Origin of the sequence: Marixanthomonas spongiae (assembly GCF_003095375.1) — a bacterium.
Taxonomy (GTDB): Bacteria; Bacteroidota; Bacteroidia; order Flavobacteriales; family Flavobacteriaceae; genus Marixanthomonas; species Marixanthomonas spongiae.
Map to the genome: position 1 here is coordinate 1 of NZ_QEHR01000010.1, position 57,671 is coordinate 57,671.

The 57,671-nt window shown below is 39.8% G+C and carries 56 protein-coding genes and 1 riboswitch (1 of these 57 running past the window's edge); of the genes, 34 read left to right on the forward strand and 22 right to left on the reverse strand.

The features are described from left to right. A partial coding sequence (locus DDV96_RS13670) for an HYR domain-containing protein (protein ID WP_116695345.1) occupies window positions 1-3,514 on the reverse strand: 3,514 nt, incomplete at its 3' end. A gap of 682 nt (window positions 3,515-4,196) precedes the next feature. On the opposite strand from DDV96_RS13670, the gene DDV96_RS13680 reads away from it, so the two are divergent. Then, window positions 4,197-4,838 (forward strand): DUF6266 family protein, encoded by a 642-nt coding sequence (locus tag DDV96_RS13680; RefSeq protein ID WP_116695347.1) that lies wholly within the window; start codon window positions 4,197-4,199, stop codon window positions 4,836-4,838. 438 nt (window positions 4,839-5,276) lie between these two features. Here the strand turns inward: DDV96_RS13680 and DDV96_RS13685 are convergent, their stop codons facing one another. Beyond that, a complete protein-coding gene (locus DDV96_RS13685) occupies window positions 5,277-5,519 on the reverse strand; it encodes a helix-turn-helix domain-containing protein (protein ID WP_116695348.1) in 243 nt (80 codons plus the stop codon). 263 nt (window positions 5,520-5,782) lie between these two features. On the opposite strand from DDV96_RS13685, the gene DDV96_RS13690 reads away from it, so the two are divergent. The 16 genes from DDV96_RS13690 (at window position 5,783) to DDV96_RS13765 (ending at window position 26,150) form a co-directional block, all read left to right on the forward strand. Continuing rightward, a complete protein-coding gene (locus tag DDV96_RS13690) occupies window positions 5,783-6,700 on the forward strand; it encodes a hypothetical protein (protein WP_116695349.1) in 918 nt (305 codons plus the stop codon). Beyond that, the gene (locus DDV96_RS13695; protein WP_116695350.1) at window positions 6,700-7,209 is read left to right on the forward strand and encodes a hypothetical protein; all 510 of its coding nucleotides are present in this window, start codon (window positions 6,700-6,702) and stop codon (window positions 7,207-7,209) included. Before DDV96_RS13690 ends, DDV96_RS13695 begins: the two co-directional genes overlap by 1 nt. Before the next feature lie 167 nt (window positions 7,210-7,376). After that, a complete protein-coding gene (locus DDV96_RS13700) occupies window positions 7,377-8,093 on the forward strand; it encodes an endonuclease NucS domain-containing protein (RefSeq protein ID WP_116695351.1) in 717 nt (238 codons plus the stop codon). 385 nt (window positions 8,094-8,478) lie between these two features. After that, on the forward strand, window positions 8,479-11,160 hold the full coding sequence (locus DDV96_RS13705; protein WP_116695352.1) for a class I SAM-dependent DNA methyltransferase: 2,682 nt from the start codon (window positions 8,479-8,481) through the stop codon (window positions 11,158-11,160). 33 nt (window positions 11,161-11,193) lie between these two features. Beyond that, window positions 11,194-11,901: a DUF559 domain-containing protein gene (locus DDV96_RS13710; RefSeq protein ID WP_116695353.1), complete on the forward strand. Its 708-nt coding sequence runs from the start codon at window positions 11,194-11,196 to the stop codon at window positions 11,899-11,901. A 74-nt stretch (window positions 11,902-11,975) separates the two neighbouring features. Continuing rightward, window positions 11,976-12,494 carry a hypothetical protein gene (locus DDV96_RS13715; RefSeq protein WP_116695354.1) on the forward strand — a complete coding sequence of 173 codons (519 nt, stop codon included), beginning with the start codon at window positions 11,976-11,978 and terminating at the stop codon, window positions 12,492-12,494. A gap of 174 nt (window positions 12,495-12,668) precedes the next feature. Next, complete coding sequence (locus DDV96_RS13720) at window positions 12,669-13,622, forward strand: calcium/sodium antiporter (RefSeq protein WP_116695355.1); 954 nt, start codon at window positions 12,669-12,671, stop codon at window positions 13,620-13,622. A gap of 212 nt (window positions 13,623-13,834) precedes the next feature. Further along, the gene (locus DDV96_RS13725) at window positions 13,835-15,511 is read left to right on the forward strand and encodes a hypothetical protein (protein WP_116695356.1); all 1,677 of its coding nucleotides are present in this window, start codon (window positions 13,835-13,837) and stop codon (window positions 15,509-15,511) included. 93 nt (window positions 15,512-15,604) lie between these two features. After that, entirely contained in the window at window positions 15,605-16,747 is a 1,143-nt protein-coding gene (locus DDV96_RS13730; RefSeq protein ID WP_116695357.1) for a serine hydrolase domain-containing protein, read from the forward strand. A gap of 345 nt (window positions 16,748-17,092) precedes the next feature. Continuing rightward, a complete protein-coding gene (locus DDV96_RS13735; RefSeq protein WP_116695358.1) occupies window positions 17,093-18,037 on the forward strand; it encodes a hypothetical protein in 945 nt (314 codons plus the stop codon). 7 nt (window positions 18,038-18,044) lie between these two features. After that, window positions 18,045-18,689, forward strand: coding sequence for a hypothetical protein (locus DDV96_RS13740; RefSeq protein WP_116695359.1), 645 nt, complete (start codon window positions 18,045-18,047; stop codon window positions 18,687-18,689). Window positions 18,690-18,790: 101 nt separating this feature from the next. Further along, window positions 18,791-19,762 (forward strand): hypothetical protein, encoded by a 972-nt coding sequence (locus DDV96_RS13745; RefSeq protein WP_116695408.1) that lies wholly within the window; start codon window positions 18,791-18,793, stop codon window positions 19,760-19,762. A 109-nt stretch (window positions 19,763-19,871) separates the two neighbouring features. Then, window positions 19,872-19,965: riboswitch (adenosylcobalamin-variant (AdoCbl-variant) riboswitch) on the forward strand. Window positions 19,966-20,074: 109 nt separating this feature from the next. Further along, entirely contained in the window at window positions 20,075-21,049 is a 975-nt protein-coding gene (locus DDV96_RS13750; RefSeq protein ID WP_116695360.1) for a ribonucleotide-diphosphate reductase subunit beta, read from the forward strand. A gap of 180 nt (window positions 21,050-21,229) precedes the next feature. Beyond that, entirely contained in the window at window positions 21,230-22,879 is a 1,650-nt protein-coding gene (locus tag DDV96_RS13755) for a ribonucleoside-diphosphate reductase subunit alpha (RefSeq protein WP_206074030.1), read from the forward strand. Between the two features lie 498 nt (window positions 22,880-23,377). Beyond that, window positions 23,378-24,094 carry a DoxX family protein gene (locus DDV96_RS13760; RefSeq protein ID WP_116695361.1) on the forward strand — a complete coding sequence of 239 codons (717 nt, stop codon included), beginning with the start codon at window positions 23,378-23,380 and terminating at the stop codon, window positions 24,092-24,094. A gap of 163 nt (window positions 24,095-24,257) precedes the next feature. Continuing rightward, entirely contained in the window at window positions 24,258-26,150 is a 1,893-nt protein-coding gene (locus DDV96_RS13765) for a potassium transporter Kup (RefSeq protein ID WP_116695362.1), read from the forward strand. A 53-nt stretch (window positions 26,151-26,203) separates the two neighbouring features. Here DDV96_RS13765 and DDV96_RS13770 read toward each other — a convergent pair whose 3' ends face one another. Further along, on the reverse strand, window positions 26,204-27,328 hold the full coding sequence (locus DDV96_RS13770) for a M23 family metallopeptidase (protein ID WP_116695363.1): 1,125 nt from the start codon (window positions 27,326-27,328) through the stop codon (window positions 26,204-26,206). 120 nt (window positions 27,329-27,448) lie between these two features. On the opposite strand from DDV96_RS13770, the gene DDV96_RS13775 reads away from it, so the two are divergent. The 4 genes from DDV96_RS13775 to DDV96_RS13790 all read left to right on the forward strand — a co-directional run bounded on the left by DDV96_RS13775 (window position 27,449) and on the right by DDV96_RS13790 (window position 30,540). After that, the gene (locus DDV96_RS13775) at window positions 27,449-27,973 is read left to right on the forward strand and encodes a GNAT family N-acetyltransferase (RefSeq protein ID WP_116695364.1); all 525 of its coding nucleotides are present in this window, start codon (window positions 27,449-27,451) and stop codon (window positions 27,971-27,973) included. A 98-nt stretch (window positions 27,974-28,071) separates the two neighbouring features. After that, complete coding sequence (locus DDV96_RS13780; RefSeq protein WP_116695410.1) at window positions 28,072-28,557, forward strand: MarR family winged helix-turn-helix transcriptional regulator; 486 nt, start codon at window positions 28,072-28,074, stop codon at window positions 28,555-28,557. A 31-nt stretch (window positions 28,558-28,588) separates the two neighbouring features. Next, window positions 28,589-28,825: a CBU_0592 family membrane protein gene (locus DDV96_RS16230; RefSeq protein ID WP_449405530.1), complete on the forward strand. Its 237-nt coding sequence runs from the start codon at window positions 28,589-28,591 to the stop codon at window positions 28,823-28,825. Between the two features lie 164 nt (window positions 28,826-28,989). After that, entirely contained in the window at window positions 28,990-30,540 is a 1,551-nt protein-coding gene (locus DDV96_RS13790; protein WP_116695366.1) for an NAD(P)H-hydrate dehydratase, read from the forward strand. 40 nt (window positions 30,541-30,580) lie between these two features. Here the strand turns inward: DDV96_RS13790 and DDV96_RS13795 are convergent, their stop codons facing one another. From DDV96_RS13795 to gcvT, 4 genes are read right to left on the reverse strand one after another with little or no spacing between them, the layout of a single operon-like run. Next, on the reverse strand, window positions 30,581-30,862 hold the full coding sequence (locus DDV96_RS13795) for a 4a-hydroxytetrahydrobiopterin dehydratase (RefSeq protein ID WP_116695367.1): 282 nt from the start codon (window positions 30,860-30,862) through the stop codon (window positions 30,581-30,583). A 4-nt stretch (window positions 30,863-30,866) separates the two neighbouring features. Then, a complete protein-coding gene (locus DDV96_RS13800) occupies window positions 30,867-31,727 on the reverse strand; it encodes a sugar nucleotide-binding protein (RefSeq protein WP_116695368.1) in 861 nt (286 codons plus the stop codon). Window positions 31,728-31,739: 12 nt separating this feature from the next. Continuing rightward, entirely contained in the window at window positions 31,740-32,654 is a 915-nt protein-coding gene (locus DDV96_RS13805) for a glutaminase (protein ID WP_116695369.1), read from the reverse strand. Window position 32,655: 1 nt separating this feature from the next. After that, window positions 32,656-33,738, reverse strand: coding sequence for a glycine cleavage system aminomethyltransferase GcvT (gene gcvT, locus DDV96_RS13810; RefSeq protein WP_116695370.1), 1,083 nt, complete (start codon window positions 33,736-33,738; stop codon window positions 32,656-32,658). A 144-nt stretch (window positions 33,739-33,882) separates the two neighbouring features. Between gcvT and DDV96_RS13815 the strand changes: the two genes are divergently transcribed. From DDV96_RS13815 to DDV96_RS13825, 3 genes are all read left to right on the forward strand, one after another. Continuing rightward, window positions 33,883-34,311, forward strand: a complete 429-nt coding sequence (locus tag DDV96_RS13815; protein ID WP_133240857.1) for a hypothetical protein — start codon at window positions 33,883-33,885, stop codon at window positions 34,309-34,311. 128 nt (window positions 34,312-34,439) lie between these two features. After that, the gene (locus DDV96_RS13820; RefSeq protein WP_116695372.1) at window positions 34,440-35,339 is read left to right on the forward strand and encodes a LysR family transcriptional regulator; all 900 of its coding nucleotides are present in this window, start codon (window positions 34,440-34,442) and stop codon (window positions 35,337-35,339) included. Window positions 35,340-35,417: 78 nt separating this feature from the next. After that, window positions 35,418-36,377 carry a YeiH family protein gene (locus DDV96_RS13825; protein ID WP_116695373.1) on the forward strand — a complete coding sequence of 320 codons (960 nt, stop codon included), beginning with the start codon at window positions 35,418-35,420 and terminating at the stop codon, window positions 36,375-36,377. A 20-nt stretch (window positions 36,378-36,397) separates the two neighbouring features. Here DDV96_RS13825 and DDV96_RS15875 read toward each other — a convergent pair whose 3' ends face one another. Both DDV96_RS15875 and DDV96_RS13830 read right to left on the reverse strand, forming a co-directional pair. Next, window positions 36,398-36,535 (reverse strand): hypothetical protein, encoded by a 138-nt coding sequence (locus DDV96_RS15875; protein WP_165806015.1) that lies wholly within the window; start codon window positions 36,533-36,535, stop codon window positions 36,398-36,400. Between the two features lie 100 nt (window positions 36,536-36,635). Then, window positions 36,636-36,875 carry a YtxH domain-containing protein gene (locus tag DDV96_RS13830; RefSeq protein ID WP_116695374.1) on the reverse strand — a complete coding sequence of 80 codons (240 nt, stop codon included), beginning with the start codon at window positions 36,873-36,875 and terminating at the stop codon, window positions 36,636-36,638. Window positions 36,876-37,094: 219 nt separating this feature from the next. Between DDV96_RS13830 and DDV96_RS13835 the strand changes: the two genes are divergently transcribed. The 6 genes from DDV96_RS13835 (at window position 37,095) to DDV96_RS13860 (ending at window position 42,939) form a co-directional block, all read left to right on the forward strand. Beyond that, complete coding sequence (locus tag DDV96_RS13835) at window positions 37,095-38,093, forward strand: LLM class flavin-dependent oxidoreductase (RefSeq protein WP_116695375.1); 999 nt, start codon at window positions 37,095-37,097, stop codon at window positions 38,091-38,093. A gap of 149 nt (window positions 38,094-38,242) precedes the next feature. Continuing rightward, on the forward strand, window positions 38,243-39,568 hold the full coding sequence (locus tag DDV96_RS13840; RefSeq protein WP_116695376.1) for a serine hydrolase domain-containing protein: 1,326 nt from the start codon (window positions 38,243-38,245) through the stop codon (window positions 39,566-39,568). Between the two features lie 48 nt (window positions 39,569-39,616). Continuing rightward, complete coding sequence (locus tag DDV96_RS13845; protein WP_116695377.1) at window positions 39,617-39,964, forward strand: VOC family protein; 348 nt, start codon at window positions 39,617-39,619, stop codon at window positions 39,962-39,964. A gap of 112 nt (window positions 39,965-40,076) precedes the next feature. Beyond that, window positions 40,077-40,517: a phage tail protein gene (locus DDV96_RS13850; protein WP_116695378.1), complete on the forward strand. Its 441-nt coding sequence runs from the start codon at window positions 40,077-40,079 to the stop codon at window positions 40,515-40,517. After that, window positions 40,514-40,993 carry a phage tail protein gene (locus DDV96_RS13855; protein WP_116695379.1) on the forward strand — a complete coding sequence of 160 codons (480 nt, stop codon included), beginning with the start codon at window positions 40,514-40,516 and terminating at the stop codon, window positions 40,991-40,993. The genes DDV96_RS13850 and DDV96_RS13855 overlap by 4 nt, the downstream gene beginning before the upstream one ends. 206 nt (window positions 40,994-41,199) lie before the next feature. Beyond that, the gene (locus DDV96_RS13860) at window positions 41,200-42,939 is read left to right on the forward strand and encodes a thiamine pyrophosphate-dependent enzyme (protein WP_116695380.1); all 1,740 of its coding nucleotides are present in this window, start codon (window positions 41,200-41,202) and stop codon (window positions 42,937-42,939) included. A gap of 180 nt (window positions 42,940-43,119) precedes the next feature. On the opposite strand, the gene DDV96_RS13865 is transcribed toward DDV96_RS13860, so the two are convergent. From DDV96_RS13865 to DDV96_RS13910, 11 genes are all read right to left on the reverse strand, one after another. Further along, complete coding sequence (locus DDV96_RS13865; protein ID WP_116695381.1) at window positions 43,120-43,611, reverse strand: hypothetical protein; 492 nt, start codon at window positions 43,609-43,611, stop codon at window positions 43,120-43,122. A 13-nt stretch (window positions 43,612-43,624) separates the two neighbouring features. Continuing rightward, entirely contained in the window at window positions 43,625-44,725 is a 1,101-nt protein-coding gene (locus DDV96_RS13870; protein WP_133240858.1) for a hypothetical protein, read from the reverse strand. Window positions 44,726-45,005: 280 nt separating this feature from the next. Continuing rightward, window positions 45,006-46,112 carry an RICIN domain-containing protein gene (locus DDV96_RS13875; protein ID WP_116695383.1) on the reverse strand — a complete coding sequence of 369 codons (1,107 nt, stop codon included), beginning with the start codon at window positions 46,110-46,112 and terminating at the stop codon, window positions 45,006-45,008. Between the two features lie 646 nt (window positions 46,113-46,758). After that, entirely contained in the window at window positions 46,759-46,914 is a 156-nt protein-coding gene (locus DDV96_RS15880) for a hypothetical protein (RefSeq protein WP_165806016.1), read from the reverse strand. Window positions 46,915-47,087: 173 nt separating this feature from the next. Continuing rightward, entirely contained in the window at window positions 47,088-47,540 is a 453-nt protein-coding gene (locus DDV96_RS13880) for a universal stress protein (RefSeq protein ID WP_116695384.1), read from the reverse strand. Window positions 47,541-47,611: 71 nt separating this feature from the next. Beyond that, window positions 47,612-48,100 carry a DUF4251 domain-containing protein gene (locus DDV96_RS13885; protein WP_116695385.1) on the reverse strand — a complete coding sequence of 163 codons (489 nt, stop codon included), beginning with the start codon at window positions 48,098-48,100 and terminating at the stop codon, window positions 47,612-47,614. 197 nt (window positions 48,101-48,297) lie between these two features. Next, the gene (locus DDV96_RS13890) at window positions 48,298-49,146 is read right to left on the reverse strand and encodes a formate/nitrite transporter family protein (RefSeq protein WP_116695411.1); all 849 of its coding nucleotides are present in this window, start codon (window positions 49,144-49,146) and stop codon (window positions 48,298-48,300) included. A gap of 71 nt (window positions 49,147-49,217) precedes the next feature. Then, a complete protein-coding gene (locus DDV96_RS13895; RefSeq protein ID WP_116695386.1) occupies window positions 49,218-49,841 on the reverse strand; it encodes an NADPH-dependent F420 reductase in 624 nt (207 codons plus the stop codon). A gap of 25 nt (window positions 49,842-49,866) precedes the next feature. Then, complete coding sequence (locus tag DDV96_RS13900; protein WP_116695387.1) at window positions 49,867-50,058, reverse strand: hypothetical protein; 192 nt, start codon at window positions 50,056-50,058, stop codon at window positions 49,867-49,869. Window positions 50,059-50,080: 22 nt separating this feature from the next. Further along, window positions 50,081-50,683, reverse strand: coding sequence for a nitroreductase family protein (locus tag DDV96_RS13905; protein ID WP_116695388.1), 603 nt, complete (start codon window positions 50,681-50,683; stop codon window positions 50,081-50,083). 167 nt (window positions 50,684-50,850) lie between these two features. Then, window positions 50,851-52,809 (reverse strand): aconitate hydratase, encoded by a 1,959-nt coding sequence (locus DDV96_RS13910; RefSeq protein ID WP_116695412.1) that lies wholly within the window; start codon window positions 52,807-52,809, stop codon window positions 50,851-50,853. 487 nt (window positions 52,810-53,296) lie between these two features. On the opposite strand from DDV96_RS13910, the gene hpf reads away from it, so the two are divergent. Then, window positions 53,297-53,599 (forward strand): ribosome hibernation-promoting factor, HPF/YfiA family, encoded by a 303-nt coding sequence (gene hpf / locus DDV96_RS13920; protein ID WP_116695390.1) that lies wholly within the window; start codon window positions 53,297-53,299, stop codon window positions 53,597-53,599. A gap of 2 nt (window positions 53,600-53,601) precedes the next feature. Then, a complete protein-coding gene (locus tag DDV96_RS13925; RefSeq protein ID WP_116695391.1) occupies window positions 53,602-54,060 on the forward strand; it encodes an arsenate reductase family protein in 459 nt (152 codons plus the stop codon). Between the two features lie 76 nt (window positions 54,061-54,136). Here DDV96_RS13925 and DDV96_RS13930 read toward each other — a convergent pair whose 3' ends face one another. After that, on the reverse strand, window positions 54,137-54,511 hold the full coding sequence (locus tag DDV96_RS13930; RefSeq protein ID WP_133240859.1) for a hypothetical protein: 375 nt from the start codon (window positions 54,509-54,511) through the stop codon (window positions 54,137-54,139). A 149-nt stretch (window positions 54,512-54,660) separates the two neighbouring features. On the opposite strand from DDV96_RS13930, the gene DDV96_RS13935 reads away from it, so the two are divergent. Next, on the forward strand, window positions 54,661-55,245 hold the full coding sequence (locus tag DDV96_RS13935) for a pseudouridine synthase (protein WP_116695393.1): 585 nt from the start codon (window positions 54,661-54,663) through the stop codon (window positions 55,243-55,245). 177 nt (window positions 55,246-55,422) lie between these two features. Here DDV96_RS13935 and DDV96_RS13940 read toward each other — a convergent pair whose 3' ends face one another. Continuing rightward, window positions 55,423-57,327 (reverse strand): CocE/NonD family hydrolase, encoded by a 1,905-nt coding sequence (locus tag DDV96_RS13940; protein WP_116695394.1) that lies wholly within the window; start codon window positions 57,325-57,327, stop codon window positions 55,423-55,425. Between the two features lie 231 nt (window positions 57,328-57,558). Between DDV96_RS13940 and DDV96_RS13945 the strand changes: the two genes are divergently transcribed. Beyond that, on the forward strand, window positions 57,559-57,671 hold the 5' portion of the coding sequence (locus DDV96_RS13945; protein ID WP_116695395.1) for a hypothetical protein. The gene runs 193 nt beyond the window's last position; 113 of the gene's 306 nt are visible here — the first part of the coding sequence; its start codon is at window positions 57,559-57,561; its stop codon lies beyond the right edge, outside the window.

Here is a 57,671-nt window from a genome sequence, read left to right on the forward strand (position 1 = left end):
CTTGCACGGTAACTGGTGTACCAATATCACTACAATCAAACTCGGTAATATCCACTGCGGTGGTTTCAATGCCACAGGCTTCATCCAAGCTGGCGATCACATCGTCCGGCAATAGGGTAGCGGTGCCATCTTCACCTAATTCTAAGGTAAAATCTGTACACACTAAGTCTGGTGACGTGTTATCTTCTACTGTAACCATAGCCGTACAAGTTGCTGTATTGCCATTGTTATCAGTAACCGTTAATGCTACGGCGTTAACACCCACATTGGAGCAGTCAAACGTATCCATATCCAGGTCGTAACTGGCAATGCCACACGCATCGATTGATCCACCATCTACATCTATTCCTGTAATGCTCACCGTACCGGTAGCATCAAGCTGAAGGGTAATGTCTTGACAAACCACTTCAGGAGCGGTAATATCTTCTACGGTCACAATTGCGGTACACGTTGAAACGTTTCCGTTTACATCGGTTACAGTTAACGTAACATTGTTGTCACCAACGTTACTGCAATCGAAGGTATCTTGATCGATTGATATGCTATCCACACCACAGGCATCGGTAGAACCGCCGTCCAAATCAACTGCCGTAATGGAAGCCGAGCCAAATTCATCTAACTGAATGGTGATATTCTCACACACGGCAATTGGTGCTTCATTGTCTTCAACGGTAATATCGAAGGTACAAACGCTACTGTTTCCACTGGCATCAGTAGCAGTAAATTCAACAGTCGATACTCCAACTGGAAACTGACTACCCGATGGCAGACCAGCCGTTTGAACTACGGTTACTCCAGAACAGTTATCCGTTGCCAACGCATCTGGGAAGTTTACGGTAGCATAGCAGTTACCCGGATCTGTACTTGCCAGTACATTTGCAGTACAAGCGATAGTCGGGGCAATGGTGTCTTCTACCGTGACGATAGTGGTACAGGTAGAAACATTACCGTTTATATCAGTTACTGTTAAAGTAACGGTATTGTCCCCAACGTTAGAGCAATCAAAATCAGTTATGTCAATACTAGTGGTATCAATACCACACGCATCGGTTGAGCCATTTTCAATATCGGCTACTGTAATAGCAGCTTGTCCGTTAGCATCAAGCTGAACCGTAAACGGCGCAACACAGTTTGCAACTGGTGCCACGTTATCTTCCACTGTTACGATAGTAGTACACGTGCTTGAATTACCCGAAGTATCGGTTACGGTAAGGGTAACGGTATTATCACCAATGTTTGAACAGTCAAAGTCAGTTACATCAATAGTTGTCGTGTCAATAGTGCAATTGTCAGTTGAACCATCATTAATATCAGCCGCGGTAATAGCAGCTTGTCCATTAGCGTCTAACTGTACCGTAAATGGTGCCACACAATTGGCGATAGGGGCTATATTGTCTATTACTGTAACCGTAGTGGTACAGGTTGAAGTGTTTCCAGAATTATCGGTAACAGTAAGGGTTACTGTATTATCTCCTATGTTTGAACAATCAAAATCAGTTATGTCGATAGAAGTTGATGCAATTCCACAGTTGTCGGTACTTCCTCCGTCAATATCAGCCGCTGTAATAGAAGCTTCCCCATTGGCATCTAAGTACACTAAATATGGATTTGCTGCAATTGAGACATTGTCTAATGCAAATTTTGCAGGTCCTGAAGATGGATCAGGAACTTGTTGCCAAAATGCAATACGAATGGTTTGACCTATGTAAGCCGATAAATCTGCTGATAGGCTGTTCCATACATTGTCGTCATCTATTGTTCCTGAAATGGCAGTTACTTGGTTAACTACTTCTAACACGTTATTGCTAAGGTCTCGTATTTGTACTTCATAAATACGATTGGAACATCCAGTGCAATAATCGGCTAAATTGTAATCAATATTTTCATCCCACGTAAGTAGGTTATTATTAGTTGTAATAGTAACATCTTGATAGATAACAGCCTCATCGGGTCCTGAAGATGCATCAAATCCGTTTGTAGCCATTAATGCTCCATCTGTAGGCGTAGCTGCTGGAAAGAAAGGATTTACTGTACTAAAATCTACATTAAATGGGATAAAAGGGATGGAGAAATCTTCTACTGTCCACCCGGTAAAATCACCTGTTTCAAAACTTCCATTTACAATAATATCATTATTTCCTTTACAAATGGCAACTGGCGGGGTTGTATCGGTATCAGCGAGTGTAACACTATCTGTGACGGTACAACCGTTAGCATCGGTAACTGTTACGGTATAGGTTCCTGCTGAAAGTCCGGTTGCAGTTGCATTGTTCCCACCTGAAGGCGCCCATGAATAAGAATATGGAGTTGTCCCTCCATTGGCAGTAACGGTCGCAGATCCATCACTGCCACCCGGGCAAGAAGCATCGGTTTGGGCTGTTATAGTTGCGTTTAATACTGTTGGTTCTGTAATAGTAACGCTATCCGTATCAACGCATCCATTTGCATCAGTAATTGTTACGGTATAAGTACCTGCCTGAAGTCCAGTTGCTGTGGCATTGTTTCCGCCAGATGGAGCCCATGAGTACGTATAACTACTAGTACCCCCATTTGCAGTAGCTGTAGCAGAACCATCTGAGCCACCATTACAAGATACATTACTATCTACATTTGCAGAAGCTACTAAAGCTGTTGGTTCCGTAATGGTCACATTCACAGTGTCTGTACATCCATTATCATCAGTAACTGTTACGGTATAACTTCCTGCCGAAAGTCCCGTTGCAGTAGCGTTGTTTCCTCCAGAAGGTGCCCAAGAATAGGAGTAGGGGCTTATTCCTCCGCTTGCTGTTACAGTAGCAGAACCGTTGGTGCCACCGTTACAAGACACATTGGTCTGTGAACTTATACTGGCATTAATTGGCGAACTTATCCTAATGGTTTCCGTAGTACTATCATTACCGCCACTATTTGATGCGGTAAGGGTTACCGTATATTCTCCAGCAGCTGTATAACTGTGTACAGGGTTTTGGGCGGTAGAAGTAGCTCCATCCCCAAAATCCCAAGACCAAGAGGTAGGGGTATCAGTTGATTGATCGGTAAAAAATACGGTATGGGGTGTGGAACAGCCACTTGTTGGGGCTGCACTAAAAGCAGCTATTGGAGGAGTACCGCCGCTACCACTCACGTTAACCGTTAGGCTCCAACTGGTTCCTGTAGAGAAATCTGTAGCCACTAATACTTGATAGGTGCCTGGGCTATTTGGTACAGGGGTAATGTTTCCGCCAGGAAAGCTCACGGAACCATTGCCTACCTGAAAAAAACCATTTGACGTATCTCCTGTAGCAGTGGCAGCAATACTCGTAATAGATTGTCCGCTCGCTAGTACTATTTGAAAGCGGTCTTGGCTATCGCTAGGGGTGTTAACGCTTCCGCTAAAACCATTGGCGCCTGTGGTTAAGTTAAAAGTAGGGCCTGTTCCCGTATTTGGGAAATCAGTCCCCTCGTTTTGTGCCATGAGTAGGCTAGATGAACATAGCAATGCTATACACATCCATATTTGGGTAATTTTTTTCATAAGGTTGTTTGAAATTAAGATTTGATTATGGGTGTAAAAGTAGGGTATTTCCTATATGTAATATATACGTAACACTACGTAATCTTTTGCATCCCCGTAGCCAGTGTTGGTGTTTTTCACCAACACTATACCGATAGATAGCAAATAGCTTGTTGGAAAAAAACACCGACAAGGGCATTGTTTCACTGTTTTGTTTTACTTCAGTAAGCCTGTCTGATGGCAAGACATGCGCATCACAGGCTATCAAGGAATTTCATACTGTCCCTTTGTAGCCACTATTAATGCAAAGCATCAAGTATAAAAGCTTTTAAACATTTAACCCTTTGGTATATATCCCAACCTAAATGTGGGATACCACGGGCAGGGATGCACTATGGGTCGCCCTTTCTTCGCAAAACGTCCATTTTTGGAAAATACACCCCTGCCGTTCCCGAAGAAACCCCGAAGGATCCCCGAACAAAACCCCTGTTTTTTGGCGATTGTCGGTCAAGCACAGGCAACCAAATGCAAACCAATGCAACCGCCGTCAATGGCCGTCACATAATGGCAAGGGGCAGTACCCGTATTTAATTAATTTCAATGGATGGCAATCACGGTCAATGGCGTGCACGGTGTTGGTTTATAGAAAGTTGCGTTCTATATTGTCAGCTCAAATAATTTACTAACTTAAATTTTAAAACGTATGGCAACATTCGAAAAAGGAATCCTAGGAGGGTTCTCAGGAAAAGTAGGTACCGTAGTAGGTGCCAGATGGAGAGGCAAAAACATTATGCGCAGTTTACCCCAGCGCGGTGATTATACGCCCAGCGAACTGCAATTGCAGCAGCGCGCAAAATTTAGGACCGTTATCCGGTTTTTAACGCCCATTCAGCGTATTGTGGCAAAGTTTTTTGGGAGCGAACAAGGCGACAAGTCTCCTTTTAACCTGGCAACGGGCTACCATTTAACGGAAGCCGTAATCCCCGATGGTGACGGTTATGCCATGGACTATCCCAAAGTACTGATAAGCAAAGGGGATTTACGTGGCCTGAGCAATGTAACCCTTGCCGCTGCCTTAAACCAAGGGCTTTCCCTTGAATGGAACGACAACAGTGGTCAAGGCAATGCCGCAGCAACCGACGAGCTGATTGTGGTAGTGTATGCGCCCAACACCGAGCTGTACCAACAGTTTAACCCAGCAGGGGTGCGTAGCGATGCCAGTGCTTTGCTTTCTTTACCGGCCTACTACAGCGGGCTGGAAGTACAGGTATGGGCCACCTTTGTAACAGCCGATGAAAAACTCGCGGCCACCAGTAGTTATCTGGGGGCGGTTACCGTAAGCTAACGGCTTGTTATATGCTCCATGTAAAAACCCATCTGTTTTGCAGGTGGGTTTTTGTTTGTATATAAGTTGTAGGGTAACACCCCCCGTAGCCCCCCTCGAGGGGGGAATAGGGAATGTCCCTTGAGGCGGTGTGCTGAGCCAGCCCGATCTGTCGTTCAGGCGGGTTTGTCGAAGTAGGACTTTAGGGGTGTAAAGCGTTTTGTATAATGATGCTGTGCACCCCCCGTAGCCCCCCACAAGGGGGGGAATAGGGAATGTCCCCTTGAGGCGCTGTGCTGAGCTTGTCGAAGTAGGACTTTAGGGGTGTTTACAGCGTACTATTAAATTTAGTTTTAAGAAGCAATGACAAGCATAAAAAATGCTAATGGATTACGGTATAAAGAGAACTACCGGTTTTATATTAAAGGGGAGTTAAAAAAATTGGGAGGATAGAAAACGTTAGCGGTTTTCTACGGGGTCTGGTTGCAGGCCTTTGCTGCCTTTGGCCAGTAACAGCGGTACAATCACTTCTTGTACATAATAGCTGTTAACGCCCATCTCAAAATACGGCAACAGGTTTTGCTTACGCCAACGGTACACGGTGGACAAGCTCACTTTAAACAGCTTGGCAATGTCGTGGTCCGTTAGCAACGTAACACCATTGGGCATAGGGGCGTCCTGGTGATTTTGGTTACTTTGCATAGTAGGTATAATTTAAAATTAGAACGCACAAAATATAAAAAAATACGATATCAACAAAATAAAGTCATTTTTTATAAAGAATTATAGTGTATTTAAAAATAAGGTATATATTTGTTGCATCTATTAACAATCTCCCCCGTTATTGTAGTGAGGATATGTGTTTGCCTGTGCCTTTTGGTGGGAGGGTTATACCTAATTATAATAAACGTATAAACGCAATTGTGTTTATATGCATGGCTTAGTCACAAGCCAAAAACAAAACTATGGCAAAAGATAAAATACAGAGAGTACCTCGAGTTGTAAATTACTATGAATTGAAATTCTTATTCGAAGAAGACAATAATTTTGACAGTTTTTTTAAAACGCTTACCACATTAGCGAAAACTCGTGCAAAAATCCGATATCAACTATTCGGCGACAAATATGTTTTCATTCAAGGAATAGAGAATAAAAATGATATGATTAAAGCTAAAATGCGTTGCATCAGAATGGATTTACTTCCAGAATTGATGGATATCACAACCGACGAGACAAAAGAAATAGATGCTAAAGAACAAGAAGGAGTTGTGGAAACAACACACTTCATTATTGATTACTCCGATAAAGATAATATTATCCTCGCGCTTGAATACAACCATTATGGTTCTAAAATAACAGACCTTGTTGATTACGTGCAGAGGATTGGAATTCATAAAAAATTGCTTGACAATGTTGGTTTTGCACCAATCACAAAAAATGAGCTGAATAAACTCAAAGAAAGAATTGGAAGGTTTTCAGAATTTGTAGTAAGAATTCATAAAGACAACGTTCCTAAACTCAAGAAAATGGATAAAAAGCTTTGGGAAGCAGTAAGTGTATCTACCGATAATTTTGATACCGACTATGCAACTTTACGCTTAAAGTTCGATTTCAAGCAACGTTCTGCAACACCACTTATAGAACAAACTGTAGTCAATTTGATTAATCACCTCAAAAAAAATCATAAAGAAAAGCACCTTTTTAATCAGTTATATATGAGAGCTGAAGACAGAGAGAAAAATAATTTGCTCGCAAAATTCGACCTTCTCATTGAAAAGGTACATAGTGATTTAAAAGTGCAAAAAAAGCCAAAATATCGTACTTTGATTTCCAAAGATATGTTTGACCAAATGACTAACGAATTAAAACGGATTCGATTTTAATGAACAAAATTAAGAACATCGTTGACAAGTATTTATTCTATGCTCTATTTATTGACGTAGCGATTTTACTTGCAATCTGGTTGGGAAATACACATTTTTCAATATTTGATTTTAAGCCATTAAATAATGAAACGAATATCAAAATACTCTCAAATCTAATTGGAGCTTCAATTTCATTAGCAGGGTTTGTATTAGCCTCTTTGACCATAATTGTCGCAATAAGGTCAAATGTCAAAACTAAAAGACCCGAAGAAGCGGATACACCATTAGAATTATTTTTTAGTATTGGAACCTACAAAACAATTGTGAAGGTTTTTAAAATAGCTATCATTGAATTGGTTTTCTGTTTTATAGTGTCCTATATTGTTTGGATGGCTTCGGCAAACATTACAAACTACGGAATATTTAAAGTGAACGTTTGTCTGATATTTCTGCTTACCGTAAGTACAATGCGAAGTTTGTTTGTGCTGTTCTTATTGATAGCAAGGGACGATAAGGCCAGTGGCTAACAATGACTCCTATGAAAAGCACTAATCTTGTTCATCAAAATAGTTTTTTTAATTGGCTGTGACTTTTGGTGGGGAAAATATGATTAAAAAATATAATGAGTATAAACATAATTGTGTTTATATGCATATTGTGCATAATACGAACAACGAACCAAAATTGAACATTAATGGAAAAAGAAAAATTTAAGATTTGGCTAATTAGAAATGGTTATGCTGACAATACAAGTATAAGTTATTCTTATGCGATTGACAAAATTTCAAAACATTTGTCCGAAAAACGGAATGAAAATATAGATGTTTATGAAATAAATGACTTGCCAATAATCAAAAAACTTGTCGAATCATACAGCACAGTAGGAAATTATTCAAAAACTGGAAATGAAGGACGCGGAACTGTGAGAAATGCAATTAAAGCATTTTACAAATTCAAAGAAAATGCGGAGGATATATCTTATGAATTAGCTGACGAAGAAATTGAGAGCGAAGAATTAACGGATTTATCAATTACGAACTTTAGTTATGAAAGAGATTTGAAAAACTCAATGGTATCGCAAATAGCGGAATTATTTCCGGAATATAAAATATTTGGAAATCAAAATGAAGGAGTTGAATATTTAATCGAGGGAAAGAGAATTGATATTTTATTGGAAAAATCGGACGGCGAATTATTAGCAGTTGAATTAAAATCTGGAGTGGCGAATTTCAAAGTTTTTGGTCAATTATCAATGTACTTGGGTTTATTAATGGAAAGATTTCCCGAAAGAGAGATTAAAGGTTGCATTGTTGCTGGAGAAATTGACTTGACATTAAAAAGTGCAACTAAAACAACAAATCTGATTTCATTAAAAACGTACAGAATGAAATTGGAATTGCAGGATGAATAAAGTACTTTACACCAGTGTTGGTGTTTTTCACCAACGCACAAGACATAGCCAGCAAACAGTTTGTTGGTGGAAAACACCAACAAGGGTAAAGGCATAACACCCCCCGTAGCCCCCCTCGAGGGGGAGTTAAATGTATGTCCCCTTGAGGGGACCTTAGGGGTGTATTGCGTACTACCTGTCTCCTTGCGGTGTATTCATTTAATCAAAATAGGACTTTACTCCAGTGTTGGTGTTTAGCACCAACGCCCAGCAGATAGCTAGCACATAACCGATTGTTGGTGAAAAACACCAACAAGGGCAAAGGCAAAATAATTCACGCAACCCATACCACAAACCTTTAGGTTTCCAAAAAAAGTATTACATTGCCTTTTAAACTAACTACCTTTTGGCACTATCCTGGAACGAAATAAAAAGCCGCGCCCTGCAGTTTACAAACGAGTGGGAAGGCGAAACCCGCGAGCGCGCAGAGAAAGACAGCTTTTGGAATGACTTCTTTAACATATTTGGTATCTCGCGCAGACGGTTGGCAACCTTTGAAGAACCTGTAAAAAAACTAAACAACAATTTAGGGTTTATAGACCTTTTTTGGAAAGGTACATTGCTGGTAGAGCATAAAAGCAATGGCAAGGACTTAGATGCTGCCTTTAAACAAGCAACCGATTATTTTCACGGCCTAAAAGAACACGAACTGCCCAAGTATGTGTTGGTAAGTGATTTTGAACACTTCCGCTTGTACGATCTAGATGAAGGGCTGGACTATGCGTTCCCTATAAGCGAATTGTATAAAAACATTAAACTGTTCGGGTTTATTGCCGGATACCAAAAACGCACCTTTAAAGACGAAGACCCGGTAAATATTGAAGCTGCCGAGCTTATGGGCAAACTGCACGACCAGCTGGAAGAAAGCGGTTATAAAGGACATTCGCTCGAGGTGTTCTTGGTACGGTTGCTTTTCTGTTTGTTTGCAGACGATACCGGTATTTTTGAACGGGACACCTTTAAAGAGTTTGTAGATGTAAAGACAAAAGAAGACGGCAGCGATTTGGGTGGGTGGCTGGCCCAGTTTTTTCAGGTGCTCAATACACCCAACAGCAAACGTTTAAAAAACCTGGACGAACACCTTACCATATTTCCGTATGTAAACGGAAAACTGTTTGAAGAAGCCTTACCCATTGCTTCGTTTAACAGTGCCATGCGGGAGATATTGCTGGAATGCAGTAAATTAAACTGGGGCGAGATAAGCCCTGCCATCTTTGGCAGTATGTTTCAAAGTGTTATGAACCCCGAAGAGCGCCGTAACTTAGGGGCACATTATACCAGTGAAAAGAATATTTTAAAACTGATACGTCCGTTGTTTCTGGACGCCTTACAGGAAGAATTCGATAAAATACACACCAACAAAAACAAACTACGGGAGTTTCATAAAAAACTGGGTAGCCTTCGGTTTATGGACCCTGCCTGTGGGTGTGGTAATTTCTTGATTATTACCTATCGCGAAATACGGTTGTTGGAGCTGCAAGTGCTAAAACAACTGTACGGCACCCAACAGGTGATTGGTATTGATGAAATTATGATGGTGGAGGTAGACCAATTTTACGGTATTGAATATGATGAGTTCCCCGCCCGTATTGCCGAAGTGGCGATGTGGCTCATGGACCACCAAATGAACCTTTTGGTAAGTGAAGCCTTTGGGCTTTATTATGCCCGTTTACCGTTACAAAAAAGTGCCACCATTGTACATGGTAATGCGTTACAAGTAGATTGGGAAGATGTAGTGAAGAAAACGGAGTTGAATTATATTTTAGGGAACCCGCCGTTTGTGGGTGAAAGATATCAGTCAAAGGAGCAAAGAGAAGAAATAAGAAAGGTTTTTGGAAAAAAGTTAAAAGTAGATTATGTAGCCGCTTGGTACTTTATTGCCGCCAACTATATACAAGGAACCACTATAAAAGTGGGTTTTGTATCTACAAATTCGATAATGCAAGGGGAGCAAGTTGTATTATTATGGAAGCATATACTAACTAACTTAGAATGCCATATTCATTTTGCGCATAAAACCTTCAAATGGAGCAATGAAGCAAGAGGGAAAGCTGCAGTTTATTGTGTAATTGTGGGTTTTGCAGACTTTGATACAAAAGAAAAATATCTTTTTGAGTATGAGGATATTTCTGGAGAACCTCATAGTAAAAAAGTTAAAAATATTAATGCTTATTTAGTTGATGCTCAAAGTATATTTATTGACAAAAGAAGAAAACCAATAAATAAAGTTAAAAAACTAAGAAATGGGTCAAGAGCAAGTGATAAAGGCTATTTGTTATTTACACTTGAAGAAAAAAATAGTTTTATTTTAAAAGAACCAAATTCAGCAAAGTATTTTAAAAGAACTTATGGAGCTAGAGAGTTTATTAATAATATTCCAAGATACGCACTGTGGCTCGAAGATATTGCTCCTTCTGAATTGAGAAAGATGAAATATGTTTTGGAGATTATTGAAAAAATAAAAGAGTTTAGACCAAAAACACCTCATTTATTTAAAAGTATTCGTAAACCAAAAACTGATTATCTTTTTATTCCACAAATGTCATCTTCAAATCGAGATTATATACCTATTGGTTTTTTAGAAAAGGGGACTATTCCATTAGATCCTCATTTCTACAAAGATGAAACAAGTTTCTTTGAGTTTGGAATTTTAACTTCCAAAATGCATATGGCCTGGATAAAATACACTTGTGGTAGATTGAAAAATGATATAAGGTATTCAAATACAATAGTTTACAACAACTACCCCTGGCCTAAAGACCCTAGTAAGAAAAACAAAGATAAAGTAGCTGCCAAAGCCCAAAAAGTACTGGATGTACGCGCAGCATACCCCAACAGTAGCTTGGCAGACCTCTACGATCCCCTTACCATGCCACCCAACTTGGTAAAAGCGCACCAAGCCTTGGACAAAGCGGTAGATGTATGTTACCGCCCGCAACCCTTTACCAACGAGACAGGACGCATAGAATATTTATTTACGTTGTATGATGAGTACACGATGCCGCTGCTAGAAAATAAAAAAAGATAAAAAAAGAACATAAATAACCCCAAAAGAATAATAATGGCAAGAGTACCTATTGAAATTAATAGAATAATTAAAGAGAGTTATAGATTTGGAGATAAATCAGAAGGCAAAAGAGAAGAGGAGCAGTTTTTAATAGAAATTGAAGAAAAAAGACATAACTGGAACCTTACCCATATAACCAACAGAAAAGAACTATTGCGCTTACGTGATGCTATAAACGGTGCATTAGGTTATAATGAAGTAGCTAAAAGCCTTAATTGCACTATAAATGAGGCAGAAACAATAGTAAATTATCAACACAAAGAAAAGATTTGTAATAACTGTGCTCAAAAGAACATCGCTTGTTATGACTGTATCTTTACTTGTCAAAGTCCTTTAGAACAAAAACTATATGTAGCCTTAAAAAATAGAAAGATAGATACCGAATTACAATGGAGAATACGTAAAGACGGTAGTGGTTATCCAAAAAAATATCCGGTAAACAAAAAAACAATATTAACACTACCAGACTTTTATATTGAAGCTTCGGGCAAAAAAGTGTGCATTTATGCAGACGGACATACCTATCACGAACGAACAGAAAGCCAAGCACTGCGCGACAGAAACATAGATAGAGAGTTACAGAATTTTGGTTACGTATGTTTACGCTTTACAGGAAAAGAAATTAGGGAGAACATTGATAAAGAAAAAAACGGTTGCAGTATAAGGCTAGGTGCGTATTTACCCTATAGAATGAGACTATAGCTAAACAGATAAATAAATATATCCGATTGATTTGAACACAAAAATTGTTAGTATAATTTATTAATTTTTTAAAAATGGGAATTTTAAGGAAACTGACTAAAGGTATACAGGCTTTTTCAAATGAAGTAAATAAACCTAGTTCTTTTGAAAAGGGAGAGGAATTTGAAAACTATGTAAGAGAATATTTATTTCCGATAGAAGAATATGATCTTGTGCATAAAACACATGATTATCATTCAAATAATGGAGATTATGTGGAATCAAGTTTAAAGCCTGATTTCAAATTCAGGGATAAAAAAACCAAGAAAGAGTTTTATGTAGAAGTAAAGTGGCGAAAAGGTTATTACAACAGGCAACATAAAGTAGAATGGTGCAATGGACAACAGTTAAGAAGATATAAGGCTATTGATAAAAAGGAGGATAAGGTTTTTATAGTATTAGGTTTTGGGGATAAACCAGCAAGACCTGAAGAAATTATACTGTTCCCTATGAGTAGCTGTAATTATACCGGGTTGTATGACTCTTTTCTTGACAACTATTCATTTTATGTAGATAAGCCTGTTTTCTCTAGCTATTTATGGAAGTTAAAATAGCTATAATAAAACTTATTTTACGCCTGTGTTGGCGTGTTGCACCAACGCCCCAGACATAGCTAACAAATAGTTTGTTGGTGGAAAACACCAACAAGGGCAGAAATACAGAAGGTATAAAGGTAAGGGTGCTTATGCGTATGATGTGGAGCATTTAAAATACATCGAGAATAAAATATGATAATATCGTCACTATTGATAATTGTAGGCTTTGCAAGCCTAATTTTTGGGGCAAATTGGCTTGTTGACGGAGCCTCTTCACTGGCGAAAAAAAATAACGTTTCCGATTTGGTTATTGGATTGACAATTGTGGCATTTGGAACGTCTGCACCTGAGTTGGTTGTTAATTCGGTAGCTTCATTTAACGGACTTTCTGATATTGTACTTGGAAATACTGTAGGTAGTAATAATTTCAACTTGTTTATAATACTTGGGGTAGCGGGTTTAATTTATCCAATTACAGTTCAATCTTCGACCGCTTGGAGAGAAATTCCTATTTCGTTAATTGTAGCATTATTTTTATTTGTACTTGCCAACGATTTTTTTATCAATCAAAATCCTGAAATTTCAAGAATTAATGGAATAGTATTATTGGTGGGTTTTATTTGCTTTATATATTACACTTTTAATCAGTTAAAACAAGAAAAACCCGAAGCGATCACTTATAAAAATAAATCAAATTACAAAATTTGGGGATTGGTAACATCTGGAACTGCCGGTCTTATAGTTGGTGGAAAATTGGTTGTTGATAATAGCATAGATGTTGCGACTGAATTAGGCGTTAGTCAAAAAATAATTGGTTTAACAATAGTGGCGGCTGGGACATCACTTCCAGAATTAGTGACTTCAATTGTTGCTGCCTTAAAAAGGAATAGCGATATCGCAATTGGAAATGTAATCGGTTCAAACATATTCAATGTCCTGTTAATATTAGCAATAAGCTCTTTTGTAAATCCTGTGAAATATAATCCTAATTTCAACCAAGACATCTTACTATTAATTGGGGGAACAGTATTTCTAATAATCGCAATGTTTACAGGAAAAAGAAAAAAACTTGACAGATGGGAAGCATCAATTTTGTTAAGTTTTTATTTGATTTACACTGCCTATCTAATAACAAAAGAAATATAAAAACACCACCAAGGGCAAAACACAAATACCCAATTTTGGGTATTGATTTTCTACATAAACATAGCAATATTTGACTATTAAAATTTAAAAGTTTAAAAGCTGTTTTTGGTATCATTGCAACCGCATAGCTCACCTATGTCAACAAGGTCCATATTTTAGTGTTTAAACAGACTGTACAACCTATATAGTATTACAAATTAAATGTTTTATTCATGAAATACATAAAGTTTATAATGGTATCAGTGTTTGTTCTGGTAATGACGTCATGCGCTACTGAAGACAACAGTGACGATCCTGAAAATCAAGAAGAAATAAATTTTGGCGGTGAGGTTTCTACAGCGCAATTTGTCTATATATATGATAAGGAATTTTCTGAAAACTCCTATGAGGCTACCTTTAACGGCGAACCTATTACGGTGGTCAATTCACAGAAGGAAGAGGAGGATCTATTGATGTTTTATGTAGATCCGGTACTGGCAAATGCAAACAGCGAAAACAATGTGTTGCGTATTCCTGCTTTGGATATAAAACTGCGGTATAAAGTTGTTCAATCGGTATTAAACGCATCAGTTGAAGAAACCATGGCTCCCTTTTTTGAGGTGATCGACAATGCTGAAATCGATACTACAACGACGGTAGGGGAAAATTCACAAAAGTTTATCGATGGATTCAATCAATATTATAATTCGCTTAGTCCTGTAGAAAAAGAAGACATAGCTATTTTTGTTCAAATGAATGAAGATATGTTTAGTCTGGCATACAGCAGACAACAAGGTTTAGAACCCTTTCAGAATTTTTCAAAATGCAGGCAGGCAAAATTTCAGACAGGGGTTTTTGGAGCTGGAGCAGCCTTATTGGCAAATCCGGGAACGATGCCTCTTTCAATAGTATCGGCTGCATTGGCGGTTGTATCATTCACCAAAGCAGTTAAATATTGCACGTTTTTTATGGAGGATACCATTAAACACGCATTTTTAAGCTTTGAAAATATGGTTTCCTCACGCACCGAAGGAACAGGAGGAAAATTGGCTACCCTTGAGTTTGTTTCTGGTGTATCAACAAGCCTGAATGCCGTTCATGGATTGCGAAGCCTGCAAGCCTCAGATGCTTCCGATACTAATGAATACATCAGCGACTTCTTTTCATATGTGACCAAAATCAACGACTTTATTGTCACCACTTTAAATAACGTTATTGCATGGTACAACAGTCAAGTGTCCTTTTTCTTACAGGTAGAACCGTATAATACGCCGGTGCCTATTCCTGAAAACGGAACCCAGGAAGAAGCAGCTTTGGAACAATACCGATATGAAATGTTTGACTTTTCGGTAGCAGATAATAACGTAAGCATTGTGCAACAACACTTTAATAACGGAACGGTAAGCTTTAAGCTGAAAATAGCCGAAGGCGCTGCCCAACAAGAAATAACTACCACGCTTAATTATACCTATACAGATTTGTATAATGATGAGGTGACAGGTTCGTTTCCTATTGTCGTTAAAAATCCATTGAAAGGCTTTTGGGATATGGTGATTTTTTATAACGAGATACCGGTGGGGGAATATCAAAACCTGTATGCAGCGGGTTGCCCTAATATTATTGATGGAAAAGAAACCATGTTTGGTAATTTCACCTTTTACGAAGATAATACCTTTAGCTACAGTTGGACCACCATACAAATTGCTTACAATATACTGTACAACGAAGACTGTGAAATAACAGGGGACAATGAGAATACAACGCGTGAACATGTGGAAGAAGGTACGGGAACCTATCACTACAATGGCACAAACTATATTTTGGATTATGATGAAGGTGGTACAGAGACCGTACACATATTAGGTCCTGATAGAATTAAAATATATCAAGAAGAGTATGTACGGCAGTAAAACCTTATCTTTTTTAAACCATAAAAACCCAGTTATATACGCTGGGTTTTTATGGTTGCAAACACTAATAAGGGCACAAATAATTAAGAAAGAATGACTAAAAAAATACTGTACTTCACAATTTTGCTGTCCATTTTGTGGTCTTGCAAAAATGACAATAAAAATAAATCTGAATACCTCGAAATACAGAGCAAGGATAAAATAAATACACTCGCTAATCGCTATTTAGAACTAAACCGTTTTAGCGGAACAATAGTAGTGGCTAAAGATGACAGCATTATATATAATCAAAGTTTTGGATTAGCCGACTATGAAAATGAGGTGCCTTTTTCGTCCAAGACAGCCTTTAAAATAGGAGAAATAACAAAATTAATTACAAGCGACTTAATCAATAGATTAGTAAAAGAAAAGAAAATCTTATTGACAGATAAAGTATCCGAACACCTACCAGAAATTGAATCTGATATTCGTGTAGGGGATTTAATGAAGCACGACTCTAATGTTGACTACAATATTGCTGGACAACTAATTGAGAAGGTAACCAATAAAAGTTATCAAGAAAACATAGCAAAATATAGTGCCGAGTTGGGATTAGAAAACACCTATTTTCAAAAAAACGAAACATCTAGTGCCGTAGGTTATCTTTATCATAATTATAGCGGTAACGGATTGGAATTAGAGAAAGCACCAGTTTATAACCTTGAAGAAGCATTTAGTAGCAACGGACTGAAATCTACTGCTAATGATTTAATGAAAATACTAAAATCTTATCCAAAACAAATACATATGGATGGTTATTTGGACACTGATGGATTTAGTTATTCCATAGTAAATGATCTAGAAAATAAAAAATCAATTGTTGTGTTGAGCAACCGTAAACATCCCGTAGCAAATGAAATATCAAATAGCATTGATGCAATACTTGAGGGAAAGGAGTTTACACTTCCTTTATTAAGAGAACCTTTTGATATTGACAAAACCATTCTAAAAGATTTTACCGGGAAGTACGCATTGAATGAAAATGTGAATTTTGAAGTGCTTAACTCAAATGATAGTCTTTTTGTATTAATGGGGCCAAATAAAGTCTATTTAGTCCCTCAATCATCTAATCAATTTTATATGAAAGAAGCGGATGCATCTATGAGATTTTCACGAGACTCCACAGACATGGTAGATAAAATCGTTCTTTTAAATGGATTTATTGATAGTGAACAAATAGCATATCGAAAAAAATAACTTTATACGCCAATGTTGCTGTTTTGCACCAACACATAAGATATTGCTAGCAATTAACTTGTTGTTGAAAATCACCAACAAGGGTAGAATTACGCTCGTGGCTGTACTGGTTTTACCGTAGCTTGGGGTTGCGTTATTAATTAGCCGCAGTTCTGAATAGTAATAATATCTAAGAAAATAATCTTCAGGCAATAACGGTCTTATAAACACCTATTAATCAGTAAACTTATATGTTTTGTTACATATGTTACCGTCCTTGAAACATATGTGATACGCTTCATGAGTACACTAGTTTATTTTTACGCTATTAATTTGTAATCCATTCATTACTTAAATAATAGCAATATGAATACGTTTAAACTGACAGTTATAGTTGGCCTTTTTATACTTCCATTATCTGGTCAGGCACAGTTCTTTAAAAAACTGAAAGAAAAAGCAGAAAATGCGATAGAAAGAACCGTTTTAAACAAAACAGACCAGGAAGTTTCAAAGGGGACCAATAAGACCATAGATGACGTTATAAAAAAAGATAAAAAACCTTCTACGGAAACAAGTGAAACAACTTCAACTACTTCAAAAACCACCAATACAACTGAAAAAACAAAAGACGGGTTGCCTATTATTAAATTAGGACAAGATGAGGTAGAAGTAGATGCCACTGAAGCATTTAAAAAAGCCATGGGAGCTAAATCGATAACCAGTCTAGACGATTCTTATACGTTTTCTTATTCGGTATTATATACAATGAACAATGGAAGTGGAGGTGAACAAAAAGCATTATTCTTTGAACCCGGGAAAGAATACTTTGGTATATCTTTTTATGATATTGAAACTGAAAACATCGTGCTAATGGATACCGAAAAACAAGCCATGTTTTTATTGGTAGGCGACAATGTTAAAACTGCCTTGCCAATCGCAAATGATCACCTGTTGTATTCAGCAAATTATAATAGTGTTCCCGGTAAAAATACCTCAAACACAAACCCAAAGATTGAAAAACTGGATTATAAAAAAATACTAGGCCATTTGTGTAGAGGATATAGAATTACAACCGATGAAGGTGTTTTAGTTGTTTTTATTGCTAGAAACACGCCTGTTCAATACAAAGGAGGGATTGCACAAACAGCGTATATACCAAAGTCATTATACTCTGGGAAAAATGATATGATTATGGAGTTGGCCTTTCAATCGAATAATCCCAATGAGAAACCTTTAACTATGATTTGTACCAATATTAACGCTCAAAAGCAAACTATTAAACCCACTCAATATCAACAGTTAATAAAATAGAAACAACATGAAAAAAATATATATATGCCTTCTTTTATTACTATGCACAACAGCTAACAATTATGCACAAGAAATAGACCAAATATATGAAGTACTTAAAAAAAAGGCGGATAAAAGGATAGATAGTTTAAAACAAGAACCTATTGATGAAGATGAGTTTTTACAATATAGAAATTGTCTAGGGTCAATAGCTTATTATGTTCATCAGTACCGACATTTAGAATCAAAAATCGATAATGCTGATGATTGTTTTAAAAAGTATGATTTATACGGTGTACAAGAACTTATGTTACTTAACTCTACCAGTATTATGTATTGTACTGAAGATTTATGGAATAAATTTAACTCTTCTGATACCAATACTTCATTAAAAAATTTAACAATGCAAACGCACTTATTAAGTTATATAAAAAACATAAGTCGCATTTATCAATATGATGAAGATTCATTAAATGAAATGGAATATTATATAGCAAAAGTGTTTCAGTCCCCTAAAAATATGGAAGATGATACCAACGAACTACTCTATTATTTAACTAACATTCAATATATACTTAAAGAGTACTTTCACCCAATTACAGTAATGGCCAAAGCTTTGGAAATTAATAAAACCATGGAAGCGTTACCTTGTAGTGATGGGGTGCATCGATAATACGTTTGTAAAGATTTGTATATGATACTGTTACGATTAAAACTGATTTAAAAAAAACACACTTGAAGTTTGCAAACGAGCAACAACCAAACACTTTTATTATGATACGTTTATTAAAATGTAGTGTAAATAATAACCTTACTTTGGTATTACTTACGGTCCTGTTTACTGCTATATTACTGCAATCTTGTAAAAATGATAAAAAACAAGACCAATCAAAACCTGTTGAAGTAGAAAAAGAAAAAGTGGTGGAGATAGTAACAGAAAGCATGGACTTTCAAATGCCTGATACTATTACCTCAGGATGGAATACATTCCGGTATATCAATAAATCGCCTCAAGTTCATTTCTTTCTAGTTGAAAAATACCCTGAAGGGAAAACAATAGCTGATGCGCAAGCAGAAGTAGTTCCTTATTTTTCAAGTGGAATGAATTTTATTAACGAAGGCGATAATGAAAAAGCCATGGACGAGTTTGGGAAACTTCCCAAGTGGTATCAAGATGTTGAATTTTCAGGAGGGTCGGGACTAGTATCTGCTGGCAAAACCTGCGAAACGACACTTGAATTACAACCTGGCTATTATATAGTGGAATGCTACGTAAAAATGAGTAATGGTGAATTCCATACTACAATGGGTATGATAGACGAGTTTGTAGTTTCAGAAGCTCAATCTGGTATAATAGAACCTACAGCCGATTATGCTATAGAACTATCACGAGAAAACGGAATTACGTTTAAAGATTCCATTCCTTCTGGAAAACATACATTTTCTGTTACTTTTAATGATCAAGTTCAACACGAAAACTTTGTGGGCCACGATATCAACTTGGTACGATTGAATGAACAATCGGACCTTGCCACCTTAGAAAGCTGGATGAACTGGGCCAACCCCAAAGGACTTATAGAACCGGCTCCAGAGAACTTCACCTTTTTGGGAGGTGTTAATGATATGCCAGCAGGCAGCCACGCTTACTTTACGGAAACGCTTAAGCCCGGTACCTATGCGTTAATATCTGAAGTGCCAAACACCCGCAGTAAAAACATGCTTAAAACATTTCTTATCACTGATTAGTCCCATATAGAAACAACTTGAAGACCTTTTAACCCGCACTTGTTGATAAGATGTGAAAAGTATATTTCAGGTATTGAATTATTATGGATACTTTCGTCTTGTCTTTGTTATTTAAGAGCTATAATAGGGGAATCGTGTGTAAATCACGAGCTGTTGCGCAACTGTAAGCGAGTACTTTCGTAAGCCAGATTACCTACTTAAATAATGCAAGATTTGTTTTCGCATAAAAAGCAAATCTGTAGAAAGGGGTATTCTACCGTCTTTTTCCATATTGCTTTTTGTGTTTTAATTAACCGTTAAAATATAAAGCTTATGAGCATTTTTGAAAAAAGAACCAATTACAAACCCTTCGAATATCCGGAAGTTTTACAATTTACCGAATTATTGAACAAATCGTATTGGGTACATTCCGAATTGGATTTTACCGCCGATGTGCAAGACTTTCATTCCCACCTAAACCCACACGAAAAAGAAGCCATAAAAAAAAGCCTGTTGGCCATTGCGCAAATAGAAGTGGCCGTGAAATCATTTTGGGGCGACCTCTACCACCACCTACCCAAGCCTGAGTTCAATGGGTTGGGCAGTACCTTTGCCGAGTGTGAATTCCGCCATTCAGAGGCCTATTCGCGCTTGCTGTCGGTTTTGGGCTATGAAGATGAATTTCAAAACCTCATGAAAGAACCGGTCATTAAAAAACGGGTGGACTATTTAACCGAAGCATTGGCGTTTACGCAATCTGCAAACCCTAAGCAATATGTTTTTTCTTTGATTCTTTTTTCCATATTGATTGAAAACGTTTCTCTCTTTAGCCAGTTTGCCATTATTCTATCTTTTACGCGGTTCAAAGGATATATGAAAAACGTAAGTAACATCATTGCCTGGACCTCTGTCGACGAACAAGTGCATGCCAATGCTGGGATCTACATCATCAATCAAATCAAAAAAGAATTTCCAGAGTTCTTTGATGAAGAAACACAAAAAGAAATAATCGCCATTGTTAGAAAATCCATCTCTGTAGAAGAAGAAATATTGGACTGGATATTTGCAGCCGGCGCTATTGAAAATTTAAGCAAGGAAAACTTGATCAATTTTATGAAATTCCGTGTTGACGAAAGCCTTGCCGAAATTGGAATAAACAAAACGTATCATATTTCAACAGAACAGTACAGGCCAATGAAGTGGTTTGAAGAAGAGGTTTTTGCCAACTCTTTAGACGATTTTTTTGCAAAACGACCTGTAGAGTATACCAAACACGACAAAAGCATTACCGCAGCCGATTTATTTTAAGTAGCAATTATAACAACAATAGTGCAAATTCATTAGGTAACACCCAATTTTAAAGCACTGCATTAAAGTTACGCGACGGCCGTACAAAGCTTGATGAAACGGTCTTTATCGTAGCTATATGATTAAAAGTGGTAGTGAATAAGCCAGTGTTGCCTTACCTAACAATAAAAAAACAATAACATGATGAACAGATATTGGTGGCTCAATGAAGAAAGTGAGCAAATATTAAACAGAGGATATTTACTAAAAGGCGAAACAGTGAAAGGAGCCATAGAGCGAATAGCAACGGCAGCTTCCAAACGATTGTTTAAACCGGAGCTCAAAGAACCTTTCATAGCATTAATAGAAAATGGTTGGATGAGCTTGAGTTCGCCCATTTGGGCAAACATGGGGACCGAAAGGGGGTTGCCCATTTCTTGTTTTAACGTGCACGTTCCCGATACTATTGAAGGGATCACGCATAAATTGGGGGAAGTTATCATGCAAACAAAAATTGGTGGGGGTACCTCCGGCTATTTTGGGGAATTACGGGGCCGAGGGAGTGCCGTGACCGATAACGGCAGAAGTAGTGGCGCTGTTTCTTTTATGAAGTTATTCGATACCGCTATGGATACCATTTCGCAAGGCGGGGTTAGAAGAGGGGCTTTTGCTGCATATTTAGATATTGACCATCCCGACATAATAGAATTCCTGAAAATAAAAAACATTGGGAATGCCCTTCAAAATTTATTTTTTGGTGTCTGTGTTCCAGATTACTGGATGCAAGAGATGATCGATGGCGATACTGCCAAAAGAGAAGTTTGGGCCAAAGTGTTAGAAAGCCGACAAGAAAAAGGCTTGCCCTATATCTTTTTTACTGATAACGTAAACAGAAATAAGCCACAGGTATATAAAGACAAGGATATTCAAATTAATGCCAGCAATCTATGTTCTGAAATCATGTTGCCTTCCAGCGCAGAGGAGTCCTTTATTTGCTGCCTGTCTTCAATGAATTTAGAATTGTACGATGAATGGAAAGACACCAATGCAGTTGAATTGGCGATCTATTTCTTAGATGCGGTATTGCAAGAGTTTATTGTAAAAACAGAAGATAATTACTACCTAAAATCAGCCAACCAATTTGCAAAAAACCATAGGGCTTTAGGGCTTGGTGTGTTGGGTTGGCATTCCTATTTGCAAAAAAACAGAATCCCTTTTGAAGGGATGCAGGCAAAACAATTGACCAACACCATTTTTGACCATATAAAAAAGGAAGCCGACAAGGCAAGTAAGGAGTTGGCCGCTATTTATGGCGAACCAAAACTACTAAAGGAATATGGACGGAGAAACACGACCTTATTGGCCATTGCCCCCACAACATCTTCATCTGCTATATTAGGACAAACCTCCCCGGGCATAGAACCGTTTAGCAGTAATTATTACAAAGCAGGGCTCTCTAAAGGGAATTTTATGCGAAAAAACAAATACCTAACACAACTGCTCGAAGAAAAAAATATAAACAATGAAGATACCTGGCGAAGCATTATGTTGAATAACGGCAGTGTACAGCATTTAAAAGAATTGAGTATCGATGAAAAACAGGTGTTTAAAACCTTTAAGGAGATTAGTCAATTGGAAATAATACAACAGGCGTCCATCAGGCAGAAATACATTGACCAATCTCAAAGTTTAAACTTGAACATTCCTTCAAACCTGCCCATTAAGGAAGTAAATAAATTATTGATCGAAGCTTGGCAATTAGGCATTAAAACGCTTTATTACCAAAGAAGCCAGAGTGTTTCAAAAGAATATATCACCAACTTGGTATCCTGCGAAAGTTGTGAGGCATAACTCAATAATATTAATGTGTGGCAAAAGTTGTACGGGTTACGTATAAAAAATAAACTATATCGTTTATCAATCTTATGGAATACCGGTTGGGTCGGCCCTATGCTCAGTGTGATCATTAAGAAAAAGAGCTGATGATGATATCAGGATTTATTTAGTAACCTGTATAGCTATTTTAGGACGGGTCATACAGCCATTTTAGGACGGGTCAACCCAATAGATACTCCATAGATACTCCATAGATAGTTCATTGTTTTGAAGGAATGCAATTATTTTTCCTACAACTCTAAAAAATGAATAGGAGGTATATTTTTTCTTGGTAATTCGTTAGCAAAAGCAAAACAAAACAAAACCGATGGCTCGGATATTTTACGCCAATGTTGGTGTTTTCCAGCAACGCCATACAGAAAGGAAATAAGTTTACCGTTTTAAAACACCAACAAGTGCAAAAAAAGCAAACTAATACAGTATATTTATACCCGTAACCCAAGCGCGTGTTAATTGAATGCCCTCCCCACATTTGAACGTTTTTACCTAAAGATCAAGTCCAATAGATGGTACTGGCTGTTTGCTATCTTCTGTAGGGTCTCGTTAGCCATTGGGTTTATTGCCGCCGGAATGGTAAAGATATTTGGCGAACGTTTTGCCAGTGGGTTGTCCTCCATTCACCCAATGGGCACGTACTTAGAAGCCTTGCACCATACCGGCTATTATTATACGTGGATTGGTTATGCACAGGTTATCGCAGCCGTATTGCTGCTTATACCCAGAACCGTAATCTTAGGGGCATTGCTCTATTTTCCTATCATTGTAAATATTTGCATCCTTTCGTTTGCCGTTCGGTTTGAAGGGTCGTTAATAACTGCGCCACTTATGGTGCTTGCAAATGTTTTTTTGCTGATATGGAATTATGACAAACTGCAATACATCCTCCCATTCAAAAAAAACCATACCTATCTGGTTTTTAAAAAACCCGGCACCTACCGTATGGATTTTCCCTACTACTTTTTTTCGGGAGTGGTTGTCACTATAGTTTTGGTCATTGCATTTTCTATAACAGGATACACTGTAATGCCCAGAAATTCCCTTTCCGATTGCAAACAGCAATTTAAAGAAACCGCCAATCAAGCAGCAGGATATGCGTTTTGCGAATGCATCCATAGCAAAGGAGGGAGTTTGGATTCGTGTTTGGAAACCTATGAAAAAGCAGTACAATGATTTCAATAACTATTGGTCATAGACTTTTCAATATATCGTGCTTCTTCTGAAACATGAAATTTTATTAAATGCAGTATTCCAGAAAAATAGTTCGTTAATCGCAATTATTTATTTTACTTTTAAGCAACTTATGTAAACATAAAACCATAAGAGCTTAAAACCATTGGCAAAACAACAATCCAAAAAAAAAGCATCCCTACTCGTCTTGGCTGCCTTGGGCGTCGTTTATGGCGATATAGGTACAAGTCCGCTTTATGCGTTTAAGGAGTGTTTCAATGGAGAACACGCCGCCTCTTTGACCGAAATGCACATATACGGTATTCTTTCCCTTATTTTCTGGGCCCTAATATTGATCATCACTGTAAAGTACCTCATTTTTATATTACGGGCAGACCATCACGGGGAGGGCGGTATTTTGGCCTTGATGCAGTTGGTGTTGTCGGCTGGTAAAAACAATGGTAAGAAAAAATTACCTTATAAGTTTATTATGTTCGTAGGCCTGTTTGGTGCGGCCTTGTTGTATGGCGATGGTATTTTAACGCCAGCGATTTCGGTTATCAGTGCCATTGAAGGTATTGAGATTGCCACCCCTGCACTAAAAGATTATGTGGTACCCATCACCATTGTAGTGCTTATATTTCTTTTTTGGCTACAAAGCCGCGGCACCGAAAGGGTAGGAAGGCTCTTTGGCCCCATTATGCTCGTGTGGTTCTTTATCATGGGATTACTGGGTGTCTTACAGATTGTGGACAACCCCGCTATTTTTAAAGCCGTGAACCCTGTTTATGCGTTTCAGTTTGTCTTGAATGAAGGCAAGATAACGTTGTTTGTATTGGGAGCGGTGTTTTTGGTCGTTACTGGTGGGGAAGCCTTGTATGCCGATATTGGGCATTTTGGCGTTTCTCCCATTCGGAAAGCGTGGTTTGCGGTGGTGCTCCCTGGCTTGGTGCTCAATTATTTTGGACAAGGCGCTTTATTGCTGCAACATCCCGAATTTGTTAAAAACCCGTTTTATCATTTAGCGCCTCAATGGGCCCTTATTCCGCTAATTGTTTTAGCGACCATGGCTACCATTATTGCTTCCCAGGCCATTATTTCGGGCGCTTTCTCGTTAACATTTCAAGCCGTTCAGCTTAATTATCTGCCGCGATTCAGGATATTTCATACCTCAAAAACCCACCAAGGGCAAGTGTATCTGCCAAAAATAAATTTTTTGCTCATGGTGTTGACCATTGGCGTGGTACTGGGTTTTCAATCTTCAGAAAATATTGCAGTGGCCTATGGTATTGCTATTACGGTTACCATGGTCATTACCGATATTTTAGCTTTTTTCGTGATGAAGAACAATTGGAAATGGAGCCTGTTCTTGGTCGTTCCCGTGAGTTTGTTCTTCTTGCTCATCGATCTGTCTTTTACCACGGCCAACGCCCTTAAATTTTTACAAGGCGGTTGGTTTCCAATTTTGATTGCCTTGTTGGTCTATGCTTGTTTTTATATCTGGACCAGCCGCCAGAAATTGCTCCAAAGAAAGTTTGCGGAATACGATTTTAACCTGAATGAATTTGTAGATGGTTTCAACAGGGACGATTATTCCAATATCCCTGGTGTCGCCGTATATATGAGCTCTGCTGTTTTAGACACCCCAATGGCATTTCAGCACAACTTGAAACATAACAAAGTGGTTCACGAAAAAGTCATCATGCTACAGATTGGGTTTAAAAACCAACCAAAAGTGAAAAAAGAGAACCGGATGACCATTAACGATTTGGGAAAAGGTTTCTATCAAGTACTTTTTAAATACGGCTACTTGGAAGAACCTTCCATACATCACGTTTTGGATTATTGGAAAGAAGAAGAAATCATAAAAGGCTACGACGAAGAAGCATTGACATTCTACTTGGCTCGGCAAACCATTTTGGTAAAACGCGGGTCTATGGCTAACCGGCTTGCTGATTCATTCTATATTTTTATGCGGACCAACAGCCAAGATGCCACACGTTACTTTAAAATCCCTACCGATCAAGTGTATGAAGTAGGCATGCAGGTGGAAATTTAACCTTTAGCTAAAATAAGACGACTTTGTTGAAGGGAAAACAATTTAAAAAATAATCAAAACCGTATCACATCACTTTCCGCAGGGAGGGTTTGTTTGTAGAACTCGGTTTCGGTAGGAACAAAGGGCGTTAAAGGCGGTTCGTTTAAATAATCCGGAGGCAATTGCCCTAACTTTTCAAACTGCGGAAACACATACGGTAGGCTTTCAAAATACAGGCCGTCCTCATAGTTCTCAATTTGTTTACCATCTGGGTTAGTAAGTAGGTGCATATGCAAATGCGGCGCTGATGAGTTTCCAGAATTCCCCAAACGCCCTAATTCCTGGCCGGTAGTCACCACATCGCCTTTTTGAACGACAACCGAATTGGGAATTAAATGACAATACGTGCTTATGGTACCATCGGGATGTTCTACATACACCACATTTCCAGTAACATTGGTTGCTGTTATCTCGTAATCCAATTCCCCGGGGGTTTGGTGGTCTGGGATGCTGTTTTCGGTAAATACCACAACGCCATCTTCAACAGCGGTTACCGGTTGGTCGTAACAATACCAATCTTCAAGGTTCAGACCGTCGTTTTTATAAGGGAGGCCGTCCGTTATACGGGCATAATCTATGGCGTACCGCTGTGGATTGTTTCCAATTAAATACCCTTCTTGCTCAGGATCGTAAACAGGTTCGGGATACGGGAAAATGGCTCTTGTGTGGTACGACGTGCTTCCCGGGGCACCTTCGGCCAACCACGTGCCTTCAGGAACGGGAAAGGCTATTGTTTTGGCTTTAGCATATTGTTGTTCAACCGATAAGTTAAAATCTTCTTTCAGGTTGGTGCCTTCAGCATTCCGATAATAAAACTGATGTGTCAATAATTCATTTTTCCAGCCTGCTTGAGGATATGACAACCAGATGCTCGCCAGGTGCTGATCGTCTTTGGTGATAAAGTCGGTATAGGTTTGCAACAAAGCACCGTTATGGTAAATTTCCAGTTTGTCCATAACAAGAGCTTTTACGTGCAATTCGTACACGAACCAGCTGCCTTCGGTATTGTTCACTTTCACGGGCGGTGTGGGCAAGGCCACGAAAAATTCGTTTCTATGGGTTATGGGGTCGTCTGCTTTACAGGAAGTAACCACGATCCACAGTGCAAAAAGGATTGAAACACAATATTTTAAACGCATATAAGTTAATTGGTTTTGCGACAAAAAGAAGTAAATATAATCAATATTTCCAACTAACTATTATGTGGTATCTTTGAAAACAACCTGAAAAACCCACTACCATATCTCAAAAAAACTGTCATGCATTACAAAACGTTTAAAACCGACCGGTTGTTATTGCGGCCTACTTCAGAAGAAGATGCCAATCTTATATACCAATTGCTGAACACCCCTAAATGGTTGCAATACATTGGCGATAGAAATATTAGGTCTTTAGAAGATGCAAAGGCTTATATACAAAACAAAATGACCCCACAACTGAAACGGTTGGGCTATGGCAATTATACCGTAATAAGAAAAGAAGACCAAGCCAAGATGGGCACTTGCGGAATTTACGATAGGGAAGGGGTGAAAGGCGTTGATATTGGGTTTGCTTTTTTACCCGAATTTGAGAAAAAAGGATTTGCTTATGAAGCCGCATTTAAGCTAATGAATGTTTTTTTTTCTGAATTCGGGATACATCGTATTCAGGCGTATACATCTAAAAAGAATCAGGCTTCACAAAAGCTTTTAGAAAAGCTAGGGCTAAAGCAAACTGGAACTACATTTCTGCCTGACGATAAAGAAGAGCTGCTTGTATATCGTATTTCTAATACAAAAGAGTAGCAGATTAAAATCCTAAAATTTACTTAAAACAACATATATATGTAACCAGTTACATATATATGTTGTATATTTGCGTAACCGGTAACGTACTTTTAATTATGGAAGAAGATTTTTTAATAGAAATGGGCTATCCTGGCTTGACGGCAAGGTTAAAAAGGTTAAGTGACTTGTTTGTTTATCAAACCAAAGAGTTTTATAAAGAGCATAATTTGGATATAGAACCCAATTGGCATATGATTTTTTTAATTCTGAAAAAACATGACCAATTAACGGTTACGGAAATTTCAGAATTGCTACACTTATCACATCCTGCTATTGTAAAATTGATTAATAAAATGAAGAAAAAGGGGTATATAGATTCAGTAAAAGACAAAAATGATTATCGAAAATATCAATTAACCTTATCAAAAAAAGCCAAAGAAAAGTTACCTGTTTTAGAAACGTATTGGTCAGCCGGAGAGCAAGCTCTAGAAGAATTATTAGAAGGGAACAGCAAACTGTTGGAACAACTTAGCATTGTTGAAAGAAATATTGAAGATTTAGATTTTAAAACTAGAATGGAACAGTTATTAAATAAATATTAAACATCTTATTATGCAAATACTTATAGATTTAATGGGATGGGTAGGATCTTTTTTTATACTCCTATCGTATGGACTCACCTTATCAAAAAAAAGAGATTTTAGTGTGCAAAGCCGCTACCTAAATATGGTAGGAGGGATGTTTATTGCAATTAATTGTTTGTATTATAATGCAATACCTCCATTTGTCACCAATTTAATATGGAGTATTATTGCCATACTTTCTATTTATAGAGCTCGAAAACACTTTATTAATACAAATAAGCAATAAAGAACTTTTATAGAATGGCTCGAAAACACAATTAAGACGGCATAGTTTTTAGTATTAATTATGAGAATTTGTAACAACAAAATCTCTATCAATGAAAAAATTACTATTTTTCACTACAGCAATGGTAATTGCACAAACAAACTTTTTAAAAACACCTACATTCCGTGAAAGTATTTTCAGCAAAACAACTCAGCGAAGCCGATAAGGCCACTACCGAAAAACACGATATAAGCTCGCTCGATTTAATGGAGCATGCCGGCACGCAAGTATTCAACTGGTTGCACCATAGATTGCAAGGCGCCAAGGTGCCCATCCATATTTTCTGCGGCATTGGCAACAACGGTGGCGATGGACTGGTCGTGGGCCGGTTGTTGATAGAAAAAGGCTATACGGTAAAGGTCTATGTCGCTAATTTTACCGATAAACGCTCCAAATGTTTTCTGATCAATTACGACCGCATTAAAGAAACCACCAATGATTGGCCAAAATTGATGACTTCAGAAAACGATTTCCCCGAAATAAACGACCAAGACATCATTATCGATGCCTTGTTCGGCATTGGGCTCAACCGTCCGCCAGAAGGTTGGTTAAAACCATTGATACAGCACATCAACGCCAGCAAGGCTTTTACCTTGGCCATCGACATTCCCAGTGGGCTCTACGCCAACCAAGCTTTGGAAGATCCTGAAGCGGTGGTGCAGGCCAACCACGCTTTGACCTTTCAAACACCAAAACTGGCGTTCTTTCTACCGGAAACGGGCAAATTTGTTCCGTTTTTTGATATCATTGATATTGGTCTGGATACGGAGTTCCTTCACAGAGCAACACCGATGGCACAATTGATAGGTAAGCAACAGGCGCGGCAGTTCTACAAACCACGTCAAGCCTTTGACCATAAAGGTACTTACGGTCACGCCTTGATCGTTTCTGGAAGCTACGGAAAAATAGGCGCTGCGGTATTGAGCGCCAAGGCTGCTTTTAAAGTCGGCGCCGGACTGGTTACCGCCTTTGTGCCAGAATGTGGCTACGACATTATACAGACTGCCGTCCCTGAAGCCATGACAATAACCGATAAGGAAGACGACCTAATCACGGATATTGCTTACGATATAACGCCATCGGCCATTGGCGTTGGGATGGGCATAGGGAAAGCCAAAAAAACAGTTGCAGCCTTGGAAACCCTTTTTAAGAAAGCCAAAGCCCCGATGGTGATCGACGCCGATGCTTTGAACTGTATTTCAGAACATAAAAAATTACTGGAAGCAGTGCCAAAGCACGCAATAGTAACCCCACATCCCGGCGAACTGAAACGGTTGATAGGGGAGTGGGCAGACGATTATGACAAACTGGAAAAAGCCAAGGCGTTTTCAAAAAAACACGAAGTGGTCCTGTTGATAAAAGGTGCGCATACCGCCATAATTTTTGACGACAACCTTTACATCAACACGACCGGTAATCCAGGAATGGCAACGGCCGGAAGTGGCGATGCTCTAAGCGGTATGCTTACAGGTTTGTTGTCGCAAGGGTACGACCCGCTATTGTCCGCTATTTTCGGGGTATACCTACACGGAACTGCCGGTGCCATCGCCTCACAAAAAATGGGCTACGAAGCCGTGATGGCAAGTAATATCATAGATAATATAGGCGCTGCTTATATGAGTTTGTTCGAGCAACCGGAACAGCAAAAACAACAGAAAGAACAACAAAAAAAGTAAGTTTCTTTAGTTTTTGTTCGTAGTTGAAATGATAGTGCAATTATCCTAAAAGCCCATCTATAACCTTTGCCAATTCAAAATCCTTATCGGTTACGCCACCGGCATCGTGGGTGGATAACGTAATGTTCAAGGTATTGTAAACGTTGTGCCAATCAGGATGGTGCTGCAATTTTTCGGCTTCAAAAGCAATCCGGGTCATGGCCGAAAAAGCTTCTTTGAAGTCTTCAAACTCAAAAGCGGTGTGTATGGCATTGTCTTCGTATTCCCAACCTTCCAATTGATCGAGTTTGTCGTTGATTTCTTTTTCTGAATAGGTGCTCATTTTTTTAATTTTTAAAGGTTATTATTTCTTCTTTAAGGGTACAGGCATCGATGACTTCTGAAATTGAAAACTGCAAACTACCGGGCAATTTATTGTCCCGTGGCAAAATGGCACGGTACAAATCGTCATTGCTGCTGTACACCTTTTTAAATATAGGCATTTTAAAGCCAATTTTAGAAGCTATTTCAGTAAAAAGGTCGTCGTGGTGTATCACGTCGCTGCTGCTCAAATGAAAAATACCCGTCAATTTTTGATTGATGATGTAATGTGTTTGCTGGGCAAGCTTGTCTTGGGTTGTTGCGCTTACAATGTGTTTGGGAAATATTTCAAAAGAGGCGTGGTGCTTCATACTTTGCCGCAATTGTACCAAAGTGGGCGAGTTTACGCCTAATACCAAAGGCAACCTTAATAGTGCGGTTTGAAAGGGGAGTTGTTCCTGAAGGTATTTTTCGGCAGCCGTATGAAATCGGCCAGCTGTACTTTCGGGAACGGGCTTATCGTATTCATATCCTGGAAAATGGCGTTGGCCGTCGAATATTTCAGAAGAAGAAAAATACACTATCCTGCTTTCCGGAAACTGTTCGGCATATAAACAGAGGTCACGGAGCAGTTTTAACCTATCGCTGTATGTTCCAGTTAAAGCAACAATGATAAAGCGGGGTTTCAGGTTCTTCAGTAGGTCGCCAATGCTGTTTTCTTCTACACAAAACGAATGAAATACTTGGTTGTCTTTATACGCTTGGTGCTGATGGCAATAGGTGCCGTACACGTCGAAATACGGATGGAGGTCTTTATACAGGGCATTGCCAATAAAGCCACTCGCCCCCAGGATAAGGATTCTGTTATGTACGGTTTCGGTATTCAAAAAAAAGGGTGTTTAAAAAATTGAGCGGTTGGTCTGCGTGGTGAACAGCTCCAAGGCTTGCATCCCAAGGTAAGAATTTCCTTGTGTATTTAGGCCAGGTGCCCAGCACGTAATGGTAAATTCGTTGGGCAACAGGGCCGCAATGCCACCGCCCACGCCACTTTTTCCGGGCAATCCCACTTCAAAAGCAAACTCACCGGCTTCATCGTAAAATCCGCAGGTAAGCATAATGGCATTGATGCGTTTTACTTGGTTCAAGGTGAGATGGGCGGTGTTGCGCATGCATTTACCGCGGTTGGCGAACATATAAAAAGCATTGGATAGCTGCTCGCACGTCATCTCAATGGAGCATTGATGGAAGTAAAAATCCAAAACATCTTCCACCTCGTTGATTAAATTCCCGAACGATTTCAGCAAATTGGCCGCCGCATAGTTGTTAAAACCGGTGCGGGCCTCGCTTTCGGCCACTTTTTCATTGTAACTGATGGATTGGTCGTTGGTCAGGTCGCGTACGTACTGCAAAAACTCTTCTTTCGGGTCATCTAAGTGAGTGACCAGCATATCGGCAATCACGATGGCTCCAGAATTGATGAGTGGGTTCCGCGGGATCCCTTTTTCCAGTTCCAATAACGACATATGATTAAAGGGGTTTCCAGATGGTTCTACATCTACCCGTTCAAAAATTTTGTTCCCCATAAGAGGGACAGCTTTTGCAAGTGTCAATACTTTGGAAATACTCTGTATGGAAAAAGGTTTGTCCCAATCGCCCGAGCCATATTTTTCACCATCTACCAGATTGAGGTACATCCCAAAATTGGTATCCTTAACCTTTGCGAGTTCGGGAATGTACGTGGGCACTTCGCCTTTTACGGCAGAATGCTTCAAGCTGTTGGTGATGGTATCTAAAATGGCTTGGTAATCGATCATGCTATTTTTTATAAAATGGCGGTTTTACAATAGTTGCCGCGACCGCTTTTTTACGTATTTGAATGAATATATCGGTTCCTGTTTTGCTGTGTTCTTTGCCAACATAACCTAAACCTATCCCTTTTTGTAAGGAGGGAGACATCGTCCCACTGGTTACGTGCCCTATTTTTAGTCCTTCGGCATCTACAATGTCATAGCCTTGGCGGGGAATGCCGCGTTCGGTAAGTTCGAACCCGATAAGCTTTCGGGTAACGCCTTCTTCTTTTTGTTCTTGTAAGACTTCTTTATTGACAAAGTCGTGGTTGAACTTGGTAATCCAGCCCAAACCGGCTTCAATTGGCGAGGTGGTTTCGTCAATATCATTTCCGTAAAGGCAGAAGCCCATTTCCAACCTAAGGGTGTCCCGTGCGGCCAACCCGATGGGTTTGATGCCATAGGCGGCCCCAGCTTCCATAACCCGGTTCCAAACTTGTTCCACTTCGCTGTTTTTACAGTAAATTTCAAATCCGCCGCTGCCCGTGTAACCAGTGGCACTGATGATCACATGTTCCACGCCGGCAAAATCGGAAACTTTAAAATTATAGAACTTGATGGCGCTTAAATCTTCCGAAGTTAAACTTTGCATCGCTTCAATGGCTTTTGGGCCTTGGATGGCGAGCAGGGAATAGTCTTCGGAAATATCCCGCAGTTCAGCATTCATCGTGTTATGAGAGGTAATCCAGTTCCAATCTTTTTCAATATTGGATGCATTGACGACCAACAGCCATTTTTCGGCATTAAAACGGTAAATGATCAAATCGTCAACAATTCCGCCTTTTTCATTGGGCATACAAGTATATTGCGCTTGGCCATCGACCACTTTTGAAGCGTCGTTAGAACCAATTTTTTGGAGGAGCTCCAATGCCTGGGGCCCGGTGACCAAAAATTCGCCCATATGCGAAACATCAAAAACACCTAAATTATTGCGAACGTTTTCGTGCTCTATGGTAACGCTCTCGTAAGAAACCGGCATATTATAGCCTGCAAAAGGAACCATTTTAGCTCCCAGTTGCTCATGGATGTGTGACAATGCTGTTTTTTTCATCGTAAAAAGTTCTTTTTCGCAAATGTATTACAATATGTACAGCTAACGAAGCATTTGCCGGTATGTTTTTGGGTTGGCTGTATTCTGTAAAGTGGTATGATTTTGGTGGTGTACGGAAAGAATACTAACCCTAAACCAATTTCAATGAAAAAAATACTGCTTCTGCTTATTGCGATCTTTGCCATCGCATTGACCAGTGCCCAAACCGCATCGATAGAAGGGGAATACGGCAAACGAACTGAAACCGATGTAGGATCTGTGCTCGAATACACCCTTTCTTTAAAGCCAGATGGAACCTTCACTTTTCATTTTTACCGAAATATCGACGCAACACAGCCCAAAGAGCACCTATATGGAAGAGGAACGTGGGAACTAGTTAGAAAGGACATTCTTTTCCATAGTGATGAAACAACCGATATGGATGAAAAATACACGTTAGACTTTAGCGACACCAAAGCAAGGTTTATTAAAAAACCATCAAAGAACAGAAACGCAACCGAAAAGGTAGCCTATTTTTTGTTTTATGACTCTCAACTTCCTATGATAAAAGGCCTGAAGCTTCTGGCAAAGTAATAAAAGTACCACTTACGGCTAACATGGCTTTAATAAGGCGTGTGTATTTGTAGTTGTACCCGTAAAAAAACAAAATTAAAATTTATACTTTTTTCAATCCTGTGAATTAAGTATTACTTTTGTTAATAATGGTACACTATAAATTACAGGTTTTCTATACCGTTGCCAAGCGAATGTCTTTTTCAAAAGCCGCATCGGAGCTTAACATCACTCAGCCGGCTGTAACCCGCCACATAAAACAACTGGAAGACCATTTTAAACAAAAATTATTTGAACGGAGGGGCAACAGCATCAGCCTTACCCGTGCTGGTAGCGTGTTGCTGGAGCACACCAAAAAACTAATGGCGCAATACAACACCTTAGAGTTTGACATGAACGCCTTGATAGACCGCACACAAGGCGAGCTTTCTATTGCCGCGAGTACCACAATGGCCCAATACATCCTTCCCGAAGCTTTGTCCAAATTCCATCGGAAATTTCCGAAGGTACGGTTGACGCTCATCAATGCCAACACACGGGAGGTTGAAGATAAAGTGCTCGATGCTTCGGTAGAACTTGGATTTATTGAAGGCCATTCCAAAAACCGGGAGATTTCCTACCATCCTTTTATGGAAGATGAAATCGTACTGGTAGCCGCAAAAGGGCATCCGCTCTACAACAAAGGAACGTTGCCGGTAAAAGACTTATCGCAAATTCCCCTGGTGTTACGCGAAGAAGGCTCGGGCAGTTTGGACATTATAAAACAAACTTTAAAAAATGTTGGTGTGGCTATCGAATCGCTTCAAGTGGTCATTCGTTTAGGCAGTTCAGAAAGCATGAAAACGTACATACAAGATAGGCAAAGCGTTGCTTTTTTAAGTATCCATACCATTTTAAAAGAATTAAAGACCACCGAACTCGGCATCATCGATATCGACGGACTCTCAATAAATAGGAAATTCAGCTATATTTACAAGCAAGGGCACCAATCTTCCTTGGCTAATCTATTTTTGAACTTTTTGGAGTATCATTATAACAAAAAGTTATAATAGATGATTTTTTATCATTTGACTTGCGTGTGCGTGCGCTGTACTTTTGCTATGTAAAATCAACATAAACTATATATCATGTTACCAAAAAACAATAAATATAGCAATAGCAAGCCCATTTTGGCCAAAGTCCTTTTTGCGGTTTTGTGCCTTTTATGCCTTACTCCGTTTATTACCCCGCCCATAGCATTGTTGATGGGCGTGGTCATGGCCCAAATTACTGGCAACCCATTTGAAAAATTAAGCGGGAAGGCCGTAAGTTGGTTATTGAAATTTGCCGTAATTGGTTTAGGTTTTGGTATGAGTGTTTCCAGTGCACTTAAAGCTGGGAAAGATGGCTTTGTGTTGACCGTAGCCTCAATTGCCATAACATTGACCTTGGGTATTTTGTTGGGAAAACTATTTAAAATAGATAAAAAAATCGCCCAGCTTATCTCTTCCGGAACGGCCATTTGCGGCGGTAGTGCCATTGCGGCCATTGCTCCAGTGATCAAGGCCAACGCCAAGCAGATTTCCATCTCGATAGGGATTGTCTTTTTATTAAATGCGCTGGCATTGTTCATCTTCCCCGTCTTGGGTCACTTTTTTGAATTGACCCAGCATCAGTTTGGGGTATGGAGCGCCATTGCCATCCACGATACCAGCTCGGTAGTTGGCGCGGCCAATGAATATGGAAACGAAGCATTGCAAACGGCCACCACGGTAAAATTGGCACGGGCCTTATGGATATTGCCGGTATCGGTGCTTTTTGCCGTGTACAAATCCGGTAGCGTAAAAAAAGTAAAAGTGCCTTATTTTATTGGCCTGTTTATTGTAGCCATTATCGTAAACACCTACGTGCCCGGCATAGAAAGCGTGGCTCCGCACATTGTTTCGCTGGCTAAAATTGCCTTGACCGTTACCTTATTTTTAATCGGTACCAACCTTACCTACGCTTCTTTAAAGCAGGTTGGCATCAAACCTTTGGCTTTGGCGGTATTGATATGGGCATTCATTTCGGTCGCTTCGCTGCTTGTCATTATGCAAACGGTGACATAAATAGGAGGGAAGCCGTAGTTTTAAAACACATCGAACACAAAACCCAAAAGCCAATATAAAATAAGGAACACCACAATGGTACCTATGCAGCCACATTTACCGCCGCCTATTTTTTTGGCACCCCAAGCTGCTGCAATAATCCGTAAGAGTTTTTTCATCTAAATGTTTTCCCTAAAGATAAACAATTCTTGTTTTAATTTAGTACAAAAAAAATCCCGCCGTGTAGCGGGAGTTTTTGGTATAAGGAACATTAAAAAATCAGTTTTTAATGTTTTCTACTTTTTCCTTGGTCGTGTTTTTTAGTTGGTCGTACTTTTCAGAAATAGAAGATTCTACGTTTCGTGCAGTGTCTTTGATGCTGTCGCCGGCTTCGTTGACTTTAGATTTCAATTTCTGTTTCTGTTCGGGCGACATTCTTTTATATTGCCACCAAGCTAAAGCGCCAGCTCCTATACCCAATATAGCTGCTGCAATTCCTTTTTTTTGTCCGTTGTTCATAGTTCTTTGTTTTTTAATTTTGTTTGTTGTTTGAATGTTATTTTAAATATAAGTCAATTTTAAACCCTGCAATAACTTGCGACCCACTTTAATATTTATTTATGCTGAAATGTTAATGAAAATATACAAGAATTAACATTTTAAAAATTGTCCGTCGTTTTAGCCAATAATCAAGCAATTTTTTATATACTGTTAAGGTTGAATTACACGTAAAATACCATGAGGAAACCAACACCCTATTCGATTTTAGAACTGGCCACCATTGGGGTCAATTTCACTCCTACGGAAGTCTTTAAAAACAGCCTCACCTTGGCCCAAAAAGCCGAACAATTTGGCTACGAACGTTTTTGGCTGGCCGAACACCACAATATGAAAAGCATTGCCAGCTCGGCAACTTCTGTACTTATCGGGCATATTGCCGGCGGCACCGAGAGAATTCGCGTAGGCTCTGGCGGGATTATGTTGCCCAATCATTCGTCTCTATTGATTGCCGAACAATTTGGCACCCTGGGAGCTTTGTATCCCAACCGGATTGATTTAGGATTGGGCAGGGCGCCAGGCACCGACCAAGTTACCGCGCAGGCCATTCGGCCGGATAGGATGCAAGCGGTCTATAAGTTTCCGGAAGAACTGCGGAACATTCAGCAGTATTTTTCAACAGATAACCAACACGCCAAAGTACGGGCGCCCATAGCCGAAGGTGTAACGATGCCTATGTATATTTTAGGCTCCAGTACCGATAGCGCCCATTTGGCGGCAAAAGAAGGTCTGCCCTACGTGTTTGCGAGTCATTTTGCGCCTACCCACTTGTTTGAAGCGTTAAACATTTATTACAATACCTTTCAACCTTCTCCATATCTTGAAAAGCCTTACACCATGGCGTGTATCAATGTTATTGCAGCCGATACCGATGCGGAAGCCGAAAAAATTTCTACTTCATTGATCAGGATGATGCTTGGCGTGATGACAGGAAATATTGACTATGTGCAGCCGCCTACTGAAATGACTTCAGAGTTAAAACAGATTCTTCAAAACCCAGCGTTTCAGAAAATGCTGAAATATGCTTTTATAGGAAGCAAGGAAACGGTAAAACAAAAAACAAAAGGGTTTTTAAAAGAAACCGGCGTGGACGAAATTATGGTGGCTTCCCATATTTACGATCCCGAAGCCCGTGTTAAATCGTTTCAGATATTTTCAGAAGTCATGAAAGAACTATAATTTTTTTAAGATTTAACATTGCGAATAAGCAGCTTGTATTATATAAAAACCTCAATAAAAATGTGGTTTTTTCGCCGTCCTATGTGTAGCTAGTTTCCTAAAGCAATTAAAGGTGTATATTTGAGAACAACAACCTTATCACTATCAATATGTTAAAATATATCTTTTCATGCTTTATCTGTATAGCTTCATTACAGGCACAAACGTTCAATAAAGCTAAATTGGACAGCCTTTTTAGTGTCATTGAGGCCAATAACAAAGGCATGGGAGGCTTTTCCATCTTTTCAAATGGGGAGGAGGTTTATAATAAATCGTTTGGATTTTCAGATGTGGCAACCCAGGCAAAGGCAAATGATTTAACCAAATACCGCATCGGTTCCATTTCAAAAACATATACCGCTGCCATCATTATGCAACTTGTTGAAGAAAGAAAAATAAACGTGAACACCTTGTTAAGCAAATATTTCCCAACAGTTCCCAATGCCGACAAAATTACTGTTGAATCCCTGTTACGGCACAAAAGCGGCCTGTTTAACATTACCCAAACGAAAGACTTAAGGGCTTGGGTGGAGCAACCTCAATCCCGTAAAAAAATGATTGAGCGCATTATCGACAACGGTACCAACTTTGAGCCCAACGAGAAAACACAGTACTCCAACACCAATTTTGTTTTATTGTCCTATATCGCTGAAGAAGTTGAAATGAAAGATTTCGCAACTATTTTAGATGAAAGAATAATCAAACCTTTAAACTTAAAGAGAACGGAATATGGTAAGCCCATAAAGCCCTCAAACAATGAGGCATTACCGTATATTTTTGAAAATTCGGAATGGAAAGAAATTAAATTGCAAACCAATATGAGCATCCCAATGGGTGCCGGGGCCGTAGTGTCAACAGCAACTGAATTGAACCAATTTTTCACAAGCATGTTCACCGGTACATTGTTGTCAACAGCTTCGTTGCGGGCTATGATAAATGCTGAAGAAGGAATGGGATTGGGGCTTATGAAATTACCTCTTGAAGATAAAGAAGTCTATGGACATGGAGGCAGCATTGATGGTTTTCAGGCGTTTTCAGCATACTTTCCAGCCGAAAACGTATCCATGTCATTAACCACAAACAATTTATACACCCAGGTTTCAGGGGTTTTTCTTGGTGCCGTTAAAATCTACTTTGAGATGAACTATACCCTTCCAGACTTCTCACCAAAGGAAACCATAGAAGTAACTTCAGAACAATTGGACACCTATTTGGGAACGTATGGCAGCTCTGCTTTTCCAATTGATATTTATATTACAAAAGATGGTGATACACTTATCGCACAAGGAGAAGGACAGCCAAGGTTTCCGCTGGATGCCGTTGGGCCCCATATTTTTTATTCAGAAAGTGTAATGATCAAATTAACATTTCAACCAAAAGAAAACAAATTGATTGTCCATCAAGGAGGCCAAACATACGAATTGAGTAGAGAATAATGATGCTTAAATAAAGCGAAGTACCTTCAGTTTTAAATAGCCATTAACATGAACACGACAAACAACCACATCAACTATATCGAATTAAAGGCCAATGACCTTGTATTAATAAAGAAATTCTATTCCACTTGTTTTGGATGGAGTTTTACCGATTATGGCCCAACGTATGTGGATTTTTCAGAAAGTGGGCTGCAGGGAGGTTTCGAAAAAACAGATGCCGAAATTGTAAATGGTGCACTCGTTGTTTTATACCATGAAAATTTAGAACAGGTAAAAAGCACGATTATTGAAGCCAACGGAACCATTTCCAAAGACATTTTTTCCTTTCCCGGCGGAAGGCGGTTTCATTTTTTAGACCCATCAGGAAACGAATTGGCCATTTGGACCAATCAATAAAAAAAGTGCCTTGGCGCTTGTTGTTTACTCAATTATGTCCTTTTCATTTCTTACTGTTCTATATTTTCAGTATCTTGAAAACGAATAGGTTATAACGATAAATAGAACTGTTATGGAAGAGTTACCATTGGTTAATTTTCACTTTCGAGTAGATTGGGGCGGAACAAGAATTGGATTTACTGAAGTGACCGGCCTCGATATGGAATATGAAGTCTTGGAATACCGACACGGCGCCAGCCTGGAATTTTCGACCCAGAAACTGCCGGGGCTCAGGAAATTTCGCAACATTGTACTGAAACGCGGGATGCACAAAAATGACAACGATTTTTTTAAATGGTTTGACGATTTTAGGCAAAGCAAGGAAAGAAGGGATATTACCATTAGCCTTTTAAATGAAGAGCACGAACCTACGGTTGTTTGGAAGGTACGCAATACGTGGCCGGTGTCCATTAAATATTCCGGGCTTCATGCCACCAAAACCGAAGTGTTTATTGAACGCATGGAACTCACCCACGAAGGCATACAGGTTGAAAACGGTAGCGATAGCGAATGAGGCCGCCACGAAAAACATATCCGCCATTGAACATGCATTTCGTTGTTGAATTTGAGGGTCAAAAATCGATTTCTGACGGTCAGTTTCAATCAGTACAAGGATTGCAGGCCAGAATCTGTACAAAGGAGGACAGCAAAGAACGAAAGGTTCATTTTGAAAACATTGTTTTAAAACGGGCCTATCAACCCAACTCCAAATTGATCGCTTGGTGCATGGACGCTATAAACAATCATAAAAAACAACCCCGAAACTTATTGATTAAACTGCTAAATGCCCAACACGAGCCAATAAGTGCTTGGGAAATCGAACAGGCTGTTCCGGTAGGCTGGGGCGTGGAAGAACTGCATGCCCAAGACACGAAAATACTACTGGAGTGCATAGAACTGGATTACAAATACTTTCAGGTTATCGACGGCGATGGAAACGTAATAGCGCCAATTGAGGATGAAAAGGAAACTTTCTTTGAGCATAAGTGAGCTTTAAACTTAAAATAACCTCTCCCACGGTTATTTTTCAATTTAACTGTATCCAACTTTCGGAAATTTCAAAAATCATTTTACTTATTATCAGTCCATTTCTTAATCGACACTTCCGATGAAAACTCAAGTTATAAACAACAATTAACGCCACTTTAATACAGATAAAACCACTCGCTTGTTATCTTTAATGAAAAAGAAACGATATGGCAAAAAATGTAGCAGATGTATTGGTTGAAAATTTAGTAAATGCTGGCGTTAAAAGGTTGTACGCAGTAACAGGCGACAGCTTAAACCCCATAAACGATGCCGTTAGACGGGATGGTAGGTTACAGTGGATTCATGTACGCCATGAAGAAGCCGGGGCGTATGCCGCTTCCACGGACGCCGAGCTGGACGGCATAGGTTGTTGTATGGGCAGCAGTGGCCCAGGACACGTACATTTGGTCAATGGTCTGTACGACGCCAACCGTGCCGGAAATCCGGTGATTGCCATCGCTACCACCGTAAACACCAATAAATTGGGAATGGATAATTTTCAGGAAACCAATGTCACCAAGTTGTTTGACGATTGCAGTAAATATTGTTTTATGGCCAACACGCCAGAGCAGGCGGCACACGCGTTTCAAACGGGCATTCAGCACGCAATTCAAGATAGGGGAGTGGCAGTGGTTGGTTTGCCGGGCGATGTTTCAAAAGCCGATGCCGAGCACATTACCACTTCGCATAAAAATTTCAAAACCAATTCCAGGCTTATTCCGGGGAAAGAAGAATTGGAACAATTGGCTACCATCATTAATTCCAATAAAAAAGTGATGTTGTTTTGTGGGCACGGCTGTAAAGATGCTCAGAAAGAAGCAATGCAACTTTCAGAAAAACTGAACGCGCCCATGGGTTTTAGTTTCCGCGGAAAAATATTTTTTGATAAAACCAGCAATCCGTATGCGGTGGGTTTAAATGGTTTGTTAGGCAGTAAATCTGGGTTCAAGGCGATGCACGAAGCCGATCTGCTGATTTTATTGGGCACCGATTTTCCATACACCGAATTTCTGCCCGAAAAAAACAAAATCATACAGATAGATCACAAACCCGAACGCATTGGCCGTCGTGCCAAAGTGGATTATGGCTATGCTGGAACCATAAAAGATACAATCGAAGCGCTGTTGCCTATGTTGGATTCTAATGAAGATGATAAATTTTTAACTGAAATGCGGGAGCTTCATGAAGCGCAAGAAGAAAAATACGCCTCGTATGTGAAAGCCAAATCGAAAGAAAACAACATCCACCCTGAGTTTGTGGCTTCTGTCATCAATGAAACCGCTGCAGATGATGCCATTTTCACCGTTGATACCGGGATGTCCGCAGTTTGGGCGGCACGGTATATTAAAGGAAAAAGTAATCGGTATTTAACAGGTTCGTTTAACCACGGTTCTATGGCCAATGCCATGCCAATGGCCATTGGGGCAGGACTTTCGCGCCCAGACCGTCAAGTGATCGCCCTGTGCGGTGATGGCGGCATAAGCATGCTTTTGGGTGATTTAATGACCATTCGCCAATATAACATCCCGGCAAAAATCATCATTTTTAACAACCGCAGCTTGGGAATGGTAAAACTAGAAATGCAAGTAGCCGGGTACCCCGAGTGGCAGACTGATATGAAAAACCCCGATTTCGCCAAAGTGGCCGAGGCCATGAACATTAAAGCTTGGAACGTGGACGAATGCAAAAACGTTAAAAACACCTTGCAAGAAGCCTTTGCACACGACGGCCCTGCACTTGTGAACATATTTACCGACCCAGATGCACTGGCAATGCCGCCCAAAGTGGAATTTGACCAAATAAAAGGGTTTGCCGAAAGTATGGGCAAATTAATGCTGAACGGCCATACCGCCGAAGTTATCGACACGGCAAAGTCTAACTTTAAGTATTTAAAGGAACTGTTTTAAAGTCTTGCGTGGCAATAAATTATTGAGGCTGTCTAAAAAGTAAAGCATTCAACTTTGTCTTATTGACAACGTAAACTACTTTTTAGACAGCCTCTTGGCATTGAACTAAGTTAGGATTTGATTTTTTCAGCTTTAATGATGCTAATAAACTGTATGCCCAATGCCAATGGTATAATGTATTTACTGCACCTCAAAGGTTTGTTCATAAACCGGTTCATTGTTTTCAAACAACTGTATTCTTACTGAACCCAACTGATCGGGTTTATCAAAAAACACGGTGACTGTAGCTTCATCTAATCTAGCAAAACCTGCCCTATCGGTTCCTGCCGTGCGTACTTCAAGCGGATTGGGTTTGGAAACGGTTTTCAAAGGTTCGTTTTGTTTGCCGAATGCCGTAATGCGCAAGGGCCTATCCTGTACAATTGCCGTTGATGGTGCACCCAAAATCCTGTCGGTTGAAACAAGCTGATACCCTTCTTCTGTAACCTTAAAGGTTAACCGTAACACGGGAACAGGTTGATATAAACTAATGTCCCTTGGCACTTTTTCTGGATCTGGTGTTTCAGGTAAGTTTATATTTTCTTTTGGCTCTTGTGCCATTGCCGATATACTGAACAAAAGCGATACCGTTAACAATAGGACTATTCTATTTAATTTTATCGTGGTTTTCATAATACGTGTGTTTTTAGTTTGTTAATTCACTGTAATACCAAATGGTCCTTAAAATGCATGACCGTTCAAAATCGGGCATCGTTGCATCGCCGTCATTGAGCATGATACAGTTAAGGCTGGAAGGCTCTACCCGAAAACATCCCGAAAATATTTCTTCTACGTCGCTTGTGGGCCATCCATGATCGGTATTATACGTTTCGGCAGCAGATCTACTGCTGTACACATTATGGTATGGGTCGGACGAGGTACGGCAGTTTCCACTATTGTATTCATCTGCAAGACCAAAGGAACTATGGCCACTTTCATGGACTGCTGTTCCAATATTGGTAGGTTCGGTTCCAAAATTACCACCACTGGCCCAATCCCTTTTCACCGTGGTATGGATAACGGCCGCATGGTCTATTATGGATGAATTACTAACGCTGGAGGGGATATCCATCGTAAGAACACCACTGTCATAATCGCTAATAAACCCTCTTTGCGGGGAGTAATAAAAACTCCATAGTTGCCTTCGGTTTCTTATGGCATTGTTAATATGATACCCATCAAAAATCAAGCCTTCCAGATCGGGCAACATATCGCGTCCCGAACTATAGTCCGTTCGGTCTGCTACAAACGCCACATCGATGGTTTTGGCGGGTGCGCCTTTCCCTAAAATTGGGATAGGGGAGTTGCCATAAGGCCAATCGCCAGCCGCAAAATACCAGTCTTCAGATTTGTTCCTGCCTTTTCCGTCAGTAATGCGAACCAAAAAGCGCACAAACGATCCAGCTGCAAATCCAGCAGAAAAGTTATGTGTTTCGTTTGCCGATGTGGGTTCTGGGTCATAATTCCAATCCCTTACAAAGCCCCATTGACCGCCGGGGCGTTGGCGGGCCGATCGCATATTGTTGTCTGGGTTTACGTACAGTTCATATTCATATACAAAAAGTTCTGCCCGGGCAATACCGTCGTTATCGCTAGTGTTGAACGTAAAATTCACCGCAGTGTTATTTGCGGGATGAAATGGCGCATAGCGGGTAGTCAAAGAAGTGGAAGAACCACAACTGGACAGTATTGCCGCCAAAAGCAATAGCCATAAAAATTGAATAGGTTTAAAAAATAATGAATCCATAATCTTTGCTTTTTTAAGGGCCACGCTGGGGATTTTGGCCGGTTTGTTATTTATACCTGTAAAATTAGAAAGGATTTCAATTGCAAACACCCGTTAAACACCCTATTTATGAAAGGGTTAAACCCCTATATTTCAGTAGGTATGTTCTTTACAGGGATTGTTTATAGCATGAAAGCTAACCAAAAGTTCCATAACAAATAAAGTGCTATGGAACTTTTTGGTTCTAATTATGTTGAAGAACTAATTGTATTGTTTTTGCGTATAAAATTGAAGGTGATTTTTAATTTTCGGTACAGGTTACCTCATTTCTTGAAATCAAGGTGCCTTTCCAAACACCTGGTATTTCCACTTCCTTAGTAGATCTATCGCCATACGTTCGTATCACCGTTGTAACAAAAGGAACACTAGCTTTTTCTGAACGGATCAACTGCTTGCAAATAGTTGTCTTTCCAGCCGGGACCACGGTGTTGGTCTTAAAGCTTATGGTCGTGGTAACCGTTGCCGATCCCCCTTTGCTTTTCGTGTTGGTCGTAGTATTCCCAAAACCTAATGTATTGGATACCGTAGCTTCCATACCACCGCCACTGCCAGCTTTCCAACCCACTTGGGCGGTTATTTCTGTCCATATTTTATTGGATATGGACTCTGTGGTTTCCCAAGTTTCCGAATTTGCGAATTGTGTCGATTCAGAAATTTCCTGTGTTTGGTCCCGCGTCGTATTGTTGGTGTATTTAGCACTGAGCGTGGAGGTTTTAGGGCTCGAATTATTATCGAGTACCTTTTTATCAATATCGTACACGGTATTTAGGTGTTTTTCAAAAAGCACGATTTCCTTGGGTGCTATCCGGTCATGAATACCTTCTATCACGGTTAGGTTCCAGAGGGCATTGCTGCGCAGTCCTGGGTCTTGATGATAAAGATTTCCGTCAAAAACATTGCCACCTACCAAGGCTTTTCCATGTTTTTTATCAATAATATGGAACTTATTATTGGCTCTTTTCACTAGTTTCCACTTTGCATTATCCCGGTTATTAGCATCCTGATGGTACACGTTGTTGTCCTGCCGATCTCCTGCTACAATTGCTTTTCCGTGCCTAACATCTACAATGTTATAGTATCCATCGCCCGTAGGGATAAATTGCCATTTCCCGTTGTCCCTGTTTTTTAACTCTTGTTGGTACATTTTACCATCGTACGTATTTCCTGCGACGACAGCTTTTGGTTTTTCGCTGCTGTCTTCAATTTTTATAAAGGCATATTCTTGTGCAATGGCAGAAAAAGATGCACCAAATGATACCAATAACGCGATTACCAATAGGCTATATCGTTTCCATTTCAGCAGTAAAACGTTTTTTGGTGTTCTGGTGTACAAGTTACGTGTTTCCATAATGTAAAAGTTTAGCTGTTTTTAAAATAGATGTGATTTATTTGGAAATTTATACTGCAAATAACCAAAAATCAAAGATGAACGAAAATGATGTAGGACGAAGGACGGCTAATTTTGTCCCAAAGAATGATTTTCTTTACCGGAGTAAATCTATTTGATTGTAAAGATGAAGCGTATTGGAATTTGTAGTTCTAATTTATTCCGTGTTGTCTGTGTTATGATATAAAGAGTGTTATTTGGGATCTTGCTAAATAGCACGAAAAAGTGCTATTCGCCATTTTATTCAAATTAATCCATTTGTACTATAATTTATATTATGTAAAATAGAATATTTTACACCTCAAGTATTATTCTCTGTTCTATCCCCTTTATAATACTTCCATCGTGCCGCATATTATAAAAAAATATCTTTAGTAACAAATAGTAGCTTGCGGTTCACTCCGAACCAGGTATTTTGGCCTCGATAAAATTTTGATCATTGCCGTGGTGAAATTCGATGCCGACCTAAGCCAGCCTACAAACTGCTAAAGCAATAAGCGACAGTTTACGAAAGAAAATAAAAGAAACGATTCCGGAAGTTGTACAAGTATATATTCAGATTAGCGACAACCCTGAAATTGGAGGTTAATTTAGTGAAAAGCATCTCCTACCACCATTCAAAAAAGAACATTCCGGAAAGCGCCGCCCCCACAATTAATACAATTAGAACGATGATTATAAATCCTGCACCAAACTTTGTTTTGGTATTATCTTTTAAAATATAATCTTCGTGATCTTGATGGTTTTGTGTGTCAGTACTCATATAGGTTGTTGATTAATTGTTTCTTGTAATTCGTATTGATAAAAAAATCAGCATTGGCGCCAATTATTACCACGATTCAATATAAATATAGTTAAAATAGGATTTTCAGTAAGTTTTGTTAAGTTTTTTATTTTTTTGAAGGAAATCCCAAATAAATAGCCTCCTTCCCTACTTTACTTTTTTACCGGTACCATCAACACGGGTACTTCGGTTTTTTCCAATACCGTTGTGGCTTCGGTTCCCATTAGTAATTTTTCAAGAAAGCTATGGCTGTGGGTTCCCATCACAATTAGGTCAGCTTTCCATTCGTCTGCATATTTCAAAACAGCGGTGGCCGTTTCGCCTTTTTTCAGCTTCGTTTCCACCTTGTTGTCCAGATGGGCGGCCGCTTTTTGCAGATAATCCTCGGCAACTTTTTGTATTTCAGAATCCATCTGCATGTTTACTGGAAAATTATACCCCTCGTATCCTAAAAAAGAAGGGTATTCCATTCCGTAGTATCGCGTTTGAGCCATCACGTGCAATAAACACACCTTTGCTTTCAGTTTTTTTGCCAAATTATAGCCGGTCTCGGCCACTTGTTCCGAGGTGGGGTGATAATCTATGGCAATCAATATACGTTTCATAATAAAAAATTTTTAGGAGTTAGTCTTCATCTGTTTAAGGAGAAATTGCAATTTCAACGTTAAAACTTGGTTTAGTTTTCAGTTTCCGACAAAGCACTTACCCGGCCATCATACCCCATAAAATCGCGTTGACTGCTATTCACGCTTATATGGCTGTTTTTGTTGCCGTACAAGGTAACGCTTACTTGATAATGCTCCCCTTTTTCTGAAATGTCAAACGTGATAATAGCTGCATTTTTCTTTTGGTTGTACTTGGTTTGAAGGTCTTTCGGAACTCCTTCAAACTCAATGGCACCGCCGTCAAATACATTACCGCTATGCCGCTCACCGAAAAATGGCAGATAGGCCGAAACAGTGTCGTTTTTAAAAGTAAGGTGATTGGCATTGCCAATTAGATTGATCCGGTTTCCAGTTTGCGGGGTCGCCCATTGCGATTCTATGGTAAATTGTTTGTCATTGGCCCATTGCCGTACTTCGTTAGTATGGGCAGCTATTGAAGTGTCATGGGCTGTTCCGCAACTTATAAAAAGCAACGGTAACAGAAAGAGCAGGGTTTTCATAATAGTCTATTTTAATGTACTCTTATAAAATTACAAAAACCATGCCCTTAGGCTATCATCTTGATTTATAAAACTTTATTAAAAAATTATTTTGTTCCTATAGGACCTGTGCCTGTCCGCAATCTGTAGATTTACCAAAATGCCGTTAGGCATTAAATGGGTTTCCTTTGGCACTCCCTTTACCGGTCAAACAGTGATTAATATTTGATATTGGTCACAAAAGCGCGGTATTTCAATAAGGCTACAAACACCGCTCCCCCAATGGCATTGCCCAACAACGCCACAACTTGAAACTGGGCATAATCGCCAAATGATAACGAAGCGGGCACCAATAAGCCTGCAAATACTTCCACATTGCCTACAATGCTGTGGTGCAAACCGGCAAAAGAAAGCACGGCGGTGATCATGTAAATTATGAAAATACGGCTTATGGTATCTTTTGAAGAAGAAAGTACCCACGAAAGCAACCCCATGAGCCATCCGGCCAAAATAGCACTGACCAAAATGACCCAGAAACTGTAATCGGTTACATGCGCAGCGATTTTTGAAACCGTTTCGGCATCAAAAATATGCAGTTTGGGGCCAATCCATACCAAAATAGCGGCCATGGCCCAACCGCCCAATAGATTTCCCACGATCACAAAACCCCATAATTTAAGCAGGTTTCCCAGCGATTGCTTTTTGTTGAGCACCGGCAATGTTAATAAGGAAGTTTGTTCGGTAAACAAAATGGACTGCCCTACAATAACCATGATAAAGCCCATGGGATATACCAAAGATAGCAGTTTAAAGGCTGTGTCTTCTGCCACCTTGCCTTGCAAAAAAAACAACAGGGTAGCCAACAGCAAATAACTGAAGCCTATTTCTAACCCCGCGGTAAACGAACTCAACAAAATACTCACCGAACTTTTTTTATACACCTCTTGTCCTTCGCAGATTTGCTGTTTTAAAATCTCTCCGTGCGATTTAGACACATTATCGTTAGACGTAGTGGTTTTGTCCAGTTCGGAATCTATTTCTTGTTGTTCTTTTTCTTTTTGCGTCATATATTTTGAAAAAAAACCTTCGGCAGAAAGCATCCTACCGAAGGACCATCGCTTGTTTCAATATCCTGTTTTTAGATGAGCTTTTCCAATTCTGCCCGGTTGAGCGATTTAGCATATATTTTTTGATCGGGGTCCATAATGTGTGTGTCTTTTAACCCGCCAATGTAAACGGCTTCGAACCCTATGTCTTCTATAAGCTGTTGTGTTATTTTTTTGCTCTCCTCGTCTTGAGCGGCAAAAGGGACCGCCAATTTATCGGTATCCCTAAACGCCCGTTCTTTTAAATCTTTAGCATAAATGGTGTTGAAAGCTTTGGCAGTTTTTGCCGTGTTGAACTTCATAGCCGTATATTCTGAGGCATTTCGGTTGCTTTCTTTTACTTCTTTTGCCATTTCGCCATCACGTTCTGGATATGGATTCGTGGCGTCTATTACTATTTTATCGGCATATTCCCCGGCATAAACTTCGCTCAGTTCATCGATGGCTTTAAAAGGTGTTGCCAAAAGATAGACATCTGCCTTGGCTTCCCAAGCTTCATCTAAGCTTACGGCTTTTGCGTTGTTGCCGGCATCGCGGGCCAAATCGTTCAATTGGTCGGGATGCCTTGAGCTAAACAATACTTCATGTCCGGCTTTCGCCCAATGTTTTCCTAAGTTTCCGCCTATATTTCCGCTTCCTATTACTCCTATTTTCATAATCAATTGTTTTTAGTGTTATTCGTTATTCTTCTTCGGAATCCAATAGCTTATCTACCGATTTCCGAACTTCTTTCGTCGTTTTTTCATCCCTATTTGTGCTCTTGAGGTTTCCGTCTTTGTCAAGGTTCAATTCTTCATCTGAAGACCCGAAATTCGAAGACCGTCTGTATTTATCTTGAAAATCGGCGTGTTTCTTTTTTGGTTTATCGCTCATGTAATTATTTTAAAAGTTCTTATTACTGAAAGTTTCCGTTAAAGGCAAATTCAGACTGTGGATTGCGGCTCCGTTCTTTTTCAAGTTCTTGTTTTTTCAGCTCATCATCCAATTCATGGGGATTTCCGCCGTAATACCCAAATGCTGCAGCGGTGGCCACGTGGTAATTATCGGGAAAGTTAAATTCCTTCTGCGCCGCTTTAAAATCAATTCCTGCCATTTGGTGAACGGCTATGCCCATACTCGTGGCTTGCATACATACATTGCCCATAAACAGCCCTAAATCGTGCAAGGCGTGAAAGTTTTCTTTGGTGCCGTTTTGCATATCTTTTTTAAAAGCGCAAGCCCATAAAACTTGTGCGTTACCGGCCCACCCTTTATTGAATTTATGCAAACAGTTGAAAATCCTGTCATAAGTTTCTGTTCCTTTTATGCCCCAGATAATGCGCCATGGTTGTTGATTGCTGCTGCTTGGCGCCCACCGTCCTGCTTCGAGCAAGGTTTTTACTTGTTGTTCTGAAATGGCTTTGTTAGAAAATACCCTTGGGCTCCACCGTTCTTCAATCAATGGATAAATGGGGTAAGCCGTTGGAGTCTGTTTTTCAATTGAGTTGGTTTTCAACATATTTTTTCTTTTAAAGATAAAGGGATTGCGCAATAAACAAAAGGCTTTAAAAAAGTTTTAACGATAGCTAAATTCATTTTTAAAGCCTTTTCAGGGAATTACATACTGGTATAGATAAACATTTTCGTCCCTTGCAACCGAATCTTTACCGTAGCAAGGGAATAAAACTATGCGCTTAGGCGGTCTTTAAAATCGTTGATGATGCCTCCCTTGAGCAACACCCGTATTTGCCGTTCGCTCATACTGTGTTTGGTTGGGATTTCAATGTCTCCAGAATCTTTTTTCACGATTACGGTAATGGTGTTCCGGTTTTCCACATCTTTTCGTAGGTTTTTAAATTGTACCATATCGCCTTGTTCAATTTTTTCGTAATCATCATTGTCTTCAAACTCCAAAGGTAAAATACCGAAGTTTACCATATTCTGCCAAGCGATACGGGCATAGCTTTTGGCCAGTACGGCTACTTGGCCTAAATACTTGGGAGCCAACGCTGCGTGTTCACGGCTACTGCCTTGTGCGTAATTTTCACCGGCCACTACAATATGGCCGCCGTATTGGTCTTTGGTTTTCATGGCCCTGTCGTAAAATGTAGGATCGATAACAGTATAACTGTACTTGCTTATTTCGGGCAGGTTACTTCTAAAAGGGAGCACCTCTGCCCCAGCCTTCAATATTTCATCGGTAGAGATATTGTCGCCCATTTTTAATTGTACCGGCACGGTATATTTGTCCTGAAGGTCATGAATATGCGGTATGGAAGCAATATTTGGCCCTTTTTTTAGCTCGATGTTCGAAGTATCTTGCGGTGGAGCCACCAACATATCGGTGTTGATAATGTGGAGCTCTGGTGCCACCCATTTTGGGTATTCCATATCGTACAGTTCTTCTAAATCCCGGGGATCTGTGATTTTTCCGGTCAATGCTGAAGCTGCAGCGGTTTCAGGACTGCACAAATGCACTTGATCGTCTTTGGTACCGCTTCTGTCTGGGAAATTTCGCGGCATGGTCCGTAAACTTATCGTACCGCTTGCTGGTGCTTGTCCCATCCCGATACAGCCCATACAACCGCTTTGATGAAAACGCGCACCAGCGGTAATTAAATTGGCAAAGGTTTTATTGTCGATCATATTTTGGATAATCTGCCTGCTGGTTGGGTTAATGTCGAAAGAGACATCGGTGTGGGCAGATTTTCCTTTCACAATGGCGCCGGCAATCCAAAAGTCTCGCAATCCAGGATTTGCCGAAGAGCCAATGACCACCTGACTTATTTCTTTTCCGGCCACTTCACTTACGGGAACCACATTTCCTGGGCTGGTTGGTAAAGCTATTAATGGGATAAGTTCGTCCAATACGATTTCGTCGTGCAAATCGTATTCACAATCGTCATCGGCAAGAAGTTCTCTCCAGTCGTCTTCCCTTTCTTGACTTTTTAAAAACCGTTTGGTTTCTTCATCACTTGGAAAAACGGTGGTTGTAGCACCCAATTCGGCACCCATATTGGCAATTACGTGGCGGTCCATTGCGCTGAGCTGTTTAAGGCCATCGCCATAATATTCAATTATTTTGCCAACGCCGCCCTTAACATCGTGGCGACGGAGCATTTCCAAAATCACGTCTTTGGCACTTACCCAGTCTGGGAGTTTGCCGGTAACTTTCACCCCCATTACTTTTGGCATTTTCACAAAATACGGTTGCCCGGCTATGGCTGCGGCCACGTCCAAGCCTCCCGTACCAATGGCCAACATGCCCAACGAACCAGCGGCACAGGTGTGGCTATCACTACCAACAAGCGTTTTTCCGGGTTTGCCAAAGCGTTCCATATGCAAGGGATGGCTCACGCCATTTCCCGGACGGCTAAACCACAACCCAAATTTTTGCGCGGCACTGTGCAAAAACAAATGGTCGTCTGCATTTTTAAAGTCGGTTTGCAATAAATTATGATCCACATACTGTACGGCCACTTCGGTTTTGGCGCGGTCCAGTTTCATGGCTTCGAGTTCCAATTGTACCAAAGTACCTGTGGCATCCTGCAAAAGCGCTTGGTCTATTTTAATGCCAATCTCTTTTCCAGGGGTCATTTCCCCTTCAATTAAATGTTCTTTAATCAGTTTTTGTGTTACGTTCATTCCCATGGTTCAAAGTTTTGCATTAAGGTATTCAAATTTGGGTGTATTTAAAATTGGTTTAACAATAAATTATATTTTAAAAACAGTTATTTGAGTTTTAATAAGAGGAAAACAATCAGGAAACGAAATCTTACTGAATCGTGGCTGTTTCATTGAGAGTTTGAAACGCTATTTTCAGGCAAAGTCTATTTTGATTCAAAAAATAACCATGGTACCGGTTTGCTTCGGAAACTGTTTTCCGCAACCCACAAGGTATTGTCTTGACTTTTGCAGGACTTTAAGGACCCTATCAAATCATATAAAAACTCGCGAATGGCCGTCCTTGGCATTATTGTTTTGTCTTTGGCCACAGGGATTGTTGCTTCCGCAGTTATTCCTATTGATGTGAAACCCTGAAGAAGTTGCATAATTTCACAAAGTATTATTAAATTTTTGTACCCTGCGTTACTGAATTGTATATTTAAGGAACTAAAAAAATTGAGAACTTATGAACATTAACTTTGAGTACGACAATGTTTCGGCCAGCGACCGTTTGGAAGCGCTTGCCACCGAGAAAATAAACAAACTGGTAAACAAATACGACTTTATTGTAAGAGCCGATGTTTTTTTTGAAGCTGAAAACACCTCGGATGATGAAACCGGACGAAAAACAAAAATTCAGTTAAGCGCTCCCGGACCCCGGTTGTTTGCTGAAGAAAGCAAAGAAAAATTTGAAATTTCGTTAGCCGAAGTCATCAACCAACTCGACCGGCAATTGCAAAAACGAAAAGGCAAAATGAAAACATACTAAACATGGAAGAAATGGGAGAAATCGCAAGAGACGATAGACAACTTACCTTAATATATAGCAGCAATACCCGTGTGGGCAAACATACGTTGAGTTATCTTCAGGGCATTGACGAAAAAGTGGAAGCCGTGGATATTTCCAAAGTGAAAGTTACCGGAACCCAATGGGTCGAGCTGGCCAAAGCCATGGGGAAATCGGTTGGCGATTTGGTGGATAAACGCATTATGGAAGAGAAAGGCACAGATACCTCAGACTTTGATACCGACGATTGGATTAAAATACTGCAAAACAACAATGAAGTATTGACCCAGCCCATTGCCATTAAAGGTGAGAAGACGATGCAAATTGAAAACCCGCCCAATATCATGAACTTTTTTGGGGTGGAATCTGCTGGAATTGAAAAAACCATGCATACCGAAAAACCCAACATAGAACCCAAAACCGAAGATGAAAACTTTAAATAAAATGGGTTGAAATTGCTAAAAAAAACGCGGAACAGATCAAGTTCCGCGCTTTTTTATTGTGCTGATAGCTTTCGGTTTATTTCTTCTGCTTGGTATCTACCCTGCCCAGCGGCTGTATTTTTTCTTTCAACCTAACATATAAATCAAATTGGGGTTGGGTAAGGATGTCTCGCATTTCGGCAGATTCTTCTTCTCCGAGGCTTAAAAGGCTGTTCAGTTTTTCCCGGCCTTCAAGATTTTGGCGTATTTTGTCGTAACGCGGCAAAAACTCTTCAATTTTCTTTTTGAACAACAGCTCTTGTTTAGAAGTTAACGCCAATTCGGCATTATAAGTCTCGGTTAAGGCATCGGCCCTTATTTCATAATCATCGGCATCTTTTTGTAAAAAAGGATCCTGTGCTTGGGCCGCGAAGCCAATAAACAATGTTAAAAGTAGTATCAGTTTTTTCATGGTGTTTGAATTTTGAAAGATAAAATACTTAAAAATTTGATGATTCATTGCCATCAAACCGATGTTTAACGCTTTCGTTAACAATGCTTAACATTTTTTAAAATAAATAGGCTTTTCAAAAGCAATTGAATATTAGCTATTTTTGAACTATGAAGAAAACTGCCCACGAACATTTTACGCTGTATAAACCCTATGGTTATTTAAGTCAATTTGTGAACAATGGACCTAAAAAGAATTCCAAAAGACTGTTGGGCGAACTCTATGATTTTCCTGAAGGTACCATGGCCGTTGGTCGCTTGGACGAAGACAGTGAAGGTTTATTGCTCCTTACCACTAACGGCAAGGTTAGTCATGAAATATGCAGCGGAGAAATTGAAAAAGAATACTACGCCCAAGTAGATGGATTGATAACCGAAGCGGCCATTAACCAGTTGCAGCAAGGTGTTGAAATAGGGTACAGCGGAAAAAAATACCAAACAAAACCGTGTGAAGCGTTTCGGTTAATTGACGTGCCCAATCTGCCTAAAAGGGCTAAAAAGATACGGGATAGCCGCCACGGCCCAACTTCTTGGGTTTCGATCACCTTAACGGAAGGAAAATTTCGGCAAGTCAAGAAAATGACAGCTGCCGTAGGTTTTCCCACCCTCAGACTGGTACGGGTGCGCGTTGGCGACATAAAGATCAATGGCATGCAAGCCGGTGAAGTGCTTCCAGTAGAAACTTTGGGGGTATAAAAAAAGAAGGTGTCTAAAAAGTAAAAAAATTGATATCCGGTCAAGCCTGCCTTTTTAGTTGGATAGGCGCAGTCGAGACCCCATTGACAGTGAGAACCTTGTAGTTTTATACCGTGCTCGAAAAGACAGTTAAAAGTACTTTTAGGCGTCCTCTTTAATCACGTTTATAGCTGTTTATTATTCTGAAACAATAGGCAATTTTATCATAGACGGATATATCTTGGAATGATGTATGGTATTGTGTGCCACCACACCTTCTTTTTCGTCATAATTATTTCCGCCCGTATTCAAATTCCTTGCAAAACGCGGAAAGTTACTGCTCGATACCTCAATACGGATGCGGTGTCCTTTTTTAAAGAAATTGCTTGTGCTCATTGGGGTTAAATCTACTTGATACACCTTTCCTTTTTCCATAAATACTTCTTTGTCATACCCTTCGCGATAACGAACACGTTGTATGGTTTCATCAAGGTTGTAGGCACGGCCATCTGGATAAACGTCAATGAGTTTGATGGTTACATCGGTGTCTTTTACATCACTGGAAAGGTATAAGGTCGATTCAATAAAGCCTGAAACTTCCATGCCTTCTTTTAAGGGTTCGCTGGTGTACACCAAAATATCTTCTCGGGTCTCCATTGCTTGCTGGTCGAATGCACCCCCTTCTATGGCATTTCCGGTGCAACACACGTTTCCGCCGTATGATGGAACCGGATTCATGGGATCGTAGGTAAAGGTATCTGGCGCGTCTTTTCTTTTTGGTTTTTTAAATGTTAACCTACCGTCGCCATTCAGGGTATTGGCTTGGCCATTGCTTTCTAAATACATGGGCGTCATTTCAGCCTTTTTAGGAGGCCAGGTTTCCGAAGCTTGCCATTTATTGCTGCCCATGGTATAATATTGAACGCGCGGTGTCTCTTCTTTGAAATTGTTTTGCTTTTCTTTCAACCACAAATCGAACCAACTGTAAATTTGTTCTTCATAGTTCAAGGTAGCATCGCCAACCGGGCGTTCGCCTACAATGGTGTTTTCGGTTGCCCGGAAATATCCGCAGTGCAATGTTGGGGCAATGACCAGATACTGATTGTCGCGTACTTCTTTCTCCTTGGCCGTTTGACGCACGTGATTAAACAATGCCAAATTAGGGCTGCTGGAAACATCGTACCAAGATACAAACCAAAAACTGGGTACGCCAAAGCCCATGGTGTCGTGATACAAACCGCCTTCGTACCATGCCGGGTCGTTTGGTTTACGGCGTACCATTTTATCGAAAATCTCTTTCTTGCCGTGCATATTCTGTAACATATCCTGAATGGGCAAATGTGACAATGCTTCGGACATGTCGATTTTTGGGTTTTCCGGTGCTAGATCGTAAAAGCGGGAAATACGGATAAGGTCTTCTTGCGTGGTCCCTTCGGGAATCCTGGGTTTAAACTTGTCCTGTTCCACGCCATACAGCCAAGCGAAAAACAACAACTGCTCTGCGCCTCCCCGATACCAGTTGCCTTGTTCGTGGTACTCGCCTACTGTGCCAATTCCTGCGCCATAGCCCATAGGCACCATGGCGGCGTGAGAAGGATGGTCCAAGGCGGCAACGGCCATTTGCCACTCAGCGGTGGAAGAACAACCAATAGTCCCAATTTTACCGTTGGACCACGGTTGGTTTTTCATCCAGGTAAAGGCATCGTATCCATCGGTCAATGGCACGCCAAGGATGTCCCACTCCCCTTCCGAGAAAAACCGGCCCCGTTCGTTTTGTACCACGTAAGCATAGCCTCGTTTTACGGCCTCCAACGCCGATTTGGCCGTGCGGCTGCGTTTTTCGCCATCCTGCCACGTGTTGAAATTATAAGGTGTTCTCGAAAAAATGATGGGTACTTTTTTATCGGTTTTAGGGCGGTAAATATCGGTTGCCAACCGAACGCCATCGCGCATGGGCATCATAATCTTTTGATCGGTTATGGCGAGTTCTTCCAGTTGTTGAAATACATCTTCTTCTTCGGTTTTATTTTGAGCAATTACTGTATTAAATCCCATTAACACGATCAGTAAAAGCACAAAGAAATAGATTGGTCGGTTTTTCATAAAAAATGGTTTAAACAAGTTTTAAAACTATAAGAAAAATAGCAGTGTCCCTTGTAAAAGTTCAATTTTAACATAGAGATATTTAGCGTTTTTCTTTGGAAGAAATTGAGAATGATTTGTAGCGCGCGGCTAATTTTTATAAAATCTTGTTATAGTTTGTTTACAGGGCGTTAAATAGAAGTGGATTTCAAATAATAACCCGTACTTTAATGGAAAACAAAGATAAAGATTATGAGCACAGAAGGTAAAAATCAAAAATCAAACAGCAAAGACACAACCTACAATGCCGATGTTACCAAGCACGACTTGGAAATGTTGGGCCAAGACCACATACACGGTGATGG

Excerpts from the sequence above, each read along its gene's own strand:
- DDV96_RS13680 (WP_116695347.1), top strand. The coding sequence starts at position 4,197 with ATGGCAACATTCGAAAAAGGAATCCTAGGAGGGTTCTCAGGAAAAGTA.
- DDV96_RS13685 (WP_116695348.1), bottom strand. The coding sequence starts at position 5,519 with ATGCAAAGTAACCAAAATCACCAGGACGCCCCTATGCCCAATGGTGTT.
- DDV96_RS13690 (WP_116695349.1), top strand. The coding sequence starts at position 5,783 with ATGGCAAAAGATAAAATACAGAGAGTACCTCGAGTTGTAAATTACTAT.
- DDV96_RS13695 (WP_116695350.1), top strand. The coding sequence starts at position 6,700 with ATGAACAAAATTAAGAACATCGTTGACAAGTATTTATTCTATGCTCTA.
- DDV96_RS13700 (WP_116695351.1), top strand. The coding sequence starts at position 7,377 with ATGGAAAAAGAAAAATTTAAGATTTGGCTAATTAGAAATGGTTATGCT.
- DDV96_RS13710 (WP_116695353.1), top strand. The coding sequence starts at position 11,194 with ATGGCAAGAGTACCTATTGAAATTAATAGAATAATTAAAGAGAGTTAT.
- DDV96_RS13715 (WP_116695354.1), top strand. The coding sequence starts at position 11,976 with ATGGGAATTTTAAGGAAACTGACTAAAGGTATACAGGCTTTTTCAAAT.
- DDV96_RS13720 (WP_116695355.1), top strand. The coding sequence starts at position 12,669 with ATGATAATATCGTCACTATTGATAATTGTAGGCTTTGCAAGCCTAATT.
- DDV96_RS13725 (WP_116695356.1), top strand. The coding sequence starts at position 13,835 with ATGAAATACATAAAGTTTATAATGGTATCAGTGTTTGTTCTGGTAATG.
- DDV96_RS13730 (WP_116695357.1), top strand. The coding sequence starts at position 15,605 with ATGACTAAAAAAATACTGTACTTCACAATTTTGCTGTCCATTTTGTGG.
- DDV96_RS13735 (WP_116695358.1), top strand. The coding sequence starts at position 17,093 with ATGAATACGTTTAAACTGACAGTTATAGTTGGCCTTTTTATACTTCCA.
- DDV96_RS13740 (WP_116695359.1), top strand. The coding sequence starts at position 18,045 with ATGAAAAAAATATATATATGCCTTCTTTTATTACTATGCACAACAGCT.
- DDV96_RS13745 (WP_116695408.1), top strand. The coding sequence starts at position 18,791 with ATGATACGTTTATTAAAATGTAGTGTAAATAATAACCTTACTTTGGTA.
- DDV96_RS13750 (WP_116695360.1), top strand. The coding sequence starts at position 20,075 with ATGAGCATTTTTGAAAAAAGAACCAATTACAAACCCTTCGAATATCCG.
- DDV96_RS13755 (WP_206074030.1), top strand. The coding sequence starts at position 21,230 with ATGATGAACAGATATTGGTGGCTCAATGAAGAAAGTGAGCAAATATTA.
- DDV96_RS13770 (WP_116695363.1), bottom strand. The coding sequence starts at position 27,328 with ATGCGTTTAAAATATTGTGTTTCAATCCTTTTTGCACTGTGGATCGTG.
- DDV96_RS13775 (WP_116695364.1), top strand. The coding sequence starts at position 27,449 with ATGCATTACAAAACGTTTAAAACCGACCGGTTGTTATTGCGGCCTACT.
- DDV96_RS13780 (WP_116695410.1), top strand. The coding sequence starts at position 28,072 with ATGGAAGAAGATTTTTTAATAGAAATGGGCTATCCTGGCTTGACGGCA.
- DDV96_RS16230 (WP_449405530.1), top strand. The coding sequence starts at position 28,589 with ATGGGATGGGTAGGATCTTTTTTTATACTCCTATCGTATGGACTCACC.
- DDV96_RS13795 (WP_116695367.1), bottom strand. The coding sequence starts at position 30,862 with ATGAGCACCTATTCAGAAAAAGAAATCAACGACAAACTCGATCAATTG.
- DDV96_RS13805 (WP_116695369.1), bottom strand. The coding sequence starts at position 32,654 with ATGATCGATTACCAAGCCATTTTAGATACCATCACCAACAGCTTGAAG.
- gcvT (WP_116695370.1), bottom strand. The coding sequence starts at position 33,738 with ATGAAAAAAACAGCATTGTCACACATCCATGAGCAACTGGGAGCTAAA.
- DDV96_RS13815 (WP_133240857.1), top strand. The coding sequence starts at position 33,883 with ATGAAAAAAATACTGCTTCTGCTTATTGCGATCTTTGCCATCGCATTG.
- DDV96_RS13820 (WP_116695372.1), top strand. The coding sequence starts at position 34,440 with ATGGTACACTATAAATTACAGGTTTTCTATACCGTTGCCAAGCGAATG.
- DDV96_RS13825 (WP_116695373.1), top strand. The coding sequence starts at position 35,418 with ATGTTACCAAAAAACAATAAATATAGCAATAGCAAGCCCATTTTGGCC.
- DDV96_RS15875 (WP_165806015.1), bottom strand. The coding sequence starts at position 36,535 with ATGAAAAAACTCTTACGGATTATTGCAGCAGCTTGGGGTGCCAAAAAA.
- DDV96_RS13830 (WP_116695374.1), bottom strand. The coding sequence starts at position 36,875 with ATGAACAACGGACAAAAAAAAGGAATTGCAGCAGCTATATTGGGTATA.
- DDV96_RS13835 (WP_116695375.1), top strand. The coding sequence starts at position 37,095 with ATGAGGAAACCAACACCCTATTCGATTTTAGAACTGGCCACCATTGGG.
- DDV96_RS13840 (WP_116695376.1), top strand. The coding sequence starts at position 38,243 with ATGTTAAAATATATCTTTTCATGCTTTATCTGTATAGCTTCATTACAG.
- DDV96_RS13845 (WP_116695377.1), top strand. The coding sequence starts at position 39,617 with ATGAACACGACAAACAACCACATCAACTATATCGAATTAAAGGCCAAT.
- DDV96_RS13850 (WP_116695378.1), top strand. The coding sequence starts at position 40,077 with ATGGAAGAGTTACCATTGGTTAATTTTCACTTTCGAGTAGATTGGGGC.
- DDV96_RS13855 (WP_116695379.1), top strand. The coding sequence starts at position 40,514 with ATGAGGCCGCCACGAAAAACATATCCGCCATTGAACATGCATTTCGTT.
- DDV96_RS13860 (WP_116695380.1), top strand. The coding sequence starts at position 41,200 with ATGGCAAAAAATGTAGCAGATGTATTGGTTGAAAATTTAGTAAATGCT.
- DDV96_RS13865 (WP_116695381.1), bottom strand. The coding sequence starts at position 43,611 with ATGAAAACCACGATAAAATTAAATAGAATAGTCCTATTGTTAACGGTA.
- DDV96_RS13870 (WP_133240858.1), bottom strand. The coding sequence starts at position 44,725 with ATGGATTCATTATTTTTTAAACCTATTCAATTTTTATGGCTATTGCTT.
- DDV96_RS13875 (WP_116695383.1), bottom strand. The coding sequence starts at position 46,112 with ATGGAAACACGTAACTTGTACACCAGAACACCAAAAAACGTTTTACTG.
- DDV96_RS15880 (WP_165806016.1), bottom strand. The coding sequence starts at position 46,914 with ATGAGTACTGACACACAAAACCATCAAGATCACGAAGATTATATTTTA.
- DDV96_RS13880 (WP_116695384.1), bottom strand. The coding sequence starts at position 47,540 with ATGAAACGTATATTGATTGCCATAGATTATCACCCCACCTCGGAACAA.
- DDV96_RS13885 (WP_116695385.1), bottom strand. The coding sequence starts at position 48,100 with ATGAAAACCCTGCTCTTTCTGTTACCGTTGCTTTTTATAAGTTGCGGA.
- DDV96_RS13890 (WP_116695411.1), bottom strand. The coding sequence starts at position 49,146 with ATGACGCAAAAAGAAAAAGAACAACAAGAAATAGATTCCGAACTGGAC.
- DDV96_RS13895 (WP_116695386.1), bottom strand. The coding sequence starts at position 49,841 with ATGAAAATAGGAGTAATAGGAAGCGGAAATATAGGCGGAAACTTAGGA.
- DDV96_RS13900 (WP_116695387.1), bottom strand. The coding sequence starts at position 50,058 with ATGAGCGATAAACCAAAAAAGAAACACGCCGATTTTCAAGATAAATAC.
- DDV96_RS13905 (WP_116695388.1), bottom strand. The coding sequence starts at position 50,683 with ATGTTGAAAACCAACTCAATTGAAAAACAGACTCCAACGGCTTACCCC.
- DDV96_RS13910 (WP_116695412.1), bottom strand. The coding sequence starts at position 52,809 with ATGAACGTAACACAAAAACTGATTAAAGAACATTTAATTGAAGGGGAA.
- hpf (WP_116695390.1), top strand. The coding sequence starts at position 53,297 with ATGAACATTAACTTTGAGTACGACAATGTTTCGGCCAGCGACCGTTTG.
- DDV96_RS13925 (WP_116695391.1), top strand. The coding sequence starts at position 53,602 with ATGGAAGAAATGGGAGAAATCGCAAGAGACGATAGACAACTTACCTTA.
- DDV96_RS13930 (WP_133240859.1), bottom strand. The coding sequence starts at position 54,511 with ATGAAAAAACTGATACTACTTTTAACATTGTTTATTGGCTTCGCGGCC.
- DDV96_RS13935 (WP_116695393.1), top strand. The coding sequence starts at position 54,661 with ATGAAGAAAACTGCCCACGAACATTTTACGCTGTATAAACCCTATGGT.
- DDV96_RS13940 (WP_116695394.1), bottom strand. The coding sequence starts at position 57,327 with ATGAAAAACCGACCAATCTATTTCTTTGTGCTTTTACTGATCGTGTTA.